Below are 53,073 nucleotides of genomic sequence, written 5' to 3'. Positions count from 1 at the left end.
ATTCCACGTCCAGAACCGGGCCAATCACCTGGCGGATCACGCCTTTGGTGCCAGCAGATGCAGGAGCAGAAGCGACCATAAGTAGGGGAGATACGGGATCCGGCGCAGCGCGCTCGGGCCCATTCAGAGCGGCGCAACCATACCACTGGCTTGGCGCGAACTTGTCGGTTCGGTCACCCGCACAGATTGATGGTGGTCCGTCGGTCGGTCGAGTGAATAGGTTGGCACTCGTCGGCTTCGAGTGCTAACTCGCGTCGGCACGTGCGCGTTCAGCGCCTTGTCCCTGCTTCGCATTCATTCATGGCAGCTGTTTCTCTCAGCGTCTCCACCGTCAAGCCCCTCGGCGATCGGATCTTCGTCAAAGTCTCCGAGTCCGAAGAAAAGACCGCCGGTGGCATCCTTCTGCCCGACACCGCCAAGGAGAAGCCTCAGGTTGGTGAGGTCGTGCAGGTGGGTCCTGGTAAGCGCAACGACGACGGCAGTCGTCAGGCCCCCGAAGTTGGTGTAGGCGACAAGGTTCTCTACAGCAAGTACGCCGGTACCGATATCAAGCTTGGCGGCGACGAGTACGTGCTCCTGTCTGAGAAAGACATCCTGGCCATCGTCAACTGACGAACGGCGTGATGGGCTCGGCTCATCTGGTTTTGATTCACCCCTTATTTCTGAGACCTGCCTTCCATGGCTAAGCGCATCATTTACAACGAGAACGCACGCCGCGCGCTCGAAAAAGGCATCGATATCCTTGCCGAATCCGTTGCTGTCACCCTCGGACCGAAGGGTCGCAACGTCGTTCTGGAGAAGAAGTTCGGCTCCCCTCAGATCATTAACGATGGTGTGACCATCGCGAAAGAGATCGAACTCGAGGACCACATCGAGAACACCGGCGTCGCCCTGATTCGTCAGGCGGCCTCCAAGACCAACGATGCCGCCGGTGACGGCACCACCACGGCCACCGTTCTGGCCCACGCCATGGTGAAGGCTGGTCTGCGCAACGTCGCCGCAGGTGCCAATGCCATCACCTTGAAAAAAGGCATCGACAAGGCCTCTGATTTCCTGGTTGGCAAGATCAAGGAGATGGCCAAGCCCATCGCCGACAGCAATGCCATTGCCCAGGTGGGCACCATCTCCGCCGGTAACGACGAAGAAGTCGGCAAGATGATCGCCGATGCCATGGACAAGGTCGGCAAGGAAGGTGTGATTTCCCTCGAAGAGGGCAAGTCCATGGAGACCGAGCTTGAGGTCACCGAGGGCATGCGCTTCGACAAGGGCTACATCTCCCCTTATTTCGCCACCGACACCGAGCGTATGGAGGCCGTCCTCGACGAGCCTTACATCCTCCTGACCGACAAGAAAATCGGTTTGGTTCAGGATCTCGTTCCTGTCCTCGAGCAGATTGCTCGCACCGGCAAGCCTCTGCTGATCATCGCCGAGGACATCGAGAAGGAAGCCCTCGCCACCTTGGTGGTGAACCGACTGCGTGGTGTTCTGAACGTTGCTGCGGTCAAAGCCCCCGGCTTCGGCGATCGCCGGAAGGCCATGCTCGAAGACATGGCTGTGCTGACCAACGGTCAGCTGATCACGGAAGACGCCGGTCTCAAACTGGAGAACGCCAAGCTGGAGATGCTGGGCACGGCCCGTCGTATCACCATCAACAAGGACACCACCACCATCGTTGCTGAAGGCAACGAGGCGGCTGTCGGCGCCCGCTGCGAGCAAATCAAGAAGCAGATGGACGAGACCGACTCCACCTACGACAAGGAGAAGCTGCAGGAACGCCTGGCCAAACTGGCCGGTGGTGTTGCCGTGGTCAAGGTGGGTGCAGCCACCGAAACCGAGATGAAGGACAAGAAGCTTCGTCTTGAAGATGCCATCAATGCCACCAAGGCAGCGGTGGAAGAAGGCATCGTTCCTGGTGGTGGCACCACCTTGGCCCACCTCGCTCCTGCTCTGGAGCAGTGGGCGTCCTCCTCGCTGAACGGTGAAGAGCTGATCGGCGCCAACATCGTGGCTGCGGCTCTGACCGCTCCGCTGATGCGCATCGCTGAAAACGCTGGTGCCAACGGCGCTGTTGTCGCGGAAAACGTCAAGTCCCGCTCCAACAACGAGGGCTATAACGCTGCCAATGGCGAGTACGTCGACATGCTGGCTGCCGGCATTGTTGACCCCGCCAAGGTGACCCGTTCGGGACTGCAGAATGCGGCGTCGATTGCTGGGATGGTGCTGACCACCGAGTGCATCGTGGCGGATCTGCCCGAGAAAAAGGAAGCAGCTCCTGCCGGCGGCGGCATGGGCGGCGGCGACTTCGATTATTGATCCGTTCAAGGGGGTTCAAGCGAACTCCCCCAGCTGGTTCATTCAGACCTCAGCGCCCTTTCGAGGGCGCTTTTTTATTGCCCCGTGACCTCTAACACTGCATGGTCTGGCAGGAGATCGTGGTCAGAATCGATCTTTGTCTCCACAGGTCTCTATCGGTAAAGTGCGTCGGTTGCGAGGGGTCCGGTGCCGCCAGTCCGAGCGGGGTCATTCAACGCCAACTTTGCTCCTGACACGCTTGAGGCATTTCGGGAGCACTGCCGACGGCAGGGCAAGCAGTACACCAAGGTGCTCGAACGTCTGGCGGAGCTTTATCTGCAAACGAATGGGGCGGTTCTCGATGCCGCCGCCGCCGAGTTGGGGGCTCCCCCGACACCAACGAGTAAGGCCACCAAGGACAGACAGGTGCAGGTTGAAGTGCTGCAGAACAAGGTGCTGCAGGATCTACTTCAACGGGTGGAGCTGCTTGAAAAACAGAAGGTCAAAATGCAATATGAGATCGATCGAGTTCAAAAAGCCTATGCTTTTTTTCAAGCGGGCTTGCAAGAGCCTCCTCAGCTGCGATAGCCATGTCGTCAGACTGAGACAGGTGTTGTTATGCCGTTCTCGATTGTTGAATCAAGAGGGATGAGCAACGCGCTAAAGCGTCAATAATGGCATCGGATTCTGTAATGGGACTGGAAAAGAGTAGACGTTCGTCTGTGAATGATGGCCCCAGGAGTTGCTCGATGTCTTGCTTGATCTGTTTGTAGTGGTGTTCGATTAAAGAGAATTCTTGCTCTGTGAGTAAAAATCGTTCGCTTTCAAGCTTGTCCATGCTTTCTCGAATGATTTTGAGCTCCGATTTGCTGCATCGAGACTGATTTTTTTGCCCGCGTAGTTCTTTGATGATGTGATTGATGGTCCGGGCTTGAAGGTTGTTGAGGGACGGATTATGGACTGCAGAATCTGTTTGTTCGGACGCCCAGGGCAGGGGCCTCTCCAGTTGGTCCAAGCAGAATCCGACCGGTCCCTTGGGATGAGCCAGGGCTTTTGAGAACGGGTAAAATTGAATCTTGGCGCCGAATGATTGTTGAAGAGTTTTGATCGCTTCGCTGCGATGCGGTAAGTCGTTAATCTTACTTCGATTATTTTTAGGGCTTCTTTTCAGTCCGACCAGTCGGCTGTAACGTCCACCCTTGATCCATTCCTGTAGAGCGGAGCAGGCAAAGGAATAGGGAGGTCTGACGAGGGCGAAGACTTTCGTGTCATAGCCATAATCGGTGAGGTCTTCCATCAATCGTCTGTAGCATTCATGGGTTAAGCAGGACAGTCCTTCGCCACTGATTAAAAGGTCTTTGTTCTGCTCTAAGGCTTGCAAATGTCGTTTCTGATTGGTGGCACGAAGATTTTTTCGATCGTCTGAGTTGGATGGATGTCCAGATCGTTTGACTCTGCCGCGTTTGTAGATCATCGATATCGGACCTGTGTGATTCCAGAGATTGCCTTTTTGTGGTGGGTAGACAAATTTTGGATAGTACAGTCCGGACTCTGCTAAGAGGTCACGATGAATGCCGCAAAATTGTTGGAAAGAGGTACTTGCTGTCTTGTGAAAACCAACATGGATATAACAAGTTTTCATTGAAGTGCCTGCCGTTTTGCTTTGTCCGAAAAAATGATGTTGCTTCCGGATATGCTTCAGTCTAAACGAAGCATTGCTTGCACATTCTGGGTTCGCAGCCATACGCTCGTCCTCTGGGTGTGATTGCTGCCCGTTGATTGGGCGACGGACGGGTGGGCTGAACCTGGGTTTCATCGGGCTGACAGGCTCTTGATCAGAGCAGGCGATCGAACGGTGGCTGCACTGATTGATTGTTTGCAATCGTCTAAGCTTGGGAGATGGCACTTGCTTGTTGATGAAGATCTGCTATTTGCATCTAGGTCTGCATAAAACAGCATCCTCGTCTTTTCAGCAGACCTGTGCATCGAATCGAGAAGCTCTCGGTCAGGCTGGTTTGTTGTATCCAATTTTTCGTTGCGAGCAGGCTCAGCCGCAACGTTTAAAAATCAATAATCACTCGGTTCCTCTGCGTTGTTTATATGAGAAAAATCCAGAGAATTACCATATTAATAAGCGATGGAAGATTAAAAATCTAAAGCGGGCGATTCAGCAGTACAAATTGCAGTTCGAGCAGGCGCTGAGTGTTGATCAGTCCATCATTCTGAGCGGGGAAGGATTGTCGCTCTTGGCGGCCGACGGTTTGGTTCGGTTGATCACGTGCATTGAAAGCCATGGCTTTGAGGTTCGGCCCATGGTCTTGGTCCGATCTCCACTGGATTATGCCCATTCCATCGCCCAGCAGTTGATCCGTGGTGGTCAACATGTCTCGCTTGTGGGATTGGGATCACTACGGGCTCCCCGGCTGCATCATCGCTTAACGATTCCAGATGGTTTGAAAGAGATCCGCACCTTGCAGCAGGTGTTTGAGGATCGTCTGATGACGGTTCCCTTTCGCCATGCCTGTCGACATTCCTGCGGCCCCGTCGGCTATCTACTTCAGGAGTTCTGTGGGATTGATGCGTTGGACTCCTTCGATTTCAGGCAAACGCAGGAATCGAAAAGTAATCTCTGGGTTCGTTTGCAGAATCAGGTCAATGCACGATGGCCCTTGTTCGATCAAAAAAAACAATTAAATTCGGATTACTTTCGAATTCAGGAGCAATATTCGCAATCGGGCAAGTTTCGGTTGACCCGTGGTGAGGTTGACCTCCTGGCCGATCAATTGGCCGACTCGAATCAAGCGCTCGCAGATTTACTTGGCCATGAATTCATTGAGGCCAGTCAGGATGTTTCGGAAGAGATTGGTGATCGGGATCTTCTTGATCTGTTGACTGAACAGTTGCGTCTCGATCAGCTCAGTCGAGCTTGATCCAGAAGTTTGCTGAGCCGTTGTCCTTGTGGTCGGTTGAGTTTGGCAATTTCCAGGAGTTCAATTCTGGATTGTTTGCTGAGATCCGCCGAATGGCTCAACTGAATAAGCGCGTCAATGGTGCTATTTGACAAGCGTTTGCTGAGTTGATCTTGTTGAATGGCGACCATTAATGTCTTGCTGATGAGCTCCAGTGATTGTTCTTCTTCTTCGCGGATTCTTTGGTTGCGTTCCCGCGTGACAGACTGATCTTCTTGAATGGGAGTCTGGGGTTCGCTCATGAGTGTTTGATTCGCTGGCAAATGTTGATTGATGAAAGCGATGTGCTCATGATTTTGTTTGTAGAGTTTTTCGCGACTGCCTTTGGAGAGGCGGCATTTTTGCGAAAGAACGTGAGGTAGTTGCTTGGCGAGGGCATCGGAGATTCTGGCGCTGATCCAGGGGAATTGTTTGTGATACAGAGCATTGACGACTGTGAGTGTTTGAAGTTCTTTCTGGCTAAGGCTGCGGTTGATGACTTTCCCATCCATTGCTGCACTTGGGTAAGCCTGCTTCGCGCCAATCACCTCAAAAATTAATTCGGTGATCCGAACTTTATTGAGGCTGTAATTGATGACATTGACGGGGATGTTGCATTGCTGAAGCATCGCGAGGACTTCGGCTGCTTTTTTGTGGTGGGACGAGACAAATTGTCGATTCCTCAGGAATTGCTCGAACGGTTTCTGTTCACCGTGACGTTTGACCCGCTGTTGATATTCTGAAGAAAGCATCTCTTCGACATCACGCACCGCCAGAATGACCGTCAGGTCAAGCTGTTCGGCCCAGGTTATTTGATCCTCTTGGAGAGAGGTGATCTGCCAGAACAGCGATTCTGAGCTCAGGACGATTGTGTTGGTCTCTCCAGCGGCTTTGCTGTGTTCGAGAAGTTGTTGGCTAAGGGATTTGTCGGGATGCTGCTTCCAATTGCCAGAAGTGATATCAAATTGAGCTGCTTTCTGCCGTTCGATTGGCTCAATGGGGTAGAGGATCTGACTCCTCAGTAAATCTTTGGATGCCATCGCCAGGGCCGATTGAATGGCAGATGTTCCTGTTTTCCCATGGCCGATGTGCAGGAAGAACTTGGTTTTTGGCAACGTCTTACCCGCGACGATTTCATTCTATCACCTGGATTTGTGTTGCTTACCGATGTATTCGGCCTGGCTTTGATGGCTCTTGTATGCTGATCGAGCGCATTGGCTGTCGGTTGTCACGCAAGCTTGTCATTCATATCGGTGCGCAGAAATGTGCGTCATCGTCGCTGCAAGCCTCACTGCGTCTTTACCAGCAGTCAGCTCAGGGTTCGATGGAGTTTGTCTTCATGAATCCAGGCCAATTGCGTGCCGTGGACCGGTCGTTGGCTGCAAAAGCCGCGGTGGATTGGACCTATCTCGACCGGGTGCTGGCGGCGACCGGTTCCGATCAGGTGGTGGTCAGCCATGAAATGCTCGGCAACCGACCCGTGTTGGTTCGTGCCATTGCCGAGCGATCTCTCCAAAACCACGGCTTTCAGAAGGTTGTTGTTGTCGGCTATACGCGTTTGCAGTCGAGTTATCACATCTCTGCCTTTGGTCAGTGGTATTTCCGAGATCGCAAGCGGTTGCGGGCTGACAGGCAGATTTTTGTCGAAAATGATCTTCCATGGGAGCTTTTTTCCGCCCTTGAGAGAAGTCTTTTTGCGCTTGTTCTGGCCGGAAAAGATCGTGCTTGGTGGGGGAATTATCGAAAGCTAAGAGCGCAGGTCGCCGCCATTGATGGTGACGTCTCCATCGTGTCGAATCATATCCCGACGCGGCAAAAACCCTATTCATTGTTGTCTAACTTTTTTGATCTCGTTGGTTTTCAAACGTCGCTCGAGGATCTTTCCTCCTGTGACGTGCGGAAAAATGCATCCTTTGATCCTGTTTTGGTTCACGCTTTATCGGTGCACTTCAGTTCGATTGGCCAACGCGAATCGTGCTTCCCCGGTCCCCATGAAGGAAACCGGTGGTTGTTCCGTGTCTGTGACCGACTGGATGCCGATTCTGATTTAACCGATCAGATGGAGGCCGTGTTCTCTCCAGACTTTTCGCAGCGAATGGTCGAGCAGATCAACCGTCGTTGCGCCGAGGACAACCATCGCTATTGCCGGAGGATGAATGTTGATCCGGCTTACTTTCGTTCCGACCCCAACGACGACACAGCTCTTTCGATCGATCAACTCCTCGATTTGGCCCATACAACAGCATCTCAGCGCAACATCGCTGATGTTGATGCGATCAATCGCCGCAGTGAGATGTTGTTGATGCGTGCAGCCCGGTTGGAAATCATCAGCACCTGACGGCTGCGGTGCTGATTTAGCTCAACCAGCCGGCACTGAGAATGACCGCCAGGCTCATGAACACGGCCAGGCAGGTCCAGGTGACGCGGTTCAGTGTTGCTTCTGCACTGCTGGCGCTGCTGAACATCGAACTGCCGCTGGCAGCCAGGCCACCCATGCCATCGCCCTTGGGGCTGTGCAGTAACACCAACAGGATCAAGAGAAGTCCAGAACCGATCCAGACCCAGGACAGAACAGAGGCAACCATCAGACAGGAAGAGGGAGGCGAGCGGAGAGAGGGGAGCGATCGGTGTTGGAGACCGGTGCGATCAGGCTGCTGCCGGTCATCGCCGTCGGTTGCGGCAAATTCAGCACCTGAAGAAGGGTCGGTGCAATGTCAGCGAGGCCGCCATCGCTGCGCAGGTTGATGTCATTGCCATGGCCAGCCAGCTTGCGGCGTTCTCCTTCAATCAGGATCACCGGCACTGGATTGGTGGTGTGCGCTGTCCAGGCTTGGCCATCGGGTCCTTGCATCAGCTCGGCATTGCCATGGTCCGCAGTGATCAACATGGTGCCGCCTTGGCGACCCACAGCATCCAGAAGGCGGCCCAAGCAGTGGTCCACGGTTTGGATCGCCTCGATGGCGGCGTCCATGACCCCGGTATGACCGACCATGTCCGGATTGGCGTAGTTGATCACGATCAGGGAATACAGGCCTGATTCGATCGCCGCGATGCAGCTCCCGGTGAGCTGGTCCGCCGACATCGCCGGAGACAGGTCATAGGTGGCCACACGGGGAGAGGGGACCAGATGCCGGTCTTCTCCGGGAAGTGGTTGTTCGATGCCACCGTTGAGGAAGTAGGTGACGTGCGGATATTTCTCGGTTTCAGCGGTTCTGTACTGCTTCAACCCGTGGTTTGACACCACTTGACCCAGCAGATCGTCCAGCGGTTCTGGGGGGAAGGCAATGGCCACCGGTAGATCCTGCTCCACCTGGGTGAAGGTCACCACATCCAGCTTGGGTGTGCTGCCGCGTTCAAAGCCTTCGAAGGTCTCGAGGCAGAGCGTCTGAACAATCTGGCGTGCCCGGTCTGGTCGGAAGTTGAACATCAGCACGGCATCACCGTCCTGCATGGCGGTGGGCGTCAGTCGAATCGGCTCAAGGAATTCGTCGGTGACTCCGTTGGCGTAACTGGTCTCCAGGACGTCAGCGACGCTGCTGTTCTCAACCTCCCGGTCGGGGTTGGTGTAGAGGTCGTGCGCCTTGGCCGTGCGTTCCCACCGCTGATCACGGTCCATGGCCCAGTAACGGCCACACAGGCTGGCCAGAACGCCAACGCCCGTCTCGGCCAGGGTTGCCTGGACCTGCTTGAGGTAGTCCGGTGCACTTTGCGTGGGCGTGTCGCGGCCATCGGTGATGGCATGAATGGCCAACCGCTCAATGCCCTCTGCGGCCGCCCAGCGGATCAGTCCGCAGAGATGGTCAACGTGGCTATGGACCCCACCGTTCGAGCAGAGCCCCAACAGGTGCAAGGTGCCGTCTCCATCCTTGACGCGCTCAGCCAGCTTCTGCAGTTCAACGTTGTCCTTAAGGCCATTGCTGCGCACCGTGTCGCCGATCCGCACCAACTCCTGCCGAATGATCCGTCCGGCCCCGATGGTGAGGTGGCCGACTTCTGAGTTGCCCATCTGACTCTGGGGCAGGCCCACGTGGGAGCCGCTGGCCTCAATCAGAGTGTGGGGGTAGGCATGCCAGAGGGCATCCATCACTGGAGTCTCTGCTCCGCTGATGGCGTTGTGGTCGGATTTGTCTCTGTGGCCCCAACCATCCAGAATCGTCAGGACGACCGGCGCCACGGCTGCGGGTCTCACTGAACCGTTAGGACTGTTGTTATCCACGTGCACCAGTTTCGGTGGTTCTTAACGAGTACTCCAGATTCAACCTAACTCTCTTGGGGTAAACCATGTCTGATTTGCGTGGATCCACATAGGCTGACCAGACCTCCGAAGCCCCATGTCTGCCGCTGACAACGCATCGAGGATTGAAATTCTCTCGGAACGTGACCTCCGCAAGACACTGATTCGCTTGGCGACCCAGGTTCTGGAGGGTGTCGATGACAGCAAAAGCTTGATGCTGTTGGGGATTCCGACCAGGGGAGTGCAGCTCTCCCAAGTCCTCGCCCTCGAGCTTGAACGCCTCACCGGCCACGCCATTGCGCAGGGAGCGTTGGATCCGACCTTTCATCGTGATGATCTCGAGCGAATTGGCACGCGTTTGCCACAGCTCACGCAACTCCCTAACAGCGTTGAAGGGCGCCAAGTGGTTCTGGTGGACGATGTGATCTTCACGGGGCGCACGGTTCGTGCGGCTCTGGAAGCACTCCAGGGCTGGGGTCGGGCCGAACGTGTGATGCTGCTGGCTTTGGTCGACCGCGGCCATCGTGAATTGCCCATTCAGCCTGACTTTTGCGGACGGGTCGTTCCCACCCGTCGCAGCGAAACGATTGAGTTGCGCTTGAAGGATGTCGATGGTGAGGAAGGGGTTTTCCTCCGGCCGCTCAGGACACCGTGAGTTCATCGGCCCTGAAGTGGGCCTTGTAGCGGCCGAAGGCCACGATCACGGGCAGGGTCGGACTGATCGGCCGTCCTTTCCAGTCGTCCAGAACCGTGACCACATCACCGCTTTGTCCCTTGAGGTCGAAGGCTTCACCACGGTGTTGTGGATGGTTGAACACAACGACGGATGCTTCAACCGTCACCTTGTCTCCGGCTTTCATGGCATCGGTATCTGAAGCTCTTTCATTTTGTCACGAGCCCCTGGATCAGCGGCGTTGACAGAAACTTTCTGGGCCGTCTTCTTCGATGCTGCCTCCAAGGTTGGCGCAAGCCCGTTGAAAGGCCTCCCAGGGCTCAAGGCCAGCCTGTAACAACCGCTGGACTTCCCCATCGAGCAGGGCTCCTCCGATGACATCCGGGTCGGAGCTGCCGTGCTGATGGTGCTCTTGGGTCTCCCGCAGCCGCTCAATGGCCTTGAGCACGGTGCTCTGCTGATCGGCAGCATGGCTCTGCCACCAGGGGTGATCGAGTCGATTGAGGCTGTCGAGCGCCTCCCACCACCGTGCTGCCTGAATCAGGTCTTGGCTGTGTTCGTAGTCCAGGCGATTGCGATTCCAGTTTTCGCGCAGGGTGTCGCTGAGCGTTCCACCGCGCCCAGAGGGTTGGCCGTCCATCGGACTCAACAGAGCAATGGCGGCTTCTAGATCGCCATCACGGAACAGTTCCAGCGCTCGTTCACGGAGTTGGCGTTGCCAGATGGCGAGGGTGTCACGGTCGTCCTGGCGTTGCTCCGGGCTCTCCCGGTCTGATTGGACCAGCTGGCGTTGCAGGGTCAGAGCGCTGGCGGTGTCTCCCCGCTCCCACAGCCGTTGTGCCTGACGGCGTCGGCAGGCGGCCTGTTCCGGTGGGGTGGCCTGGCCGAGCCACTGCAGCGCCGCCAGTTGCTCGCTGTAGCGCAGACAGGCTTCAAGGTCGTTGGCGGCTGCCGCCTGTTTCAGACGTTCCGGCAGCTGCTTTTCCCACCAGAAGGCTCCCGCTGCAATCGCCAGCACGATGCCAAGGGTTCCCACCAACCAGAGGCGCAGCAGCGGATGGCGAAGCGGCGCCAAGGGTTTGGACAGGACTTGCGTCTGTTTTATGGGGTCGAGTCCGCTGTCTCCAGGCTCTGTGGACGGCCTCCTCACCGCACGGTTCCAAGCAGATGACTGGCCAGTTCACGCTCGAGGCGGAGATCCTCGATGGTGCAACCGAGCTGCGCCTGGTCGTCGATGTTGAAACGGAGTCGCAGGCAGTCCTGGCCGGCCTGGCCAGGGGGGTCAAGCGCGATCTGCACCGCCGCGGCGGGCCACGCTTGATGCAGGGCTGGGCCATGGGACCGGCTTTGCAGGGTCGGCACGCCATCGATGTAAACGACCTCATGCCGCTCTCCGCCCGCCGGCTCACCGAGAACCAGCTCAACCCTGGTTTGTCCGTCACGGCTGGCCGCTAGCACCAGTTCGAGGGGATCACGGCTGGGCCAGGGTTGTCCGGCCACGTAGAGCGGTTGCCAGCGATGTTCACGGCTGCGTTGGTCCCAGACCTGCACAGAGACGCCGTTCTGAAGGACATCACGCACCTGCACGTCGGGTGTGAGGCGAAGGCCACCGAGGGCGACGGCATCCACCGGCGGCGGGGTGAGCAGGGGGGCCGGACTGGTGTGGGTCATCAACCATTGGCGCAGCCAGGGCAGCTGAGCACCTCCACCCACAGCCACCACACCGTGCAGATCACCGAGGTCCACGCCATGGCGACGGCCTCCGGTGAGGGTGCTCTCCAGAACCTCTGCCATCGCGGCGCCCAAGCCCTGTTGGTCAAGCAGGGCATCCAGCTCCGCCGGTGAGAGTCTCAACGCCAGTTCGCTCCCGTCGGAGGGATCGATGCAGAGCTCGAGCAGCTGTTGATCACGGGGGAGCTGGGGATCACTCAGCCGGCATTTGAGCCGTTCGGCGGCATTGAGCACTGCGGCTGAGGGGGGAGTGTTGGATGACCTGTCGGCGCAGCAGGCCGCTGCAATCCAGCGGTCGATGTCGCGTCCGCCCAGCCTTAGTCCCGCTTTGCCAAGCACTTTGGCGAGTCGTGGCGTCTGGCGGCTGCGACCGCTGAGGTCGCGCCCGCCGAGACGTAGCAGTTGCGCGATCGGCGCAGCGCGCCCTTCCCCACCCTCGAGGGCGACCAGGGCCAGATCGAGGGTGCTGCCCCCGAGGTCGACCACCAGCAGCTGCGATCCCGCTGGACATCCCGCCCCCATCGCGGCGGCTGTTGGTTCATCCACCAGGGCGATGTCCTGAACCGGGAGGTTCTCGCAGGCGTCAACCAACCACTGCCGGTAACGCCGATAGCTGTCCACCGGGGCACTGAGGACGAGGCGGTCGATCTCGAGCTGGTCGGGGAGACGCTTCCAAATCGCCTGGAGCAGATCACGTCCGGCCTTCTCAGCCGCATCGCCGCCTTGCGCGCTGCCGATCTGACGCTTGAAATCCCGCTTCAGCCGAGGATCGGCACTGTCATGCAGACCTGCCTCCAGCACTTGCCGTCCAATCAGGGGCGCTTCGGCGGTCTGCCACAGCAGAGATGGCACTTCACCGGGGCGGTTCGTGATCGGTGGCAGATCTAGTCGGATCGGCTCTGATCCATCTGCGGCTTGATAGGCGACCACCGTGGTGGTGCTGCCGAGGTCAATGGCCAGCGTTCCCGCTGAATGCTGAAGCTTTTCCACTCCCAAGGCTGGTCAGACCGTGTCTGGATGCACGGTGAAATCAGAATGAGACTAGGGGGATTCCGGGGGATGGATCGCTTGCAGCGGGTTGTGTTCTCCTTCTACCGCGAGGACGCCCAGATGGAAGCTGTGCTGGAGCCCTTACGGCGTTGTCGCATGCGTCGCAGCTGGGGCAGCATCCGCGTCGAATGTGCCGATGCCGCCCACCTCGAGCTGGTCAGCGGATTGTTGGGGCATCTGCGGTTGCCCCTCGCTGCCCTTGGCCTGGGGCGTCAGATTGTGCTGCAGGTGCCGGGGGGGCGTCAGCGCAGTTATCCGATGTATGTCCCGTTTCACAGCGATCAACTGGATCAACTGGCTTAGGGGCTTCTCAGCTCGTCTTGGAGGCGACCGCTTAAATTGGGTGATTAAGAGCTTGGGCGCGATGATTTCTGCCGGCGTGGATTCAAGGGATTTGGCCAAGCGTGGCGAAAGTTTGATTCGTCAGTCCAGCAACCGTTACCTGACCACGGTCCGGATTGCGTTTCGCGCCAAGCAGCGTCGTTTTGACGACTTTGACGGTCTGCTTGAGGAATCGAGCGTGAAGCCCGTTCAACGGGCCATCGTTGAGCTCAGTGATGAGCAGGATCAGCCTGATCTGCTGCCTGGCTGAGGCTGGCCAGTTGATTCAGCAGGAGGGGCCTGGCTGGCGGTTGGTCCGCGATCCCGACCGAAGTCCGTTTTCGGTTTTGGTCGGGGGTGAAGGCTGGGCGTTCGAATTAACCGACAGTGAGTGGGCTGCGCTAGCGGATGTCGTCGGGGCTTTGGTGGATCAACATCGCGCGTTGGTCGACCAGTTGATGGATGAAGAATCGATCGAGCTGGAGCTCGACCGTCCACCTTGGTGGGGCTGTTTGGACGGCACCCGCGAGCAGTGGAGTTTGTCGGTGGTGTTGAGTTCGACGACGGCCCGCAGTGTGGAAGGCGGTTGGGGTTCTCCAGCGGCACAGGCCATGGCCGCGGCGATGCAAACGCTCCGAGAAACATCGCTTTGATTAGCGAGGCTGATCAAAGCGGGTTTATTGATTTCTCCCGGGCTTTGCCCCCTGGTTTGCACAGGTTTTCCACAGCTCGGGTTGCCGAATGGCCCGAAGTGCCGATGGTCTGGGGAAAAGGGGCCGATTGGGTGTCAGCTGCTTGACGATTGACCCGGGTCCTGGAAGCGCAGAGGCATCGGTCAACTCCGTTCCGCTGAAAGGCTGTCAGCGACTTGATCTCACTGCGAGAGAGCCTGGACATGCCCCGTTTTTGCCTCGCTTGACTCGGCCCGCATTCTGTGGAGAACTGGAGTCCGTTTCCGATGAGGGGAGATGACAGAAGGTTCCAACGGCATGCCCGCCAACGTCGACAGCGTCGTCAGTTTTCAGTCCGAACTGCCCTTGCCTCTTCAGCAGGCCATGACCCGTTTCATCGAGGGTCATCCCAACTGGGATCAATACCGACTGGTGCAGGCGGCGTTGGCAGGTTTCCTGGTGCAGAACGGAATTGAATCGCGGGAGATCACCCGCGTCTATGTCGGCAACATGTTCCGCCGTGAATCGCTTCTCCACGGCGTCTGAGATCGGCAGCAGGCCATCAAGACCAGGGCGCTGAAGGGAAGACTCAGGAGAAGCCCCAGGCTGGCGACCAACAGACCGAGCAGGTTGAGGCCGGTGATCAGGCCGAGCATCGCCAGCACCTTGAGTCCGTTGTTGTTGACCAGTTGTCTGCTGTGGGCCATGGCCTCGAGGGCGTGATGGTGATGGTGCACCAGCAATGGCAGGGCCATCACTTGGGTGTAGATCCAGTGCAGCAACACCAGGGACCCGGCAATCACGCTGAAACCGGCCAAGGTGGGACTGATGGTCCCCAGGGCCCAGCTCAGGCTTTGCATCACGGCCACACCTCCCGCCAGAAAGATTCCCTCGAGAACGAGCAGGGTGAACGTCTGACGCAGCACCCAGCGGGCGCGTCGCCGCGGCGTCTTCAGCTCCCGTTGATTCCCAGTCAAACAATGATCAGCCAGCTCCAGGAGGGCCAGGCTGGGGACGATCGGCACGACCAGACTGCTGAGCACGCTGAGGTCACCGAGACGATTCAGCCAGGGTGCAGGCATCCCGCGCAGGTCTTGGCCGATCAGGGCCAGTCCAATGCCACTGATCAGCACCAGGGCGCTGAGCCCGACGTGCCGCCAGGGGGCCTTGCTGAAGGCCATCCAGGCCCGTGGCAGGGCCGTGATCAGGGGAAGATCACTGGAGTGGTCCAAGGCGTTCGAGCAGGTCCTTGGCGGTGGTGTCCGGCACGGGAAGGATCGACAGGCGGTTGCCCCGACGGACGACGGTGAGCTGGTCAACGTCGTACAGCTCGCGCAATTGCTCCAGGCTCAGCATCTCGGCGAAGACACCCTTGTATTGCAGGCGTGCACAGTCCCAACGGGGCTTCTCTGGCGTTGATTTGGGGTCGTAGTACTTGGCGTCGGGGTCGAATTGCGTCGGATCGGTCAGGCCGACGTCGATGACCTCCATCAGTCCGACGATCCCCGGCGGTTTGCAATTGGAGTGGTAGAAAAAAGCTTGGTCACCAACGGCCATGGTGCGCATGAAATTGCGCGCTTGATAGTTGCGGATGCCATCCCAAAGGGTGGTGCCTTCCTGGCGCAGGTGATCGATCCCGTAGACGTCCGGTTCGCTTTTCATCAACCAGAAGGCCACAACATCTCTGGCAACACGACGCCAGTATCGAGCGCCAAGGCCACTTTGGTGATCAGAACTGTCCGATTCGGATCAGCTCAGGCCTTGGATCTTTGCGATCAGGTGGCGGAAGTGGTCGCCGCGCGCTTCGAAGTCGCTGTACTGGTCAAAGCTGGCGCAGGCCGGTGAGAGCAGCAGGCTGTTGGCCTTGAGCTGGCCTCCCAGCTGGACGGCTTCGGGGACGGCAGCATTGAGGTCGGACTGCACGCTGACCGTGCCTTTGAAACCAGCGGCGCTGAGCATGGCCTCCAGTTCACCGGCTCCGGCGCCGAACAGCACAACACCCACGGCTTTCCGATTGAGTTGGTCGATCCAGTCGCTGGCATCCCCCTGCTTGGTCTGACCTCCAGCCAGCACGATCACGGGGCCTGCAACGGCCTTCAGTCCAACCGCCGCCGCGTCGTAATTGGTGGCTTTGCTGTCGTTGTACACCGCGAGCCCGTCGACGTGGCCGATGGGCTCGAGACGATGGGGCACGCCGGGGAAGCTGCGCAGCCCCGCTTCGATGGCAGCTGGACTCAATCCGATCGCTTGGGCTGCGGCACAGACCAGCAGCAGGTTCTGCCGGTTGTGTGCACCGGGCATGGCCAGCGCATCGGCGGCACAGAGCGCACCCTGGGGCGACTGAATCTGTCCCTCTGCATCGATCCAGAGGTCGACAGCGACGCCATCGGGTTGGCTGGACTCGGCGCTGACCCAAAGGCCTTGCCCGAGCTCAGGCCGTTGTCGGATGAGGTCTGGGTCATCGGCGTTGTAGATCGCCAGGTCGGACCGTGCGAGCAGGGACCGTTTGATGCCCCGGTAGGCCTCGAGTGTTCCGTGACGTTCGAGATGGTCAGGGGTCAGGGTGGTCCAGATGCCGATGCGGGGTCGGATCATCGGAGCGGCTTCGATCTGATAACTGCTCAGTTCCATGACCAGCCAGTCGGGCTGCTGTTTGCCCTGTTGCACGCGTCGGGCGATGTCGGTCGCGGACACGCCGACATTTCCCCCCATCGGAGCCGAACATCCGCTCGCATTCAGCACATGGCTGAGGAGATGGGTCACCGTGGTTTTGCCATTGGTGCCTGTGATTCCCACCCAGGGAATGTGATTCAGGGCATCCCAGGCCACGCCCATTTCGCCTTTGACTTCGATGCCTTCGGCGCGCAGCTGCACCAAGGTCGGGTGGGTCCATGGAATCCCTGGGCTGATTACGACGGTGGACAGCTCAGGTCGCCAGCGTTGAAATGTGCTGGGCAACAGTGGAGTTTCGAGAGCCACTTCAAGCCCGAGGCTCTTCAGCCGATCGGCCGCGCGCTGCAGCGTTTCGGAGTTGCCGGAATCGATCGCGGCTGTGGCGATTTGATTGGCGTGTAGCAGTTCAGCGGCCCCGATGCCGGAACGCCCCAGGCCCACGACAACGGTCTGAACCATGGGAGCTGAGTGACGCACGTTGTCTTACAACAGCTTAAAAACTGAGGGGGCGCCAGATTGATGCATGGAGAGAAGGATGTTTGTAACATCCAGGCCTTAAAAAGCGTCTAAAAATAAGCAATAAAAAAGTGATCCGAAGATCACTTTGAAGTTAAAAAATGGGCGATACTGGATTTGAACCAGTGACTCCTACAATGTCAATGTAGTGCTCTACCCCTGAGCTAATCGCCCGATCTGATCACAAGCGGACTGTGTCGTCCTCTGTGGTCGTTGCAGAGATTAGCAGTCAGGGTGCACCGGCAATCCCATCAGCGCCGCATCAGTTCCACGCGCCAGCGTTGGCGCTTGGTCAGTGTGAGCGACAGCACCTCGACACAGCCTTTGTCCTGCAGGTGTAACCGGTCTCCAACGCACAGTTCGCGACTGCCCTGGCGCACAGCAGTCCAGTTCAGCCGCAGTTTCCCAGCTTTGATTTGAGCCACGACTTTGGCCCGGGACAGGCCAAAGCCCGCCGAAGCGATGGCATCGATTCGACAGGACGCCTCCACTGTGGTGAGTTGTTTGGCGACCCGTTGTGCCGGGAGCTGGAGTTGATCGATGGCAACCTGATCGCAGCGAATGGCAACCTCTCGCACGTTCCCGTGGGCACCATCGAGAGCAGCGGCCTGTTCGGGCGTGAGCAACGCCTGGCCGCCCCGATCCCCGCGAACCCAGATGTCACCAATGGCATCCGGTTCGGCGCCGAGGCCGACTAAGGCTTGGCGCAGGTCTGCGGGGGTGATGGGATCAAACAGAAAGTTTCCTTCGATCACCAGGCCGCTGATGGGTGCGGCATCCATCGGTTCGTTTTCCGTGGTGTCGCTGCGGCTGCATTGCAGCCGCTGGCGTTCGGCCCCTGGATGACCGCCATCGCCATGCCACCTCAGTTCGCTGAGGCTGGCGAACCGCTCCAGCAATTCTTCGCGCAGGGGGGCTGCCACGAAGTCACTCCAACGGGGTTGCCAGGTCTTCAACACCCCTTCGGCGAGATCCAGCAACGGCGCCAGCTCTGCGGCGTTCTGACTGCCGTCCAGCAGCGCATCCTTCGGGAGACTCAAGATTCCGCCAGGCGAACCACCTGAAGCGGCCGAGCGGCCTGAACCATCTTCCAGGGCAGTTCGATTCCGCCTGGGGTCTCCACCAACAGCAGCCAGCGACCTTCCTGGTGACGGTTGCGCAGGATGCGAACACCATCTTCGTTTTCTGAGTTCACGCTGGCGGCGGCAGCAAAGCTGCCCATCAGTCCAGAGCCCAGGCCGAGGAGTCCGCCCATCAGGGCTTCCCCCCAGGTGCCGAGGGCGGCGAAGGTGGTCAGCGTCGTGATCTGGGTGAAGGTGGCTCCGGCCATGAAGCCGAAGGGCATGAGCCAGCGGGCCATGCTTTTCTGCCGCCGCTGCCGCACCAGATTGGGATTGAGCAATTCGATCCCATCCATGGCGTCGTCATCGGGTGGCAGCACCTGGATCTGACTCAGGGGGATGGCGGCGTCCTTGAGACGCTCGCAGAGGTCTTGGGCCGCCTCCTGTTGTTTCAGCACCACAACGCAGACGGTCATCCACTGTTCTTCGTACCGGCAGATTCTGAACCCTGTTCGTGGATCAGTGGGGGGGTGTGGAAGCCGCTCTATACAGTTCGGCCAGGCAGTTGTGCGCCCGCATCATGACCAAAGTGTTGGTTTCGGATCCCGTCGACCAGGCGGGTATCGACATCTTGAGCCAGGTGGCGCAGGTGGATCAGCGCACCGGCCTTTCGGAGGATGAGCTGGTCGGGATCATCGGTGACTACGACGGTTTGATGATCCGCTCGGGCACGCAGGTCACCGCCAAGGTGATCGCGGCAGCGAGTCGGCTGAAGATCATCGGTCGCGCCGGTGTCGGTGTCGACAACGTCGACGTTCCAGCGGCGACCCAGCAGGGTGTTTTGGTCGTGAATTCTCCGGAGGGGAACACGATTGCTGCCGCTGAGCATGCGCTGGCCATGATGCTGTCGCTGTCTCGGCACGTCCCCCAGGCCCACGCCGGGATGCGTGTGGGGAAGTGGGACCGGAAGAAATTCGTCGGCAACGAGCTGTACAAGAAAACGCTCGGTGTGGTGGGTCTGGGCAAGATCGGCTCCCATGTCGCCCGTGTCTGCCAAGCCATGGGGATGGATGTGATCGCCTACGACCCCTTCGTCGCCGCCGATCGCGCCCAGCAGATGCAGGTGCGATTGACGGAACTCGATGAGCTCTTCCGGACGGCGGATTACGTCACGCTGCATATCCCGCGCACCAAGGACACCGAAAACCTGGTGAACGCTGAGCTGCTGCGCACGATGAAGCCCACGGCTCGGATCGTGAACTGTGCTCGCGGGGGTGTGGTCGATGAGGCCGCCATCGCTGAAGCGATTGACCAGGGTGTGATCGCCGGAGCCGGCCTCGACGTTTACGCCAGCGAGCCCCTGGCCGAAGACTCACCGCTGCGGGCTGTGGAGCGTGGTCTGGTGCTCACACCGCACCTGGGAGCATCCACGGAGGAAGCCCAGGAGAACGTGGCCATCGATGTGGCGGAACAGATCCGCGATGTGTTGCTGGGTCTCCCGGCCCGCAGCGCCGTGAATATCCCCGGACTGAGTGCCGAGATCATGGAGCGGCTCAAGCCGCATCTCCAGCTTGCGGAAACCGTCGGTTTGCTGGTGAGCCAGCTGGCCGGAGGCCATGTCAAAGAGCTGGAGCTGCGCCTGCAGGGTGAATTCGCGCACCATCCATCGCAGCCTTTGGTGATCGCGTCGCTCAAGGGTCTGCTGAGTGCGGCCCTGGGCGACAGCATCAATTTTGTGAATGCCTCACTGGAGGCCAAGGCCCGTGGCATTCAGGTGCTCGAAGTCAAGGACGAGAGCAGCCGTGATTTCGCCGGTGGGTCACTTCAGATCACCACCCGCGGGGATCAGGGCAGCCGAAGTGTGACCGGTGCCGTCTTTGCCGATGGTGAATTGAGGATCACCAGCATCGACGAGTTCCCGGTGACGGTCTCTCCAAGTCGTCACATGCTGTTCACCCGTCACCGGGATATGCCTGGAATCATCGGCAAACTCGGTTCCATGCTCGGAGAGCACAACGTCAACATCGCCTCGATGCAGGTGGGACGCAAGATCGTGCGTGGTGATGCCGTGATGGTGCTCAGCATCGATGACCCGATCCCTGACGCACTGCTGGCGACGATCACTGGCATCGACGGCATTCAGGAAGCCCATCCGGTCACCCTCTGATGTGGTGGCGTTTGTCGATGGCCTGTCCTCCGGAGCTGGAGGAGTCGCTGGTCTGGAAGCTCAACGACTTGGGCCTGCACCGTCATGCCCTTCAGCACGCTCCGGAGGCGCCTGACCATCGCACCCTGATGCTTTGGCTACCCCAGCCGGAATGGCCGGAGTCGGAACGGCAGCAACTGATCATCAGCCTGGAGCCACTGGCGGAGCCCTTCGGCCTCACCCTGCCTGATGCCCACTGGGACAGCGTGGCTGATGAGGATTGGAGTCTGAGCTGGAAACAGCACTGGCAAGCCGATCCTGTGGGTCAACAGCTGTTGATCCTTCCCGCCTGGTTGGAGGTGCCCGAGGAGCACCGCGACCGTCTGGTGCTGAAGATGGATCCGGGCAGTGCCTTTGGCACCGGGAGCCACCCCACCACGAGGCTCTGCCTGGAGGCCTTGGAGGCCACTCCGCCCAACGGCAACCTGGTGACCGATCTGGGCTGCGGCAGCGGCGTCCTGGCCCTTGCGGCCCTGGGGCTGGGTGCGGAGGCCGTGGTCGCCGCTGACACCGACTCCCTGGCCGTTCGAGCCACGACAGACAACCGCGACTTGAACGGGTATTCCTCGGAGCGTCTCTCCGTGGCGCTCGGGTCCGTTGAGGCCCTTCAGGAGCAGCTGGCAGGCCGGCGGGCTGACCTGTTGCTCTGCAACATCCTTGCGCCGGTGATCGAGGCCCTGGCGCCTGGCTTCGAAGCCCTGCTGCAGCCGAAGGGCCGTGCTCTGCTCAGCGGATTGCTGGTGGACCAGGCACCGAGGCTCAAGGATGTGCTCGGATCACTGGGTTGGACGGTGACCGATGAAGGCTCCCAAGGACGCTGGGGATTGCTGGAAATTCGCCGCGAATGACCCCAAAAATGACATAAGCCACGCTTATCGGTGATCCTCCTCCTATTGGAGCTCTCGTCTCAAGGGCTCGGATTGCCCAGGAAGCCCCTCGGCTGAAGTAGACAAGTCCCGTCCTGCAGGACCGGTACTCCGGGCACCTGCCTGCAAATCATTCATCAATGGCTTCCTACAAGGTCACCCTGGTTGCTGAGAGCGAAGGTCTCAACAAGACCATCGAAGTGCCCGACGACCAGTACATCCTCGACGCTGCTGAAGAGCAAGGCATCGACCTGCCTTACTCCTGCCGCGCTGGCGCTTGCTCCACCTGCGCCGGCAAGATCACCGCTGGCACCGTTGATCAGTCCGACCAGAGCTTCCTGGACGACGACCAGATCGAAGCCGGTTTCGTGCTGACCTGCGTCGCCTACCCCACCTCCGACTGCACCATCAAGACCCACGCCGAGGAAGAGCTCTATTGAGCTCTCCCAACCCTTGGGATCATCACAACTGCCACTCCTTCGGGAGTGGTTTTTTATTGCCAAAATCGCCCCATGAGCCCTGCTGAAACCGGCGATCTCCTCGTCCCAGGGACGATTCATACCAGTCCTGGAGGGCAGTACAGCTTTCGGGTCATTGGCCCGTGTTGCCGCCTGTTTGATCGCGATGAGCTGCCTTGGCCCTGCTGTCGTCTTGCCTGGCGCAGTAAGGAGCCCAGCTGGCGCAGGGTGGGACGTCGCTTTGTACCCGACCTGGCGGCCCGTCGCTGCCCCTCCTACGCGGTTGAGCTGCTCCAGCCCGGTTCACGGCCCACTGCCACCGTGCTGACGCTGTTTTCGCAGCGGTTCAGCCGTGACCTTCAGGAGTGGTGGTACAGCCGTCATCCCCGCAGCATGGATCCCGACAATCACATTCCAATGCCAAATGAAAACCCCACCGACCAGCCGGTCGATGGGGTTTGAGAGGCCCCGCTTCAGCGGGGTCCTGAGGGATTGAAGCGATCAGAAGTAGATCTTGCCGCCACCCCAAGCGGTGCCCTGCACCTTGGGTGACACCAGGATGTAACCCGCCATCAGGCGAAGCTCTTCATCGGTGAGGTCACGCATGGCTGGGTACAGCTCGGCATCGCGCATGCTGGGGTGCAAGTCAGCAATGCTGTACTCGCCGTCATAGGACGTTGGGTCCTTCATGTAATCGACGAGGGCATCGACGTTGTCGCGGGGCGGGGTCGCCAGGGCGAGCGTCTCGGGGTCGAGGCCAACGTTGTGGTTGGTCTTGGTGATGCCACCGGCATGGCAGGTGCCGCAGCTGGTGTTGAAGACCTTCCGACCGGTGTTGATTTCCTGCTCACTGAACGTGACCTGGGTGCCGTCGGGGGCCGCAGGAACGGTGAGGGTTTCGGCATCCCATCGAGCGGCCTCTGCCGGCGATGTGAACACCAGGCCGATCAGAACCGGCACAAGAATTAGAAGCCCCTTCAGGGACCGTCGCATAGAGGAGAAAAGAGAGGCCATGAAGGACGCCGGAGATCGACGGACAAACCGCACCCAGCCCTTGTATCACGGCACGTTGGCTTGCTGTCGGGGGATCAAGAACTGTTGCAGCGCGGCTTCACGTCAACGCTGAGAAAGTCCTTGGCCAGGATCGTGTTCGGGAAGATCGCGCAGGCCTCCTGGAGCAGGTCGTCTGGGCCGATTGGGTTGCCTGGGGCATAGCGCGGACTGAGGTGGGTGAGCACCAGCTGGCCGACGCCGGCTTCCGCGGCTGTCTGTGCCGCCATGGTGCTGGTGGAGTGCTGCTTTTGAAACGCCATCTCCGCTTCCCCATGGGCAAAGGTCGCTTCATGGATCAGCAGATCGGCACCGCGTGCGAGTTCGACGGCGGCTTCACAGAACACGGTGTCCGTGCAATACACCAGGCTCACTCCGGGCCGCTCGGGGCCACAGAGGCTGGTGCCGTCGATGGTCCGTCCGTCCTCAAGGGTGACGGTCTTGCCACGCTTGAGCTCGGCGTAGATCGGCCCCGGTGGGATCTCGAGTTCCCGGGCCCTGGCGATGTCAAACCGTCCTGCGCGCGGTTTCTGTTCGACCCGATAGGCATAGGCCGGAACGCGGTGATCCAGCGGGGTGCAACGCACGCGGATGTCGTCGTCTTCAAACAGCACAGCTCCCGTTTCGGCGGCCGGTCGGCTGCGGTGCACCTGCAGCGGGTAGCCGATGCGGGTGGAACTCGTGCGCAGCACCCCGTTCAAATAACTCTCCAGGGGATCCGGTCCATAGAGATCCACACCGTGGGCGCTGCTGCCGGCCAGGCCCAGGCTTGCCAGCAGACCGGGGAGCCCGAAGACATGGTCCCCGTGCATGTGGGTGATGAACACCCGGCGCAGCTGGGAGAGACGCAGGTCGCTGCGGAGGAACTGATGCTGAGTGCCCTCACCGCAGTCGAACAGCCACATCTCCGCTCGCTGCGGCAGGCGTAGGGCTACGGCGGAAACATTGCGGGCCCGGGTGGGAACGCCTGAACTGGTGCCGAGAAAGGTGACCTGCACGGCCGCTGATCCTCAGTGTTCATGCTGACATCTGGCTGGCCCGGCTTGAACAGGGCACACTGGGGCGCCCGCCACAGCTCTGCGTGCCAGCTGCAGCCCCGTTCGGCTCCCTTGTGCTCCGCCTGGTCGGCGTCGCCTTGGTGCTGCAGCCCCTGGCGGTTCAGGCCGCTGATCGCTCGCCGCAGATGCGGGTCCTGCTCCATGAGGGCCCCCGGTTGCTGTTGCGCGCCGATGGCGATCAAACCATCCATATCCGGGGCTTGCCCGGGGGAGACCGCCAGGTCCGGCGGCTCGAGCTGAGCCGACAGGATGGTGGGCTGCAGGCCGTTGTCGATGGCCGTCCGCTTTGGTTGAGCAGTGCAACGCTCCTGCGGGCTGCCAACGCCGATCCCAGGGGGATCTGGCTGGGCCAGCGGCGCTATCGGGGTGAGCTTCAGCTCAGTGGCCGCGGCGGACGGCTGCGGGTGATCAATGCCCTGCCGATTGAGACCTATCTGGCCAGTGTTGTGGGCAGTGAGATGCCCCAGGCCTGGCCGATGGCGGCGTTGCAGGCTCAGGCGGTAGCTGCCCGGACCTATGCCTTCCGCCAGCGGGGCCGTGGTGGCGGTTGGGACCTCAAGGCCACGGTGTCCAGTCAGGTGTATCGCGGCGTGGAATCGGAAACCCCCCGCACCCGTGAGGCGGTGGACTCCACACGCACCCTCGTCCTGGTCCATGGCGGCAAGCTGATCGACGCGGTGTTCCACAGCAGCTCCGGTGGGGTCACCGAAGCGAGCGGGATGGTCTGGCGCCATCAGCTGCCGTATTTGGTGAGTGTCCCCGACCACGACCAACACAGTCCTGTGCACCGTTGGGAAGAACGCTTCAGCCCGGCGCAACTGCGGAAACGTTTGCCCGAAACCGGTGGGATCAAGGGGGTGGATGTGCTGGCCCGCAGCGGCAGCGGACGGGTGCAACGGGCGCGCATTCGCGGCCCTCAGGGGGTGTTGTTGTTGGAGGGGGCCGAGCTGCGTCGTCGGTTGGGTCTGAAGAGCACCCTGGTGAACTTCGAATTGGTCACTGGGGTGCATGCGCTGATGCCGCCCCCGCCGCTGCCGTTGTTGGTGCCCTCATCGCGACCCGGTCGATCCCGTCTTGATCGACTCACCGCATCGGTGGCTCGCTCGACGCCGGTTCCATCCCCGTCAGAGCCGTCCCGCCAACTGTTGGTGGCCCCTCCGCCACGCTTGATGCGGTCCGGGTTTCGGCGGCCCCAGGGGCTGCAGGGGCCCCCGGGCCCGATGTTGCTTGTGCGCGGACAGGGCTATGGGCATGGTGTGGGGATGAGCCAGTGGGGAGCCCATGGCCTGGCGGAGCAGGGCGCCGATTTCCGCACGATCCTTCGGCACTACTACCGCGGAGCGGAGGTGGTCTCGTTCGGCACGATTCGCAATCCATCGCTGGCGCTGATGCCATCACCGAAGCCACGCTGGAAGGGTTGATTGCACATGGTCCGTGGAGGCTTTTCCCCTTCGACTGGAACACCACCCCTCATCCACGGCCCTGAGCGATGTCCTGGCGACATACCTCGAGGCGCAGTTGCGTCAGCCGGTGCTGCGTCCGCTGGGGCTGGCCACCGGCCGGACGATGGAGCCGGTCTACGCGGCCCTGGTGCAGCGTCTGCAGCGGTGGTCTGCCGCAGAACTGGGGGCGCTGCGGCAGCGCTGGCGCAGCTTCAACCTCGATGAGTACTGCGGCCTCCATCGTTCTGATCCACGGAATTACCGCCAGTTCATGCGACGGCATCTCGGTGAACCCCTTCGGCTGCCGGAGTCGGCCCTGCAGCTTCCCGAGGGGGCTGAGGCTGATCCCAGCGCAGCCGCCGAGGCCTATCGGCTGAAGCTGCGGCGGGCGGGCGGCATCGGCCTGCAGCTGCTCGGTCTGGGCAGCAATGGTCACGTTGGTTTCAACGAGCCGCCCAGTTCAGCCGACCAGGCCTGCCATGCGGTGATGCTGTCGCCGGCAACACGGCGGCAGAATGCTGCGTTCTTTGGCGATGACCCAGCCCGTGTTCCAGCACAGGCGATCACGCTGGGTCTTGAAGAGATCCTGGCTGCGGAGCAGATCCATCTGGTCGTGACCGGCCCTGGCAAGGCGGACATCCTTCAGCGCTTGCTGGCGCTGCCTGCTCCGGATCCCGCCTTGCCCGCCAGCTGGTTGCAGGGACATCCGAACGTCTGGCTCTGGGCTGACCATGCGGCGCTGCCTACGGTGGAACGCCTCGCCCAGGTCGTGTGAGCATCGATCCCGTCGAACGTCGTCTCGAGCAGAGTTTTGAGGCTGAGAAGTGGTCCCGCTTCATCGCTGAATGTCAGGACATTGAGGCGTTGCGTGAGACCGCTCAGGCGCTGGTTCAGCAACTGCAGCAACAGAAGGCGGCCAGCGCCTGGATGGCGACCCGGGCATCGGAATCCGAGAACGCCAAGTTGGAAATGCTGGCCGAGATGATTCGTCGGAAAGCTGACCCAGAGGGTTGATCATCTGGCTTGGACGACCAACCCAAGGGTCCGTGTCGGACCTCAGTTGTGGTCCCGTTGCCAGCGCGTGAGGCTGGCTGGAGAAAACTTGTGGCCGTGTTTGGCCGCCACCTTCACCACGCAGGAGTTGTCCTTGCCGCAACGCTGCACCTCCTCCCGGATGCCGTCATTGCTCTTGACCCGCGACATGAACGTCTCCAGCTGCTTCATCGACATGGTTGGTTGCTCCGTCAGAGGCTGACTCCGACCTAGCGGCAGCCTGCGAAGTGTTCGCCGGACGACAGATTTGGTCCGGAATTGCTGACACATTTATTCAGTTGCCTCGGGACGGCGGCAGTGGTCCTCCAAGACGGCAAGAAAGTCGGATTCCATGGGTGGCTCCTCGAAGCGGGTGGCGCATTGCACGCAAAACCGGATCCAAGTGGTGGCTGGTTCCCCACCGGCTTCCATCACCGCCGCGTAAGCCGCATCAAACGTCTCACCAGCGTTTAAGCGGGCCCCGATCGACTGATACAGCCGATCCATACCGTTGAGCTGTGGATCGGCAAAGACCGCATGGATCTCGTCGCGGCTGGCCATGGCTGCTCCGGTGCAGGGAGGCCCATCGTGATCAGCCAAGCCGCTCTGACAAGGAGGCTCCTGTGTTGAGAGCCGGTTGGCCTCAGGCGGCTTCTTGCTCAGACGTCTCGCGGAGGGCTGTCTCCTGAAGCCCCTTAACGGCCGAGAGCGCCTCGTGGGCCGGCCATCCGTGGGTGTCCATCAACTCCTTGATTAATGAGTCAGGGGTCTCCGAGATCGAGGCATTCATTGCGGCCACCACCTGGTGATCCCGAGCCAGTGCTTTTAATCGGAGTGTTCGGAGGTGGACGGCTGTTGGCTGCTTCATGGGGACACTCTGCAGGTCAGCCGGTCTGTCCGCGCCGCGTTGGCGGCTGATGGCGGGCATCAGCCCCTGTGCTGTCAATCGATTTCCAGCTGGGGATCCAATTCCAGGTTGGCGCTGACGCTGCGGACATCGTCGAGGGCTTCCAGGGCATCGAGCAACTTCAGGCACTGTTGTGCGGTCTCGAGGTCGCTGACCGTCACGCTGGTGAGTGGGGTCCAGACGTGGCCCCATTCGGTCACGGTCCAGCCCTGTTGGCGAAGGCCATCCTGCAGGGCTTCGAGGATGGTGAAGTCGCCGTGAACCGTGGCGCCTGAGCTGTTGAGGTCGTAGCCGGCCGCATCCAGCTCGATCAGGTTCTCCAACAGTTGGTCTTCGTTGTCGGCGCTGGCCTCGATCTGGACTTCGCTGCGATGTTCAAAGAGGTAGCCGACACAGCCCGTCTCGCCGAGATTGCCGTTGTTTTTGCTGAAGGCCAGGCGCAGGTCTGCGGCGGTGCGGTTGCGGTTGTCGGTGAGGGCTTCCACCAACACCGCCATCCCGCCCGGGCCGTAGCCCTCGTAGCGAATGGCCTCCAGCGTGGTTCCATCGCCCCCCTGTCCTGATCCTTTGGCAATGGCGCGGTCGATGTTGGAGGCCGGCACTCCCGCGGCGCGGGCTTTACTGATCGCCGTCCGCAACTGGAAGTTGCCTGCTGGATCAGCGCCGGCCCGAGCCGCCACCATGATCTCTCGGCCCAGCCGGGTGAAGACGGCGCCACGTTTGGCATCGACCACCGCTTTGGTGCGTTTGATCTGGGACCATTTGCTGTGGCCAGCCATGCGAGCGCCGTGGACATTCCGCTGCTCGGAGGGTACTCAGCGGGGCTGGCTTCGCTCAGCCGGCGGCGTTGAACACGACCTTGGGGCGCAGCAGGTCCTCGGCCTCCCGGTGGCCAATACCAGCGATGCTGCCGTCTGGGCTGCAGACCACCACCGGCTGTCCGGGGGCACTGGCGTCATCCCGTGGCATCGCCAGGCGTCGGCCGCAGCGCCAGTCGTCCTGTTCACGGTCGCTCAGCTCGCGGATGGGGAGATGCGACAGGGCGATCAGAGGGGAAAGCGGGGGCGGAGCGTTGTCCCCTGGGGTGGGGTTGTCCGGCAGCGGATGGGCCTGGTCTTCCCGGAAGCCAAGGGCCTGGGTGCGACGCAGTTGGGCCAGGCAGCCAACGCTGCCCAAGGCGTCGCCCAGATCCCTCGCTAATGAACGGATGTAGGTGCCTGATGAGCAGCTCACTTCCAGGCCAAGACGTCCGGAGGCCTGGTCCCAGCCCAGCAGGGTCAGGCTGTGGATGGTCACGCTGCGGGCGGGAAGGTCCATCACCTCACCCCGGCGGGCTCTGCTGTGGGCCCGTTCCCCGTTGACATGCACTGCAGACACCTGGGGCGGCCGTTGTTGGATGCCGCCACGGAATTGGTCGAGGGTTCGCTCCAGGCTTGTGGTGGCCAGCTCGGGCCAGGCTTGGGTCTCCAAAATCTCTCCCTCCAGGTCATCGCTGCTGGTGCGGGTCCCCAGTTGGATGACCCCGCGATAGGTCTTGTCCCCGGGCAGGTAGGGCAACAGCCTTGTGGCGGGGCCGAGAGCGATGGGCAGCACTCCGGTCACGGCGGGGTCGAGCGTGCCGCCATGGCCGACCCGGCGAAGTCCGTACCAGCGCCGCAGACGGCTCACACAGTTGTGGGAGGTGAGGCCGGCGGGTTTGTCAATCACCACAAACCCAAAGGGATCGTCCACGACCGGCCTGAGCGCTTCGAGGGGAACTGTTGCATCCCGTCGGCTGCGTAGGTTGGCCGGCCCGTGCGCCGTCGCCATGCAACCGCTCCGAAGCAGTCTGGAGGTGGATGTTTCTGCCTTTCTGCGCGATGGCTTGGCGGTCAAGGAGCACCTGAGCCGCTTCCTCGCGCTGTCGATGGAGGCTGTGGAGCAACAGCTGCCCCGGAGCACGGAGGATCTGGCGGGTCTGCATCCCGGAGCCTTTCAGGCGGATGAGGCCACAGCGTTCTATGAGGACACCGTTGGCACCGGTCATCTGCTTGAGCTGGCGGCTTGGCATCTGTCCAGTGCCGATTACATCGCAGACACCTTGCGTCTCCAGGGCATGGCGGCCCGAGGCCAGGTGCTGGATTTTGGCGGAGGAATCGGCACCCACGCTCTCTCAGCGGCGGCGCTGCCCGAGGTGGACCATGTGTGGTTTGTGGACCTCAATCCCCACAACCGGGCGTTTGTGCAGCAGCGGGCGGAGGCCCTGGGGCTGAGTGGGAAGGTGTCCACCCATCGCGATCTGGGTGAAACCGGTTCAGTCCGTTTCGACACGGTGGTCTGCCTGGATGTGTTGGAGCACCTGCCGGACCCATCCGCGCAGCTGCTGGAGTTTCACCAACGGATGACACCGGAGGCGATCGCCTTGCTCAACTGGTATTTCTTCAAGGGACACAACGGCGAATATCCCTTCCACTTCGATGAACAGCCGTTGGTGGAGGCGTTCTTCCGCACACTTCAGGGGGAATTCCTGGAGGTCTTCCATCCGTTGCTGATCACAGCCCGTCTGTACAGGAGATCGTGATCCTTCCGCGGTGACGGGGAGTTCAGACAAACCAAAGCCCCAGTCACCTGATGGTGCTGGGGCTGATGGTCATGGGTCAGATCGCCGTGTGCCGACGAGCTTGGGGGCCGACCGGCTCAAACGGCAGCGGTGATGTTGATGCGCTTGCGGTTGCGAAGGCCGCGGCGAATGGTTTCGAACTTCACCACACCAGCGGTGAGGGCGAACAGGGTGTCGTCCTTTCCTTTGCCGACATTGATGCCAGGAAGGACAGACGTTCCGCGTTGGCGGATCAGGATCGAGCCAGCGCTCACGGACTCACCGCCATAGGCCTTCACACCCAGGCGCTTGGAATTGGAATCGCGTCCGTTACGTGTTGAGCCTGTGCCTTTCTTATGTGCCATGGGGGAGGGGAAAAATAGGAACGTGCGTGTCAGAGGCTGAGGGATCAGCCGATGGCCTTACCGCCCACTGTGATGGATTCCACCATCACACGGGTGAGCTCCTGCCGGTGACCATTTTTGCGCCGTGTTTTCTTCTTCGGACGCATTTTGTAAACGATCAGCTTGGGGCCACGGCGATGGGCCATCACCTTGAGCTGAACGGTGGCGTCCTTGACGTAGGGCTTGCCGAGGTTGGTTCCGCTTGCATCCTTCACCAGCAGAACGCTGTCCAGCGTCACAGTGGAGTCGACATCGGCTTGCAGGCGATCGACGTCGTAATAGCGGTTGGGCTGCACCCACAGCTGAGTGCCAGAGGCCTCAACGATGGCGTAGGCATCAGCGGATTCAGGAGGCGCCGCAGCTGCGGTCTTGGATTCGGCCATTGGGAAGAAGACGCGGTCAGGCACGGTCGAAACCGATTTGGCCTGATCCGCAATCGAAAGACAAACAAAGATCTTCGGGCTTTAAGTCCCCCCCCGTCAAGATCTCAGTACTGACAGATACCTGACCACCGATGGCAGGGCCGGCCCTCACCATTGCTCTGCTGCTGCAGACCGCAGACTTGGTTGATGCGTGTCGGCAGTGGTTGCCGAACAGCCGTTACAAGCCAATCGAGGTCGACCTCGGAACCGAACTTGATCTCGCGAGTGTTCTCGAGGCCCATCAGGACGACGTCGACGCCGTTGTGGTGGAACAACAGTTGCTCAACGAGCCACAGCGCAAGCAGCTGCTGAATCAGGGCTTGCTCTTTCCGGCGGTTGTCGTCGGTGAGACGAAGGGAACAGTCGACTATCACCCCGAGGAGCTGCATCTGCCCGACGACCAGCTGGAACAGCTCAGCTACAACATCGATGCCGCGATTTCGCGGTTTTTGCGCCAGGGACGTGCCGACGGTCGCTCCGATGAGGCCGACCGTTCCACCGAAGCGGTTTGGAAGTTGTCCAGTCGTCTGCAGGAGCGGCTGGGGTACCTCGGTGTTTTTTACAAAAGAGATCCGTCCCGCTTCCTGAGCAGCCTGCCGAAGGAGGAACGGCAGGAGCTGCTGCAATCGCTGCAACGCACCTACCGGGATTTGTTGATTAGCTATTTCCGGGATCCGGCCGCTGCCAATCAGGCTCTGGAGAGCTTTGTGAATACAGCATTTTTCAGTGATCTACCGATCACTCGAACCGTCGAAATCCATGTTGATTTGATCGATGGCTTTTGGAAACAGCTTCGCCTGGAAGGGCACAAAAATGATTTTCTTCAGGATTATCGGCTTGCACTTCTTGATGTGATGGCTCATCTGTGTGAGATGTACCGCCGCTCGATTCCACCCGATATTCCGATCACAGACACAGCATCCGTTCGTGCCCAATCCACCCCACAAGCGATCGACAGCACGGAGGTGTCGTCATGAGTCCACGTAAGACCTACATCCTCAAGCTTTACGTTGCCGGGAATACCCCCAACTCAATGCGCGCTTTGAAAACGTTGCGCAACATTCTGGAGACAGAATTTCGTGGCGTTTATGCCTTGAAAGTGATTGATGTCCTCAAAAATCCCCAGCTTGCGGAAGAGGACAAAATTCTGGCGACCCCCACCCTGTCCAAGATCCTTCCCCCGCCGGTGCGCCGCATCATCGGTGACCTTTCGGACCGCGAACGGGTGCTGATTGGACTTGATCTGCTGTACGACGAGTTGTCTGACAACGCCTTGACCGGGGGATTTCTGGATGATCTGAATGACCTCGATGAAGGGGCTCCAGCGATCACGTCTGATTCTTAAGCCGAGTGGTGCGGCAGTCCCCAACAAGCGTCTCTCTACCTAGCCTGATTCCATGAGTGTGTAGCTATGCAGTTCCCTCCCACCAGTGGCACGGCTCAAATGCAAGTGCAGAAGCTCCCCACGGGTATTGAGGGCTTCGACGATGTCTGTCAGGGCGGTTTGCCCATTGGTCGCAGCACGCTGATCAGCGGAACATCTGGGACGGGTAAAACCGTGTTTTCGCTGCATTTTCTGCACAACGGCATCAAGCATTTTGATGAGCCGGGCATCTTCGTCACGTTTGAGGAATCCCCGCTCGACATCCTGCGAAACGCGGCCAGTTTCGGCTGGAACCTGCAGGAGATGGTGGAGCAGGACAAGCTGTTCATCCTGGATGCCTCACCCGATCCCGATGGACAGGATGTGGCCGGCAGTTTTGATTTGTCCGGCTTGATTGAACGGATCAATTACGCCATTCGTAAATACAAGGCCAAGCGGGTTGCGATTGATTCGATCACGGCTGTGTTTCAGCAATATGACGCGGTCTTTGTGGTCCGTCGTGAGATTTTTCGTCTCATTGCCCGGCTCAAGGAGATCGGTGTCACCACGGTGATGACCACCGAACGAATTGATGAATATGGACCGATTGCCCGCTATGGCGTTGAAGAGTTTGTCTCCGACAATGTGGTGATTCTCCGCAATGTGCTTGAGGGAGAACGCCGCCGCCGCACGGTTGAGATTCTCAAATTGCGGGGCACCACCCACATGAAGGGGGAGTTCCCCTTCACGATGGGAACCCACGGGGTCAGTATCTTCCCGCTCGGGGCGATGCGCCTCACACAACGCTCTTCCAATGTGCGGGTCAGCTCGGGTGTGCCCACACTCGATGAGATGTGCGGGGGCGGCTTCTTCAAGGACTCGATCATCCTGGCCACCGGGGCGACAGGTACCGGTAAAACGTTGTTGGTGTCCAAATTCATTGAAGACGCCTGTCGTAATAAAGAGCGTGCGATTTTGTTCGCCTATGAAGAGTCCCGTGCTCAATTGCTGAGGAATGCCACGAGTTGGGGCATTGATTTTGAACAGATGGAGCAGGATGGAGTCCTGAAAATTATCTGCGCTTATCCCGAATCGACTGGCCTTGAGGATCACTTGCAGATCATTAAGACCGAAATCAGTCAGTTCAAACCGTCGCGAATGGCGATTGATTCCTTGTCAGCCCTGGCCCGTGGTGTCAGTCACAACGCCTTCCGTCAGTTTGTGATTGGCGTGACTGGTTATGCCAAGCAGGAGGAGATCGCCGGCTTCTTCACGAACACCTCTGAGGAGTTCATGGGCAGCCACTCGATCACCGACTCCCACATCTCCACGATTACCGACACGATTCTGATGCTCCAGTACGTGGAGATCCGTGGTGAGATGGCCCGTGCCTTGAATGTGTTCAAGATGCGTGGCTCTTGGCATGACAAACGGATCCGTGAGTTTGTGATCACGGGGAACGGACCCCAAATCAAGGACTCGTTCTCGAACTTCGAGCGCATCATTTCGGGTGTGCCGCACCGTGTCACCACCGATGAGCGCAGTGAGCTCTCCCGGATTGCCCGGGGTGTGTCCTCTGAGGACTGATCTCAGGATTCAGATCAACTGCTCGGTCTCGGATCGCCGTTCAGCCCGCATTCTGAGCTCATCGGCATCGGCCTGCTCGAGCGGGAGGTCGAACCAGAACGTGGTTCCGATGTCCAGTTCACTGATCATCGAGACCTGCGCTCCGTGTTTCTCGAGGATGCCGCGGACGATCGAAAGGCCAAGTCCAGTGCCGACTTCGGTGTGAACAACGTTTTCGACGCGATAGAACCGATCAAAGATGCGCTCTTGGTCGGCCTGACTGATGCCGCAGCCCGTGTCGGATATTTCGACCCTCAGCCTGGGCAGAGGGGACACAAGGGTGCAGCTCGGTCCAGCGTCGTCCTCGTCTGAGGGGGGAAGCATCCGGCAGATGTCCGGCCAGGTGTAGGCGCGCAGAGCCAAGCGACCTCCGGAGCGGCTGAACTTCAGGGCGTTGCCGACGAGGTTGTCGAACACCTGCAGCAGCAAGTCCCAGTTGCCGAGAACGTCAGGCAGCTCAGGATCGACATCCAGGTCAAGGGCCACGCCTTTGTCCTCCGCATTGAGTCGGTAGGTGCGGAGGGTCTGCTCCATGGCTGGCCGCAGATTCATTGATTCGAACTGCACCGTTCGGCCCGACTCAAGCCGTGACAGGTCGAGGACGTCATTGACCAGTCGCGTCAGGCGATCGGTTTCATCGTTGGCCACGCCAAGGAATTCCCGCTTCTCCTCCTCTGTCAATTGATCACCGAGATCGTGAAGCGTCTCCACGTAGCTCTTGATGTTGAACAGCGGTGTTCTCAGTTCATGGGAGACATTGCTGATGAACCGGCTTTGCGCGGCATTGAGTTCGACTTCCCGGGTGAGGTCCTGGATCGTCACTGCGATGCCCTTGAGGCTTTCACCGCTCACATCGCGGACGGACTGGAGCACGATCCGCAGGGTTCGGGCTGGATCGCCAACGCTGCAGCGGAGGTCTTCACTGTCGGCACTTCCCCCGAGCAATGCATCGAGGGGACCATGGACCTCGATCGCGAGCAATTCGGGGAGTTCCTCGACGAGTTCGCAGCCTTCAAGGTTCCGTCCTTCCCAGCGGAAGAGGCGACGGGCGGTGGGGTTGGCCAGAACAACTCGGCCATCGGAGTCCAGCAGGATGGCTCCGTCGGCCATGGTCGCGATCAGCGATTGCTGTTTGACCTGGGCGGCTGTGAGTTCCTCGATGTTGGCTTCGTCATAGGCCTCCAGCTGTGAGGCCATGGCATTGAACCCCGTCAGCAGTTCCCCCAGTTCTCCCCCCACGGGCAGATCGATCCTGGTTTCAAAATTTCCGGACGCCACCGATCGCACGCCCCGGAGCAGCTCCTTCACGGGGCGGGTGATTGTGAGCGCGTTGAACACCGCGCCGAGGATCACCAGAATCCAGATCGAGATGAACACGGCAACGGTCACTTCCCTGGTGAGGGCTGCACTGGCCAGTGCGGTTTCGTTGGGATTCACCCCCAGACCCAGCACGCCGTAGTACTGACCGTTTTTGATCAGAGGAACGAAAACATCGGTGACCGTGCCCTGCGGTGTGAGGTGCTGACGGACCAGGGGATTCTGCGGTCGCCGCTTGAGTTCTTCGGGCAGCTCGAGGCGGCGGTTGAGGCGCAGCTCGCCTTCACCTCCCTGGGGTGTCGCACTGATTGGAATCCCGAGGTAGATGACACCATCGGGATCGGCGAAAAAGATGTAGCGGACGCTGCGGCTGGATCGCCAGAATTTTTCGGCCACATTGGCCAGCTCGCGGTCCTGACCTTCTGCAACCAGTTCGGTGACGTTGCCCGCCAATAACAGGCCGAGATCCCTGGCGTAGCGGGTGTCGTTCATCACGGCATCGCGCTGGATGCCGTTGAGGGCAAAAAAGGTGATGCCCGTCATCATCAGGCTCACCACCAGGGTGGCCACCGCCAGCAGCTTGGTCTGGAGGCTGAATTCAGCCCACCAGCTGCTGATCCGTTCCCACAGGTTTGGGTTCTCCGGATCAGGTCCGTTTCCGCTGTGCTGGGGAAGTGCCCATTCGGCTGTGGCCGGAGATGTCATTAACTCGAACGCACTTGATGTCCGATGTCGCGACGGTAGGTGATTCCATCGAATCGCACGCGGTCAAGGCCGCTGTACACAGCAGCGAAGGCGGAATCAAAATCGTTGGCCTGGGCGATCACGGCCAGGACACGGCCGCCGGAGCTGACCAGCTCCCCTCCTTCAGTCCTGCGGGTGCCGGCATGGAACAGCTGCAGGGTGTCGCTTGCGGGGAGGTCAATCTGGATGGCATCGCCTTTGCGCGGGGCCTCTGGATAGCCACAGGCCGCGGCAACCACGCAGGCACTGCAGGCGGTATCGATCGTGAGTTCCGGAGCGAGGTCGAGGCGCCCCACCGCGCAGGCCTGCAGCACTCGGGCGAGTTCAGGGCCCAGCAGAGGCATCAGGGTCTGGCATTCAGGATCACCAAAGCGACAGTTGAATTCGATCACCTGTGGGCCCGTTGCCGTGAGCATCAAGCCCGCATAAATCACGCCGCGGTAGTCGATCCCCCGCTGCTGAAGGGCCTGAAGCGTCGGTTCCAGAACGGTTTGTCGGACTGTCTCCAGTCCCTCGGCCGTGAGCAGGGGGGCCGGTGCGTAGGCGCCCATTCCTCCTGTATTCGGTCCACGGTCGCCGTCCTCCAGGCGTTTGTGGTCCTGCGCGGGAGGCAACAGCACCATGCGTTCGCCATCGCAGAGAGCAAACACCGAGACCTCGGGCCCCTCGAGGCGTTCTTCGAGCACAAGCTGCGCGCCGGCACTGCCAAAGCGCCCAGCGAAGGCCTCTCGGATTGCGGCAGCGGCCTCGTCCACGCTGTCGGCGACGGTGACCCCTTTACCGGCGGCCAGCCCATCGGCTTTGACGACGAGCGGTCGTCCGACCGTGTTCAGAACCTCCAGGGCTTCGGCTTCGCTGCTGACGGACCAATGACCGGCGGTGGGGATCCCGGCCGTTTGCATCAGTTGCTTGGACCAGGCTTTGCTGGCTTCGAGCTGGGCCCCTTCCGCACTGGGGCCGAACACCGCGAGGCCGCCTTGGCGCAGGGCATCCGCGACACCGGCTGCGAGGGGGGCTTCCGGTCCAATCACCACCAGATCAATGGCTTCGGCCTGGCAGTGGGCCATCAGCCCAGCGCTGTCGGTTTCCGCGATGGCCACCGCCTTGATGCCTGTGCCCTGGCTGGTGGAGTCAACGTCGTTGGTGCCGCCATTCCCGGGACTAATCCAGACCGCTTCGACGTCGGGGCAGCGCTGCAGGGCCCAGGCGAGCGCATGTTCCCGGCCGCCACCACCAACGACAAGAACGCGGTGCAGCGCAGGAAGGCTTGAGGGACGGGTGGGCGAGATGGCCATGGTTTCAGGCTGGAGCGGACAAGCCACTTAGGTTTCCTTTGTAGAACGCAGACCGTCATGGGGTTCGAGCCACTGCCGTTGTTGCTGTCGATGGCAGCGGCGGTTACGCCGGGGCCGTCTGCTGATCTGGCTGCTGTGCAACAGGCCTGTCTGACGGCGACGCAACAGGGTGATGTCGCCCAGCAGGAGGTGTTGCGGGATCGTTTGCTGGAGATGCATCCGAATCCCAAAGGTCTGCAGACCGTGCTGGCTCAGGCCCGGGCCTTGATGAGCTGTGGGTCACCACAAAGTGCCTTTCGGGTGTTGAGCCGGTATGGACCCAACAGCGAGGAGCGCCGTCCCTGGCTGTTATTGCGTTGGGAAGCAGCGGCCGCGTCGCTGGACCATCCCCGGGCAGCGTTAGCGCTGCGGCGGCTGGTGGATGGCGATATCCAGGCCCTGGAGCAGGAGCAACTGCCTGGACAACGCAACGGCTTGAATCAGTTGGCTTATCACGAGGCTGCGGCCGGTCAGTCAGGTGAGGCAGCGGCGGTTCTGCTGGTCGGACGGGCCGGCGGTCGGGTCGGTGCTGAGCGCCTGGGGCGTGCGGCGGAGCTGGTGGCCGATGAGAATCCGGAGCAGGCGGATCAATGGCTTGAGCAGGCGCTCGAACAAGCTTCCGCCGCCGAGGCTTGGGGGCAGGCGGTCGCGCTGCTGCAACTGCAGCTGCGGTTACAGCTCGCCGCTGGCGGCGATGGCGCCCGGCCCCGCGAACGTCTGCTTCGGCTGACGGCACGTCTGGATGATCGTTACGGCAGCTGGCAGCTGGATGGCAGCAGCAGTGCGACGGAGGCGTTGCCACGGTCTCCGCGCGACCCCGGTGGTCATGCTGCTGTAGGAGAACCATCATCTGCACCCTCACCATGAGGCCTGACCACGGAGAGCTGCTGTACGAAGGCAAGGCCAAGCGCGTCTTTGCCTCAGATCAGCCTGACCGTGTGCTGGTGGAGTTCAAGAACGATGCCACCGCCTTCAATGCCCAGAAGCGGGCGCAGTTGGAGGACAAGGGACGACTGAACTGCCAGATCTCAGCCCGACTGTTTGAAGCCCTTGAGGCCGCCGGGATCCCGACGCATTACCTCGGTCTGGCTTCGGAGACCTGGATGGTCGTTCAACGGGTTGAGATCGTTCCATTGGAAGTTGTGCTGCGCAACATTGCGACTGGATCGCTCTGCCGGCAGGCTCCGATCGCTGAGGGCACTGCGATCGATCCGGCCCTGCTGGATCTCTATTACAAGGACGATGCATTTGGTGATCCTTTGCTGACCGAAGCCCGGGTGCGCTTGCTGGGTTTGGCGGATGACGATCGTCTCTCCGAGATTGAAGAACTGGCCCGCCGCATCAATGCTGTGCTGACCCCGCTGTTTGCTGGGGTGGACCTCACACTGGTGGATTTCAAGCTCGAACTCGGTGTGAATGCAGCCGGGGAGCTGCTGTTGGCGGACGAGATCAGCCCAGATACCTGTCGCCTGTGGGATCGCCGCAACACGGACCAAAGCGCGCGCATTCTTGACAAGGATCGTTTCCGAAAGGATCTCGGCGGTGTCATGGAGGCCTACGGGGAGGTCCTCAAACGGGTCCAAGGCGTATGCCCTGATCCCCGCAACTGCCTGTAGGGTCAGCGCACGTTTTTGGGGCATCAGCCCAAAATCCACCCGATGACCCGACGTTCTTCACGCCGCTCCACGGTCACTGTTCGGACGGGTGTTCTCGGCCTGATGCTGGGCCTGCCTTTGATGGGTGGCCCTCTTCTGGCGCAGGAAACACCCACCGCCGCGGAGGCTGAAGAGCCGGCAGTGGAGGTCGCAGACCCTGTTGAACAGCCGCGCGTGCTGATTTCCGAGGTGCTGATTGAGGGCTTGCGGGGGCATCCGGAAGAAGAACGGCTGCAGATCGCTGCCTATGAAGCGATGGCGGTTCGTCCGGGCAATCGTGTGACCCGTGATGAATTGCAGCGTGATCTGAATGCGATTCAGGCCACCGGCTGGTTCTCGGATGCACGAATCACCCCGGTCGATGGCCCTTTGGGTGTGCAGCTGGTCGTTCAGGTGGAGCCTTTCCCCAAGCTCAGCCGGGTGGACCTGGATTCGGGCGCGGTTGACCTGCCGGATTCCGTCATTGAGGACACCTTCGCGTCCGATTACGGCCGGACCCTCAATCTGCGTGACCTGCAGCAACGCATGAAGACGTTGCAGAGCTGGTTCGCTGACCAGGGTTATTCCCTGGCTCGGGTGAGCGGTCCAGAACGGGTGAGCCCAGACGGTGTGGTCACCTTGAAACTCACCCAGGGAACGGTGAGTGCCGTCGAGGTCACTTTCCTGAACAAGGAGGGGGAAAACACCGACGAGAACGGCAAGCCGATCGGCGGCAAAACCAAGCCTTGGGTGGTGACCCGGGAAATCTCGATCAAGCCAGGTGACCCCTTCAACCGCAACAAGCTGGAGGCGGATATCAAGCGGCTGTACGGCACGCAGCTGTTCAGCGACGTCAAGGTGACGCTGCGACCTGATCCGGATCAACCCGGTGATGTGGCCATTGTGCTCGGCATCATCGAGCAATCCACCGGCCAGCTCTCCGGTGGTCTGGGCTACAGCCAAGGCCAAGGTGTCTTCGGCCAGGTGCAGGTGCAGGACACCAACCTGTTGGGCCGGGCCTGGAATGCAGGCCTGAATGTCACCTACGGCCAGTACGGCGGCCTCGCCAATCTCAACTTCACCGATCCCTGGATCTACGGCGACTCCCACCGCACCTCGTTCCGAGGCTCAGTGTTCCTGAGTCAACAGGTGCCGCAGGTGTTCCAGAGCGAAAACAACGGCAACATCCGCACGGTTGAGGACTACGAGGACAACGGCAACCGCAATGCCTACGACGTCCGCAACAAGAACAACCCCACCGACCGGAAGTTCAGCTCCGTCGACAAGGCACTGGACGTCGACCCCGATAAAAGCTGGTTTGAGTACGAGGGCGAGTCGATCGCTTTGCGCAAGGTCGGGGGCAACTTCTCGTTCTCCCGTCCTCTCAACGGTGGTGATCCCTTCAAGCAGACCCCTTGGTCGGCCCTGGTGGGAATGTCCTTCGCCAACGTTCGCCCGATTAACTTCTCCGCGGAGACCCGTCCCTACGGCGTGTCCACGAACAACTTCAAGCGGGGCAAGGTCAAGAACGACGATGTGATCTGCATCGCCTACAACTGCGCCGACAGCAACGATCTTGTTGGTGTTCGCTTTGCCACGACCTACAACACGCTGAATGACTCCCGGAATCCGACGAGTGGCAATTTCCTCAGCCTCAGCACGGAACAGTTTGTTGGCATCAATGAGGATTCACCGACCTTCAATCGTTTGCGTGCCAGCTACACGCACTTTTTCCCGGTCGATTGGCTGAAGATCCACAAAGGCTGCCGTCCGAAGCAGGGTGAAACCGCCGATTGTCCCCAGGCGATCGGAGTTCAGGTCAAAGCGGGCAAGCTGCTGGGTGAAGCCCCGCCGTATGAAGCCTTCTGCATGGGCGGTTCCAACTCCATTCGTGGTTGGTACGACTGTGATATGGGTGTGGCCAAAGGTTTCGGCGAAATCACCATCGAATACCGCTTCCCCATCATCAGCATGTTCTCCGGGGAATTGTTCTTCGATGCGGGCACCGATTTCGGAACCCAAAAGGATGTCCCCGGCAAGCCTGGGATCCTGTTGGACAAGGACGGATCCGGTGTGTCCCTGGGAACCGGTGTGATCGTGAAGACACCCGTCGGTCCGTTGCGCCTTGAGGTCGCCACCAAAGACTTCACCACCGACTGGCGCTTCAACCTGGGAGTCGGCTGGAAGTTCTAGTGACGCGTTGGCCCCAGAGCTATTCCGACAGTTGGACCCTGGCCAACTCGGTCGCCCGTGATGGCGTTGGTTTGCACAGTGGCCAGACGGCCACGGTGACCCTGCATCCCACCGATCGGCCTGGCTTTCACATCCGTTTCCCCGAAGGGGGCGAACCGATCCGTCTTGCGCCCGACCAGGTGCGTGACAGCCAGCTCTGCACCACGTTGGACTTCGGTCAGCGTCGGGTTGCCACCGTTGAACATCTGTTGGCGGCACTGGCTGGCTGTGGCCTCACCCATGTGGAAATCGAGCTTGGCGGCGATGAGGTCCCCCTGCTCGATGGCTCAGCCTTGGGTTGGGTCGAAGCGATCGCCGAGGTCGGTTGGACGGCGGCGCCGTCCCCGCGTCCACCGGCGCCCGTGCTCACAACGGCTGTGATCAAGCATCGGGGCAGCAGTGTGATCACCGCCACCCCAGCGGACCGCTTCGAATTGGTTGGTGTGATCGATTTTCCGCAGGCGGCCATCGGTCGGCAGCAGTTTTCGGTCGTGCTGACGCCGCAGACGTTTGTGGAGGAGATCGCGCCGGCACGGACCTTCGGTTTCCGTGACCAGGTGGAACAGCTGCGTTCCGCAGGCCTGATTCAAGGTGGAGGCCTGGATAATGCGCTGGTGTGTGATGGGGATCACTGGGTGAATCCCCCGCTGCGTTTCGCCGATGAACCGGTGCGCCATAAGCTGCTGGACCTGATTGGCGATCTCGCTCTGGTGGGTTTCCCCCAGGCGCAGGTGTTGGTGTATCGCGGCTCCCATGGCCTCCACACCGATCTTGCCGCCGCCCTTCAGTCCGCCTGACTCCCCCGACCGTTTTGACCGAATCGACTGCACCGGAGGTTCTCCTCACCAGCGAGCAGATCGCCGGGCTGCTGCCCCACCGCTATCCGTTCGCCCTGGTGGATCGGGTGATCGCCCATGAGCCCGGTGTTTCGGCCACCGCGATCAAGAACGTCACGATGAATGAGCCGCAGTTCCAGGGGCATTTCCCCGAGCGGCCTTTGATGCCCGGTGTGCTGATCGTTGAGGCGATGGCCCAGGTCGGCGGTTTGATCGTGACCCAGATGCCGGATCTGCCAAAGGGTTTGTTTGTGTTCGCTGGGATTGATGGGGTGCGCTTCCGCCGTCCCGTGGTGCCCGGAGATCAGATCGTGATCCATTGCACGCTGACCAGCCTCAAGCGCAAGCGCTTCGGCAAGGTCAAGGCTGAGGCGAAGGTGGATGGAGAGCTCGTGTGTTCCGGAGACCTGATGTTCTCCCTGGTGGATTGAGGGAATGACGGAAGGACAGACCGTGGATAAGCCCATCGAGATTCATCCCAGCGCCGTTGTGGACCCCAAGGCCGAGCTGGCCTCTGGAGTCGTTATCGGTCCGGGAGCCGTCATCGGTCCGGATGTGGTGATCGGTGCGAACAGCTGGATTGGTCCGCATGCTGTGCTGGATGGCCGGCTCACCCTGGGACGCGATAACAAAGTCTTCCCCGGCGCCTGTCTGGGCCTTGAGCCCCAGGACCTCAAATATCGCGGGGCTGACACGGAGGTGGTGATCGGTGATGGCAACACCTTCCGTGAGTGCGTCACGATCAACCGCGCCACGGAGGACGGTGAACGCACCGTGGTGGGTCACCACAACCTGTTGATGGCCTATTGCCATCTCGGCCATAACTGCGAACTGGGCGACAACATCGTGATGTCCAATGGCATCCAGGTGGCGGGCCATGTGGTGATTGAGGACCGTGCCGTTGTGGGCGGTTGCCTCGGGATCCATCAGTTCGTTCACATCGGCGGGATGGCCATGGTCGGCGGCATGACCCGTGTCGACCGTGATGTGCCGCCCTATTGCCTGGTGGAGGGCCATCCCGGTCGCGTCCGTGGACTCAACAAGGTGGGGCTGCGGCGGAGTGGCCTGGCCGCCCGCCATGACGGTGCTGAATTCAAGCAATTGCAGGAGATTTGGACACTGCTTTACCGCTCTGATCTGGTGATCGCTGAAGGCTTGAAGCTGGCCCGTCAGCAGACCTTGCTGCCCGCTGCCGAGCATCTCTGCGGTTTCCTTGAAGCCTCAATCGGCCCCAAACGCCGTGGCCCTCTCCCCGCCCAGGGGGGGCGCTGATGGTGCGGCTGCTGATCAGCACCGGTGAGGTGTCCGGTGATCTGCAGGGCAGCCTGTTGATCGAGGCCTTGCATCGCGAGGCCCGAGAACGAAATCTCCAGCTTGAGATTTTGGCCCTTGGAGGCCCCCGGATGAAGGCCGCCGGCGCTGAGCTTCTGGCCGACACCGCTCCGATGGGGGCGATCGGCCTCTGGGAAGCGGTGCCTTTGATTCTTCCGACCCTGCGGCTGCAGGCCCAGGTCGACCGGGTGCTCGATCAGCGTCCGCCGGATGCTGTTGTGCTGATCGACTACGTCGGTGCCAATGTCCGCCTCGGACGGCGCCTGCGCGCACGCCAGTCCAGCTTGCCGATCACCTATTACATCGCTCCCCAGGAATGGGCCTGGCGGTTCGGGGAGGGCAGTACCACCCAGCTGCTTGGTTTCACCGATCAGATCCTGGCGATCTTTCCAGCTGAGGCGGCTTTTTATGCCGAGCGCGGAGCCAAGGTGGATTGGGTCGGCCATCCCCTGTTGGATAGCTATGAGACCTTGCCGGATAAGGCGGCATCCAAAGCGGCGTTAGGGCTTCCGGCGGAGGCGCCGGTGCTGCTGCTTCTGCCGGCCTCCCGCCCCCAGGAATTGCGCTATCTGATGCCACCGCTGGCCCAAGCGGCGGCTCGCCTGCAGCAGCACCATCCTGAACTTCAGGTGTTGGTGCCGGCTGGTCTGGAGGCCTTCGAGCAGCCGTTGGCGGAGGCGCTCCAGCAGGCGGGGGTGCAGCGGGCTCGGGTGATTCCGGCCAACGAGGCCGATGCACTCAAACGTCAGGTCTGCGCTGCCGCTGATCTGGCACTGGGGAAATCTGGAACGGTCAATCTCGAGTTGGCGTTGCAGGGTGTGCCGCAGGTGGTGGGGTATCGGGTCAGCGGACTCACGGCCGTGATTGCCCGTTACCTGCTGCGCTTTCAGGTGGACCACATCTCACCGGTGAATCTGTTGTTGAAGGAGCGCTTGGTGCCGGAATTGCTGCAGGATCAGCTCACCGTGGACGCGTTGGTGGCGGAAGCCCTTCCCCTGCTGGAGGCCAGTGAGGCCCGCCAGCGCATGTTGGATGGCTACGACCGCTTGCGTGCAACCCTGGGCGAACCCGGTGTGACCACGCGCGCTGCCCGGGCGATTCTCGATCAGGTGGTGTGATGAAGGCTTGGTTCTCGGCGCTGGCGTTGCTCCTGACGTTGGCCTTGGCGGTTCCCAGTGCTGTGCAAGCGGCCGAACTGAAGACTGCGGTGTTCGCGGGAGGGTGTTTCTGGTGCCTGGAGCACGATCTTGAGCACTTGCCCGGAGTGGTGGAGGCCACTAGTGGGTACAGCGGTGGGCATGTGGATCAGCCCACCTATCAGCAAGTCAGTGGCGAGCGCACCGGTCATCAGGAATCGGTTGAGGTGCGCTTTGACCCCGAGCAGATTGCCTACGGCACGCTGCTGCGCAGCTACTGGCGCAATGTGGATCCGCTCGATGGCGGCGGGCAGTTCTGCGATCGCGGTGATTCCTATCGGCCTGTGATCTTCACCGGTGATGCTGAGCAAGCCCGGGAGGCGGAACGCAGTGCCGCCGCCGCTGCTGCTGAGCTCGGCCGTGATCGTTCCGATCTCAAGGTGGAGTTGCGTGAGCGCGCTCGGTTCTGGCCTGCCGAGGGCTACCACCAGAACTATGCCGAGAACAACGAACTTAAATACAATTTCTACCGATTTAGCTGCGGTCGCGACCGAAGGCTTGATGCTGTGTGGGGCGATCGCTCCCGCAGCGCAGCGCCCTGGTCAATCCCCTGAATCTGATTTAACTCTTAAATTTCAGCCCCGCAATCTGTTTAAAAGATAAAGCGGAAAAAACAGTCTTTTCAGAAAGTTCTCAGTGAACATACGGGTTTACGGCTATTCAGGCAACATCAAACTCTGTTTACGATGATCAAGTCCGGCGAGAGAGGTGTATGTATTTGCTGACCATTCGGGATGGTCTTGGAACCCGTCACATTGGCCCATATCCTTCCCCCAAGCACGCATCCGATGATCTGGATCGCGTCCTGAAGTCTTGTTCGGATCGTGCCCGTTGGCAGATCCATGCCTTGGAAATGCCCTCCAAGCAGGAAGCAGTCCTGCACGCTGTCGCGTCCTGAGGGGAGCGGATTCCGCCTTAGGACCGTTTGTTGCGACCAGGGAAGCCCTTGGTCATTCCGCTTTCGATCATCAAGCCGACCCCGGCGTTGATGCAGATCAGGCTGAGAGTGCCGGTCCAGAACCATTCCCCGGCTTGGCCGCCCATCATTAAGACCACCTTCCGGCTGACGGCTTCGCCAAACAGGCAGAGGCCCAGTGGGAGCAGAAGAACTCCCAATTGGGCCTTGAGATACCAGCGAACAGGTGAGCTGCTCATCGATCAGGCCGCCTGATCACAGACCCAATTCACCAGCGTGCGCACCCCGTAACCGGTTGCACCAGCGGGATTGAGGCCCTTGCCCTTGTCGCTCCAGACCGGCCCTGCGATGTCGATGTGAGCCCAGGCCGTGTCGTCGCTGATGAACTCCTTGAGGAACAGAGCGGCGGTGATGGACCCACCGGCGCGGGGACCGGTGTTCTTCATATCGGCCAGCAGGGATTTGAGGCCATCGCGGTAGGACTGGCGCAACGGCATCCTCCACAGCCCTTCACCGCCCGCTTTGGCGGACTGCTCCAAGGCTGTGGCCAGGCTGTCGTTGTTGCTCCAGAACCCGGCCATTTCATCGCCCAGGGCAATCACGCAGGCGCCGGTGAGGGTGGCCAGGTCAACCACGGCGTCCGGTTTCTGCTCACAGGCGTAGAGCAAGGCATCCGCCAGGGTCAGCCGCCCCTCGGCGTCGGTGTTGTTGATTTCGATGGTGGTGCCATTGGCGGCGGTGACGATGTCCCCGGGGTGAACCGCCGAGCCGTTGACCATGTTTTCGCAGGAGGCGACCACCATGTGCACCTCCACCCCGGCGGGCTTCAGTTCAGCGATGGCACGCATGGCTCCGATCACGGCGGCGCTGCCGCCCATGTCGAACTTCATCATGTCGATCTGCGCGGCGCCGACCTTGAGGTTGTAGCCGCCGGAATCAAAGGTGAGGCCTTTGCCCACGAGGGCCAGACGGCGTGTGACGGTGCCGGACGGCCTGTAGATCAAGTGGATGAATTTGGGGGGGAGATCCGATCCCTGGCTCACCGCCAGGTAGGCACCCATGCCCCGGGCCTCGCAATCGGCGCGCTCCAGCACCTTGAGCTCGAGGTCGTAATCGCGGGCGAGCTCAGCTGCGGTCTCGGCCAGGGCGGCTGGGGTCACCACATTCGGAGGGGCCGCGACGAGCTCACGGGCCAGTTCAACTCCGGCGCAGGTGGCAGCCACCGGCTCCAGTGCGGTGCTGGCGCTGCTGGGGAGTCCGATCAGCTCCAACGCCTCCGGGACCCGCCGGGGTTCGACGTCCTTGCGGAAGCGCTGGTCTTTGTAGAGGGCCAGCTGAACGGCTTCGGCGCTGCCGCGCGCGGCACCGGCTGGGTCCACCCCGTCCCAGGGCAGCAGCAGACCGAGTCGCCCACGGCGTCCCACCGCGGCCTTGGCGGCTCGGGCGGCGGCCAGGCGCAGCCCATCGAGATCGAGCTTTTCGGCTGCCCCCATGCCGAGCACAGCCACCTTGGCCGGTGCCGTCGTCAGTGGCGTCAGTACCACCTGCTCACTGGGTTTGCCCTTGAACTCCTGGGCCTCGAGGGCGGCTGTCAGGCCGGGGAAACGCTGCTCCAGCTGGGTGACCGTTCCAGCGGGATCGCCTTCGAGCAGGCCGACCACGAGCACATCACCGTTCCAGTCCTGCAGATCGGCTGAGGAGAGGGACAACCGCATCGGAGCTGCGCATCACAGGGAACGAGCGTAGCGAGAGCCCCTGCAGGGCCCTTAGGTCTCCACATGGAACGGGGTGGCCCAGCGTTGACGGGTCTCTTTGTTGAACGGCGGCTGCCAGCGCTGGATCAAGTGCTGTTCGAGGCGACGTCGCGCCCGGGTGTCGCTGGGGACATCGGTGCAGAAACGAATGCTGAGCTGAGACTCCAGACCACAGCGCTGCAGGGATTCCCCGTAGGCGGCGAGGTACGCCTTGCAGTCGTGATCGCCCTTCCAGCGTCGATCGGCTGCCCCTGTCTCGCCGACATAGAGCAGCAAGGGCTGGTCCAGATCGCTGGGGCGATCAAGCACCAGGTAGATCGCGGCTCCCTGGTGAGGACTCGTCGGCCAGCGCCAGAAGGTCAGCGGGAGCGGGGTGAGCGCCATCGGATCGAGGGTCACCGTTGGATTCGGGGGCGGGCTCGCGAAGAGATCCCCTTGGTCATCCGCTCGATGTTCGCCGCGGAACAGATCAGCCTGATGGCTGTGGATGCGCTGTTGCCAGGCCTGGAGTTGTGCCGGTTGCAGCGGCAGCTCCGCTGGCGCTGAGGTGGCGAGGGCCTCGCCATGGAAGAGGTTGCCCTGCACGGCTAACCCCGGCGTGGGGGCAGGGATGGGCTGGCGCGCCGTGCTTTGAAGCAGACCCGACCAATCAAGGCCTCGACGGCACTGGCTGGAAGGGAGAGGCGTGCCTGCAGGTCGGCGAGGTCGCGGAACCCTTGCAAGCGGCGTTCGCGGAGAAACCCCTGCAGACGCACCTCCGGCCAGTTCAGGAGCTGTAATTCCGCCGGCGCCGCATTGTTGAGATCCAGCGGGGCGCGATCCGGTTGCGGTGGGTCATCGCCGTACCAGTGAAAGATGAGGTGGGGATCCCAGAGCTGAACCAGGTCCGCTGGGAGCTCGAGCAACCGGATGAGATCGTCCGTGGAGGCGAATTGCACACCGCCCTGTTGGAGGCGCACCAGCAACACCGCCATGTCATGGGTGCAGCCGGGGAGTTGTTGCCAGTCGGCTTCGCGGGCGCGATTGACATCGATCGTCCAGGTCGGCGGTGCGGGGTCGACGACGGCAGGGTCGACGGCTGCATGGGCGACGGTGACGGCCGGCTTGCGCGGCAACTGACCGGTGGCCTCAAGCACACGCCTGGCCAGCGGGTCCAACCAGTGGCTGCGAGGCATCAGGCACAGCGGAAGTGGGCTGACCTTAACGAGACCCATGGAGCACGTCACTTCTTCAATGCCTTCACCAGGGCATCACACCCCCCCTGTTGCTTGATGTAGTCGGCTTTCAGGGCTTGGAAGTCGCGATGGCTGGTGACGGCTTGCCGGGAGGATGCCGCCACTTGTTTGGCCTCCAGGAACCGGTCGGCGAGTGCTGTCGCCTTGGCCTGGTTCATCGTTTTGGTGGTGCTGAGGCAATGGGCATTGGCCTCGGCAATCGTCACCAGAGCGATGGTGCGTTCGTCCTGGGCGAGGGCCGGACCTGCCGCCAGGCCAAGGAGGGTGAGTCCCAGGGCGGTCAGTCCACCGACCAGGCCGAGGCGGATCTGTCGGGCGTGGGTCCGGCTGGACATGGAGCAGGTGCATGGCTGGCCCCACCATCGCGCCTTGGCTTCAGCTCTTCCAGCGGGGGATCGGGGCCGGTGGGGAGACCAGATCGCGCTCGAAGGCGATCAGGACGGCCTGGGTGCGGTCCCTGGCGTCCAGCTTGCGGAAGAGGCTGCTGACCACGTGCTTGATCGTGTCGATCGACAGCGTCAGATGGTCGGCGATCTCAGCATTGCTCAGGCCGCGGCAGAGGCCATGGAGAACGTCTTCTTCGCGCACGCTCAGCTGCTCACTGAGGGGTGTGGGGCCTGAGCGGTGGTTGTGGTGGTGCTGGAGAACGCCTGCGATCAGTGGGTCGAGGTGGCTGCCATCGCTGTCCATCGCTTGCAGCACGCTCAGCAGCCCGCCGTTGCCCATGCGCTCATGGCTGCAGAGCCCATCGCAGCCGGCGGCGATCGCCGCCTTGATGGTGCTGAGCAGGGGCCGGCGAATCAGCATCAGGCACTTCAGCCGGGGATGGCTGGCCTTCGCTTTGGCGACGAGGGATGGCCCGGTGCCGCCTTGGTCGAGTTCTGCGGTGCAGATCAGCAGATCTGCGTCGCCTTGTGACAGGCAGGTGAGTGCTTCCGCTTCGGTGGTGGCGGCACCCACCAGGGGGCCGTTGCCCTCGAACACGACCACCATGCCGGTGATCAACACCCGGTCGCTGGAGGCGACCACCGTGCGGCGACCCACCAACCAGGGCCGGCTGTGGCCGGGCCGCTCACGCATGGTCGGGAGTTGGGCCGTGAAATTCACAGTGCGGTGGGGCAGGCACGTTCTGCATCGATGGCATGGGGTGAAACCGCACTGCCGCGGACCACGGAAACTCTGCAGAATTCTGCTCAAGGTTTGCGGTGTCGTAGCGATGGCCTTCTTTGAATCCGAGATCGTTCAGGACGAGGCCAAGCGCCTGTTCAGCGATTACCAGCAGCTGATGCAGCTGGGGAGCGAGTACGGCAAGTTCGACCGTGAGGGCAAGAAGAAGTTCATCGAGACGATGGAGGAACTGATGGGCCGCTATCGCGTGTTCATGAAGCGCTTCGAGTTGTCGGAAGACTTCCAGGCCAAGCTCACCGTGGAGCAGTTGCGCACCCAGCTCAGTCAGTTCGGCATTACCCCTGAACAGATGTTCGAGCAGATGAACAGCACCCTCGAGCGGATGAAGGCTCAAATCGAGCTGCCCCCAGCCAGCTGAACCGACACCCGTACGATCCTGTGCGCATACCAGAGCTGCCCCATGCCGGAGTCCACCCCGTCCCTGCCGCAGTGGCTGGCACGCGGCATGGCCGATCTGTTCCCGGCAGGTGATCCCGCTGACCCGGATCAGGCCCTGGCGGCACGGCTGGAGCAGGCCAACAAGGAGGGCCGGCCGCTGCGGGTGAAGCTGGGCATCGATCCCACCGGCAGCAACATCCATCTCGGCCACAGCATCCTGTTCCGCAAGCTGCGGGCCTTTCAGGATGCGGGTCACACGGCGGTGCTGATCATCGGTGACTTCACTGCGCGGATCGGCGACCCCACCGGAAAGAGCGCAACGCGGGTGCAGCTCACCAAGAACGAAGTGGCGGCCAACGCGTCCACGTACTTACGCCAGCTGGGACAGGATCAACCCAAGGAGACGGCTCTGCTTGATTTCGAAACCCCCGGGCGTCTGGAGGTTCGTTACAACAGCGAGTGGCTGGAGGGGATGGACCTGCCGGCGGTGATCGGTCTGCTGGGCACCGGCACCGTGGGCCAGATGCTGGCCAAGGACGACTTCTCCAAGCGCTACGGCAGCGGCACCCCGATCGCCCTGCATGAATTCCTTTACCCGCTGTTGCAGGGCTACGACTCGGTGGCGGTGAATGCCGATGTGGAGCTCGGCGGCACCGACCAGAAATTCAACGTGGCGATGGGACGCGACCTGCAACGTCATTTCGGCCAGGGCAAACAATTCGGCTTGCTGCTGCCGATCCTGGTGGGCCTCGATGGGGTCCAGAAGATGAGCAAAAGCCTGGGCAATGTGGTGGGGCTGGAGGAAGATCCGCTGTCGATGTACTCCAAGTTGGAGAAGGTCGGCGATGCGGCAATCAATGACTACGTGACGTTGCTGACGGATCTCGACCAGGGTGCACTGCCGGACAATCCGCGGGAGAAGCAGAAGGCGATGGCCCTGGCGGTGACGGCCAGCCGCCATGGTCTGGAGGCGGCCCAGAAGGCCCAGAGCGATGCCGCCACCCTGGTGGGCGGCAGCGGTGATGCTGGTGCCGATGTGCCCGAGGCGTCGTTGGCGGAGGTGAACTTCCCGGCGAAGGCCTTTTATCTGTTCAGTGCTGTTGGCATCTGCGCCAGCAGCAGTGAGGCTCGCCGCCAGATCAAGGGCGGTGCGGCACGTCTGGAAGGCGAGAAGATCACCGACCCCAACCAGGAGTTCGCCTCAGCGGCGGAACTGGAGGGCAAGGTGCTGCAGTTGGGCAAGAAAACTTTTCGGCGCTTGGTGCCCTGATGTCGACTCTTCATCCCGTAGGGCCGCCGCTCTGAACCTCCTGTAGCTGAGTTGATTCATTTGTTTGAGCAGGCGAGCATGGCCTTATGACCACGCCAGACATTCGCTGGATTCAACGGCTGGAGAATTTCCAGCGCGCCCTGTCCACGTTGCAGCGCGCGATTGGCTTGGCTCAGAGCCGGCCTCTTAGTGAGCTGGAGGAGCAGGGCCTGATCCAGGCGTTCGAATTCACGCACGAGCTGAGTTGGTTGTTGATCCGCGATTTCCTGGTGGACCAGGGAGTGGCAGGTATCAGTGGCTCGCGCGATGCGGTGCGTGAGGCGGTATCTCGGCAGATGCTGCCGCAGGGTGAGGAATCGGTGTGGATGGCGATGATCCGCAGCCGCAATCTCACGAGTCACACTTACAACCCTGCTGTCGCCCGTGAGATTGCAGGGCTGATTGTTGATCGCTACGGCCCGGTGTTTCAACAACTTGCCGATGTGATGCAGCGCAGGGTTGGCGAACGATGATTCCGGGCCTGCCTGATTCAGACAGCGCTGCTGTGTTGGCTTTGTTGAAGCAGCAGCCTGGCCTCGAACAGGTGGTGCTCTACGGCTCCCGTGCGATGGAGCGCTACCACAGCGGCTCTGATGTGGACCTTTGCCTGGTGGCCCCCAACCTCCAACTGGAGGATCTCCTGCTGTTGGGCGCTCGTCTCGACGATCTGCTGTTGCCCTGGCGGTTTGATCTGCAGCTTCAGCACTGCATCGATCATCCCGGCTTGCTCGCTCATATCGAGCGGGTTGGGGTGGCCTTGCTCAATTCACCGGCATCAACTTGACGATCAGAGGAGTGAGATCGAAAAAGCCAGATATCCCCCTTTTGGGGGATCCGCCGAGAGAGAACTGGCGCGATGGTGAGTTCATCCGAGCGACGAACATTGAAAGCGCCATGTCTTGAGGCTGAATGCAAATCCGATCAGCAAATTGCTGCTGATTTCTTGTCTTACCTGCAATCGGAATTTGAGGATCCTGTCGCGTATGAGGTGGAGCCGACGCGACTGACTGGAGGCTTCGATGCTCGGCTGTATCGCTACCAGCTTGTTGATCAGGAGCCACGGGTCCTCCGCATTGAGCGTCCTGAGCGCAAAGAGGAGGGGCTTCTATATCACCAGTTTGTGTATCAGACCCTGAATCAGCAGGGTCTCAAGGTTCCTGTGATTCATCATGTTTGTGGAGACAAATCGATTTTAGGTGGGGTCTTTGCGGTCATGGATCTCTTGCCCGGCCGAACTGTGTTTGAGCTGACTCCAGAGCTTCATGCCAAGGTCTTGGGTGAGTCGATGGCCACCATGCATGAGATGGATGTGAGGCCCATCGTTGAAGCCTTCAGGCAGTCTGATGTCCCTGATGAGCTGTATTTGAGTCCAGTTATTCATCAAAAGGCGTTGGATTCTTTGGAAGAAGTGCACCCTTGGGCTTCTGAATTGATTGGTTGGTTGCGCACTCATTTGCCTCTTGATGGGAGGGATCTAGCTGTGATTCATGGTGACTATCACGGGAATAATGTGATGTTTGATAATGGCTCTGTTTCAGGGATTCTGGACTGGTGGTTTTCTGTTTCTAATCCCGCTGTGGATCTGGCTCATGCAATGAATGTTTATCTGGTTTTCGCGCGCCAGATTGATCCGACGATGTCGCCTCATTTGTGGGATCAGATCATGGATGGGGTTCTCAAGGCTTATCAATCCATCAGGCCTCTAAATCACGAGCACATCAAGGCCTGTCGTGTATTTCACCTCTTTGTAGTCTTCATTGCCGGTGCCACTGGTGTTGGCCTCGAATTCACGCGAAAGCCTGAATCGCAGCGCGACTATCTGAGCTTCATTGAGCAAGCAACAGGCCTCACGCTGTCGCCCTCAGCCTGAATCTCGGTCGAGATCCACCTGCCGGGGGGACAGGATGGACGCCAGACCCCCCGCTTGCCTTGGCTCCGTCGCTCTCCGCTGACCCCTCCGATCGGATCATCGTTGCCCTCGATGGCATGGCGCCCGAGCAGGCGCTGGCCTTTGCCGGCCAGGTGGACGGGCTGCGCTGGGTAAAGGTGGGCCTGGAGCTGTTTGTGCAGGCGGGCCCGGAGGTGG

At 60.8% G+C, this 53,073-nt stretch carries 65 protein-coding genes, 1 tRNA gene and 1 pseudogene (1 of these 67 only partly in view); 36 read left to right on the top strand and 31 right to left on the bottom strand.

Annotation, left to right across the window (positions count from 1 at the left end; genetic code table 11):
* Positions 1-79, bottom strand: partial view of a F0F1 ATP synthase subunit beta gene (atpD, locus tag ACGVKB_RS09530; protein ID WP_392351476.1) — the beginning only. 1,385 nt of this gene lie to the left of the window's left edge; the window shows 79 of its 1,464 coding nt (coding positions 1-79); it begins with the start codon at positions 77-79; its stop codon lies off the left edge, out of view.
* 221 nt (positions 80-300) lie between these two features.
* Between atpD and groES the strand changes: the two genes are divergently transcribed.
* The 3 genes from groES to ACGVKB_RS09515 all read left to right on the top strand — a co-directional run bounded on the left by groES (position 301) and on the right by ACGVKB_RS09515 (position 2,880).
* Positions 301-612, top strand: coding sequence for a co-chaperone GroES (groES, locus tag ACGVKB_RS09525; RefSeq protein ID WP_392351474.1), 312 nt, complete (start codon positions 301-303; stop codon positions 610-612).
* A gap of 66 nt (positions 613-678) precedes the next feature.
* Positions 679-2,313, top strand: coding sequence for a chaperonin GroEL (groL, locus tag ACGVKB_RS09520; RefSeq protein ID WP_392351472.1), 1,635 nt, complete (start codon positions 679-681; stop codon positions 2,311-2,313).
* A gap of 186 nt (positions 2,314-2,499) precedes the next feature.
* Positions 2,500-2,880 carry a hypothetical protein gene (locus tag ACGVKB_RS09515; RefSeq protein ID WP_392351470.1) on the top strand — a complete coding sequence of 127 codons (381 nt, stop codon included), beginning with the start codon at positions 2,500-2,502 and terminating at the stop codon, positions 2,878-2,880.
* 28 nt (positions 2,881-2,908) lie between these two features.
* Here ACGVKB_RS09515 and ACGVKB_RS09510 read toward each other — a convergent pair whose 3' ends face one another.
* Positions 2,909-4,108, bottom strand: a complete 1,200-nt coding sequence (locus ACGVKB_RS09510; protein WP_392351468.1) for a hypothetical protein — start codon at positions 4,106-4,108, stop codon at positions 2,909-2,911.
* A 76-nt stretch (positions 4,109-4,184) separates the two neighbouring features.
* Between ACGVKB_RS09510 and ACGVKB_RS09505 the strand changes: the two genes are divergently transcribed.
* The gene (locus ACGVKB_RS09505; protein ID WP_392351466.1) at positions 4,185-5,222 is read left to right on the top strand and encodes a hypothetical protein; all 1,038 of its coding nucleotides are present in this window, start codon (positions 4,185-4,187) and stop codon (positions 5,220-5,222) included.
* Here ACGVKB_RS09505 and ACGVKB_RS09500 read toward each other — a convergent pair.
* Positions 5,204-6,355, bottom strand: a complete 1,152-nt coding sequence (locus ACGVKB_RS09500; protein WP_392351464.1) for a hypothetical protein — start codon at positions 6,353-6,355, stop codon at positions 5,204-5,206. The two genes, ACGVKB_RS09505 and ACGVKB_RS09500, sit on opposite strands and share 19 nt — an antisense overlap.
* On the opposite strand from ACGVKB_RS09500, the gene ACGVKB_RS09495 reads away from it, so the two are divergent.
* Positions 6,304-7,578: a hypothetical protein gene (locus tag ACGVKB_RS09495; protein WP_392351462.1), complete on the top strand. Its 1,275-nt coding sequence runs from the start codon at positions 6,304-6,306 to the stop codon at positions 7,576-7,578. The genes ACGVKB_RS09500 and ACGVKB_RS09495 overlap by 52 nt on opposite strands.
* A 16-nt stretch (positions 7,579-7,594) precedes the next feature.
* Here ACGVKB_RS09495 and secG read toward each other — a convergent pair whose 3' ends face one another.
* Together secG and gpmI are read right to left on the bottom strand one after the other, a co-directional pair.
* Positions 7,595-7,825: a preprotein translocase subunit SecG gene (gene secG, locus ACGVKB_RS09490; RefSeq protein WP_392351460.1), complete on the bottom strand. Its 231-nt coding sequence runs from the start codon at positions 7,823-7,825 to the stop codon at positions 7,595-7,597.
* Positions 7,825-9,462, bottom strand: coding sequence for a 2,3-bisphosphoglycerate-independent phosphoglycerate mutase (gene gpmI, locus ACGVKB_RS09485; protein ID WP_392351458.1), 1,638 nt, complete (start codon positions 9,460-9,462; stop codon positions 7,825-7,827). The genes secG and gpmI overlap by 1 nt, the downstream gene beginning before the upstream one ends.
* A gap of 109 nt (positions 9,463-9,571) precedes the next feature.
* Here gpmI and pyrR point away from each other — a divergent pair, with 109 nt between their 5' ends.
* On the top strand, positions 9,572-10,129 hold the full coding sequence (gene pyrR, locus ACGVKB_RS09480; RefSeq protein ID WP_392351456.1) for a bifunctional pyr operon transcriptional regulator/uracil phosphoribosyltransferase PyrR: 558 nt from the start codon (positions 9,572-9,574) through the stop codon (positions 10,127-10,129).
* On the opposite strand, the gene ACGVKB_RS09475 is transcribed toward pyrR, so the two are convergent.
* From ACGVKB_RS09475 to ACGVKB_RS09465, 3 genes are all read right to left on the bottom strand, one after another.
* A complete protein-coding gene (locus tag ACGVKB_RS09475; RefSeq protein ID WP_392351454.1) occupies positions 10,116-10,334 on the bottom strand; it encodes a ferredoxin-thioredoxin reductase variable chain in 219 nt (72 codons plus the stop codon). The two genes, pyrR and ACGVKB_RS09475, sit on opposite strands and share 14 nt — an antisense overlap.
* 45 nt (positions 10,335-10,379) lie before the next feature.
* Positions 10,380-11,222, bottom strand: a complete 843-nt coding sequence (locus tag ACGVKB_RS09470) for a hypothetical protein (protein WP_392351452.1) — start codon at positions 11,220-11,222, stop codon at positions 10,380-10,382.
* 71 nt (positions 11,223-11,293) lie between these two features.
* Positions 11,294-12,874: an Hsp70 family protein gene (locus ACGVKB_RS09465; RefSeq protein WP_392351450.1), complete on the bottom strand. Its 1,581-nt coding sequence runs from the start codon at positions 12,872-12,874 to the stop codon at positions 11,294-11,296.
* Positions 12,875-12,937: 63 nt separating this feature from the next.
* Between ACGVKB_RS09465 and ACGVKB_RS09460 the strand changes: the two genes are divergently transcribed.
* From ACGVKB_RS09460 to ACGVKB_RS09445, 4 genes are all read left to right on the top strand, one after another.
* Positions 12,938-13,231, top strand: coding sequence for a hypothetical protein (locus tag ACGVKB_RS09460; protein ID WP_392351448.1), 294 nt, complete (start codon positions 12,938-12,940; stop codon positions 13,229-13,231).
* 61 nt (positions 13,232-13,292) lie between these two features.
* Positions 13,293-13,520, top strand: coding sequence for a DNA-directed RNA polymerase subunit omega (locus tag ACGVKB_RS09455; protein WP_392351446.1), 228 nt, complete (start codon positions 13,293-13,295; stop codon positions 13,518-13,520).
* Between the two features lie 10 nt (positions 13,521-13,530).
* A complete protein-coding gene (locus tag ACGVKB_RS09450) occupies positions 13,531-13,902 on the top strand; it encodes a DUF1818 family protein (protein ID WP_392351492.1) in 372 nt (123 codons plus the stop codon).
* 315 nt (positions 13,903-14,217) lie between these two features.
* Positions 14,218-14,466 carry a DUF2811 domain-containing protein gene (locus ACGVKB_RS09445; RefSeq protein ID WP_392351444.1) on the top strand — a complete coding sequence of 83 codons (249 nt, stop codon included), beginning with the start codon at positions 14,218-14,220 and terminating at the stop codon, positions 14,464-14,466.
* On the opposite strand, the gene ACGVKB_RS09440 is transcribed toward ACGVKB_RS09445, so the two are convergent.
* From ACGVKB_RS09440 to ACGVKB_RS09415, 6 genes are all read right to left on the bottom strand, one after another.
* The gene (locus ACGVKB_RS09440) at positions 14,418-15,152 is read right to left on the bottom strand and encodes a hypothetical protein (protein WP_392351442.1); all 735 of its coding nucleotides are present in this window, start codon (positions 15,150-15,152) and stop codon (positions 14,418-14,420) included. The two genes, ACGVKB_RS09445 and ACGVKB_RS09440, sit on opposite strands and share 49 nt — an antisense overlap.
* Entirely contained in the window at positions 15,136-15,582 is a 447-nt protein-coding gene (locus ACGVKB_RS09435; RefSeq protein ID WP_392351440.1) for an EVE domain-containing protein, read from the bottom strand. Before ACGVKB_RS09435 ends, ACGVKB_RS09440 begins: the two co-directional genes overlap by 17 nt.
* A gap of 87 nt (positions 15,583-15,669) precedes the next feature.
* The gene (gene murD / locus ACGVKB_RS09430; RefSeq protein ID WP_392351438.1) at positions 15,670-17,052 is read right to left on the bottom strand and encodes a UDP-N-acetylmuramoyl-L-alanine--D-glutamate ligase; all 1,383 of its coding nucleotides are present in this window, start codon (positions 17,050-17,052) and stop codon (positions 15,670-15,672) included.
* A gap of 159 nt (positions 17,053-17,211) precedes the next feature.
* Positions 17,212-17,283: transfer RNA gene (locus tag ACGVKB_RS09425), tRNA-Val, on the bottom strand.
* A 77-nt stretch (positions 17,284-17,360) separates the two neighbouring features.
* A complete protein-coding gene (locus tag ACGVKB_RS09420) occupies positions 17,361-18,149 on the bottom strand; it encodes a photosystem II S4 domain protein (protein ID WP_392351436.1) in 789 nt (262 codons plus the stop codon).
* The gene (locus ACGVKB_RS09415; protein ID WP_392351434.1) at positions 18,146-18,646 is read right to left on the bottom strand and encodes a hypothetical protein; all 501 of its coding nucleotides are present in this window, start codon (positions 18,644-18,646) and stop codon (positions 18,146-18,148) included. Before ACGVKB_RS09415 ends, ACGVKB_RS09420 begins: the two co-directional genes overlap by 4 nt.
* 104 nt (positions 18,647-18,750) lie before the next feature.
* Between ACGVKB_RS09415 and serA the strand changes: the two genes are divergently transcribed.
* The 4 genes from serA (at position 18,751) to ACGVKB_RS09395 (ending at position 22,162) form a co-directional block, all read left to right on the top strand.
* Positions 18,751-20,337: a phosphoglycerate dehydrogenase gene (serA, locus tag ACGVKB_RS09410; protein ID WP_392351432.1), complete on the top strand. Its 1,587-nt coding sequence runs from the start codon at positions 18,751-18,753 to the stop codon at positions 20,335-20,337.
* Positions 20,337-21,224, top strand: coding sequence for a 50S ribosomal protein L11 methyltransferase (prmA, locus tag ACGVKB_RS09405; protein ID WP_392351430.1), 888 nt, complete (start codon positions 20,337-20,339; stop codon positions 21,222-21,224). Before serA ends, prmA begins: the two co-directional genes overlap by 1 nt.
* A 158-nt stretch (positions 21,225-21,382) precedes the next feature.
* A complete protein-coding gene (locus tag ACGVKB_RS09400) occupies positions 21,383-21,682 on the top strand; it encodes a ferredoxin (protein ID WP_186479736.1) in 300 nt (99 codons plus the stop codon).
* A 72-nt stretch (positions 21,683-21,754) separates the two neighbouring features.
* Complete coding sequence (locus ACGVKB_RS09395; protein WP_392351427.1) at positions 21,755-22,162, top strand: hypothetical protein; 408 nt, start codon at positions 21,755-21,757, stop codon at positions 22,160-22,162.
* Between the two features lie 39 nt (positions 22,163-22,201).
* Here ACGVKB_RS09395 and psbV read toward each other — a convergent pair whose 3' ends face one another.
* Positions 22,202-22,714 carry a photosystem II cytochrome c-550 gene (gene psbV, locus ACGVKB_RS09390; RefSeq protein ID WP_392351425.1) on the bottom strand — a complete coding sequence of 171 codons (513 nt, stop codon included), beginning with the start codon at positions 22,712-22,714 and terminating at the stop codon, positions 22,202-22,204.
* A 74-nt stretch (positions 22,715-22,788) separates the two neighbouring features.
* Complete coding sequence (gene rnz, locus ACGVKB_RS09385) at positions 22,789-23,748, bottom strand: ribonuclease Z (RefSeq protein ID WP_392351423.1); 960 nt, start codon at positions 23,746-23,748, stop codon at positions 22,789-22,791.
* Between the two features lie 83 nt (positions 23,749-23,831).
* Between rnz and ACGVKB_RS09380 the strand changes: the two genes are divergently transcribed.
* From ACGVKB_RS09380 to ACGVKB_RS09370, 3 genes are read left to right on the top strand one after another with little or no spacing between them, the layout of a single operon-like run.
* Complete coding sequence (locus ACGVKB_RS09380; protein ID WP_392351421.1) at positions 23,832-25,229, top strand: SpoIID/LytB domain-containing protein; 1,398 nt, start codon at positions 23,832-23,834, stop codon at positions 25,227-25,229.
* A gap of 13 nt (positions 25,230-25,242) precedes the next feature.
* Positions 25,243-26,025, top strand: a complete 783-nt coding sequence (locus ACGVKB_RS09375) for a glucosamine-6-phosphate deaminase (protein ID WP_392351419.1) — start codon at positions 25,243-25,245, stop codon at positions 26,023-26,025.
* Complete coding sequence (locus ACGVKB_RS09370) at positions 26,022-26,264, top strand: hypothetical protein (protein WP_392351417.1); 243 nt, start codon at positions 26,022-26,024, stop codon at positions 26,262-26,264. The genes ACGVKB_RS09375 and ACGVKB_RS09370 overlap by 4 nt, the downstream gene beginning before the upstream one ends.
* Before the next feature lie 42 nt (positions 26,265-26,306).
* Here the strand turns inward: ACGVKB_RS09370 and ACGVKB_RS09365 are convergent, their stop codons facing one another.
* From ACGVKB_RS09365 to truB, 5 genes are all read right to left on the bottom strand, one after another.
* Positions 26,307-26,480 carry a Nif11 family protein gene (locus ACGVKB_RS09365; RefSeq protein ID WP_392351415.1) on the bottom strand — a complete coding sequence of 58 codons (174 nt, stop codon included), beginning with the start codon at positions 26,478-26,480 and terminating at the stop codon, positions 26,307-26,309.
* Positions 26,481-26,573: 93 nt separating this feature from the next.
* Positions 26,574-26,843, bottom strand: coding sequence for a hypothetical protein (locus ACGVKB_RS09360; RefSeq protein WP_392351413.1), 270 nt, complete (start codon positions 26,841-26,843; stop codon positions 26,574-26,576).
* Positions 26,844-26,925: 82 nt separating this feature from the next.
* Positions 26,926-27,150 carry a hypothetical protein gene (locus ACGVKB_RS09355; RefSeq protein WP_392351411.1) on the bottom strand — a complete coding sequence of 75 codons (225 nt, stop codon included), beginning with the start codon at positions 27,148-27,150 and terminating at the stop codon, positions 26,926-26,928.
* Positions 27,151-27,224: 74 nt separating this feature from the next.
* Complete coding sequence (locus ACGVKB_RS09350) at positions 27,225-27,968, bottom strand: YebC/PmpR family DNA-binding transcriptional regulator (protein WP_392351409.1); 744 nt, start codon at positions 27,966-27,968, stop codon at positions 27,225-27,227.
* Between the two features lie 55 nt (positions 27,969-28,023).
* Complete coding sequence (gene truB, locus ACGVKB_RS09345; protein WP_392351490.1) at positions 28,024-28,920, bottom strand: tRNA pseudouridine(55) synthase TruB; 897 nt, start codon at positions 28,918-28,920, stop codon at positions 28,024-28,026.
* 76 nt (positions 28,921-28,996) lie between these two features.
* Between truB and ACGVKB_RS09340 the strand changes: the two genes are divergently transcribed.
* Entirely contained in the window at positions 28,997-29,749 is a 753-nt protein-coding gene (locus ACGVKB_RS09340) for a class I SAM-dependent methyltransferase (protein WP_392351407.1), read from the top strand.
* A 116-nt stretch (positions 29,750-29,865) separates the two neighbouring features.
* Here the strand turns inward: ACGVKB_RS09340 and rpmA are convergent, their stop codons facing one another.
* Complete coding sequence (gene rpmA, locus ACGVKB_RS09335; protein WP_392351405.1) at positions 29,866-30,132, bottom strand: 50S ribosomal protein L27; 267 nt, start codon at positions 30,130-30,132, stop codon at positions 29,866-29,868.
* Positions 30,133-30,176: 44 nt separating this feature from the next.
* Positions 30,177-30,554, bottom strand: a complete 378-nt coding sequence (gene rplU / locus ACGVKB_RS09330) for a 50S ribosomal protein L21 (protein ID WP_392351403.1) — start codon at positions 30,552-30,554, stop codon at positions 30,177-30,179.
* A 131-nt stretch (positions 30,555-30,685) separates the two neighbouring features.
* Here rplU and ACGVKB_RS09325 point away from each other — a divergent pair, with 131 nt between their 5' ends.
* From ACGVKB_RS09325 to kaiC, 3 genes are all read left to right on the top strand, one after another.
* Positions 30,686-31,570 carry a circadian clock protein KaiA gene (locus ACGVKB_RS09325; protein ID WP_392351401.1) on the top strand — a complete coding sequence of 295 codons (885 nt, stop codon included), beginning with the start codon at positions 30,686-30,688 and terminating at the stop codon, positions 31,568-31,570.
* On the top strand, positions 31,567-31,938 hold the full coding sequence (kaiB, locus tag ACGVKB_RS09320) for a circadian clock protein KaiB (RefSeq protein ID WP_392351399.1): 372 nt from the start codon (positions 31,567-31,569) through the stop codon (positions 31,936-31,938). The genes ACGVKB_RS09325 and kaiB overlap by 4 nt, the downstream gene beginning before the upstream one ends.
* Positions 31,939-32,004: 66 nt before the next feature.
* Entirely contained in the window at positions 32,005-33,543 is a 1,539-nt protein-coding gene (gene kaiC / locus ACGVKB_RS09315; protein ID WP_392351397.1) for a circadian clock protein KaiC, read from the top strand.
* A 9-nt stretch (positions 33,544-33,552) separates the two neighbouring features.
* Here kaiC and ACGVKB_RS09310 read toward each other — a convergent pair whose 3' ends face one another.
* Positions 33,553-35,604, bottom strand: a complete 2,052-nt coding sequence (locus tag ACGVKB_RS09310; protein WP_392351395.1) for an ATP-binding protein — start codon at positions 35,602-35,604, stop codon at positions 33,553-33,555.
* Positions 35,604-36,938 carry a phosphoribosylamine--glycine ligase gene (gene purD / locus ACGVKB_RS09305; protein WP_392351393.1) on the bottom strand — a complete coding sequence of 445 codons (1,335 nt, stop codon included), beginning with the start codon at positions 36,936-36,938 and terminating at the stop codon, positions 35,604-35,606. The genes ACGVKB_RS09310 and purD overlap by 1 nt, the downstream gene beginning before the upstream one ends.
* A 57-nt stretch (positions 36,939-36,995) precedes the next feature.
* Here purD and ACGVKB_RS09300 point away from each other — a divergent pair, with 57 nt between their 5' ends.
* From ACGVKB_RS09300 to ACGVKB_RS09260, 9 genes are all read left to right on the top strand, one after another.
* Complete coding sequence (locus ACGVKB_RS09300; RefSeq protein ID WP_392351391.1) at positions 36,996-37,844, top strand: hypothetical protein; 849 nt, start codon at positions 36,996-36,998, stop codon at positions 37,842-37,844.
* Positions 37,841-38,593: a phosphoribosylaminoimidazolesuccinocarboxamide synthase gene (gene purC, locus ACGVKB_RS09295; protein ID WP_392351389.1), complete on the top strand. Its 753-nt coding sequence runs from the start codon at positions 37,841-37,843 to the stop codon at positions 38,591-38,593. Before ACGVKB_RS09300 ends, purC begins: the two co-directional genes overlap by 4 nt.
* Positions 38,594-38,635: 42 nt before the next feature.
* Positions 38,636-40,804 carry a BamA/TamA family outer membrane protein gene (locus tag ACGVKB_RS09290; RefSeq protein WP_392351387.1) on the top strand — a complete coding sequence of 723 codons (2,169 nt, stop codon included), beginning with the start codon at positions 38,636-38,638 and terminating at the stop codon, positions 40,802-40,804.
* Positions 40,804-41,640 carry a UDP-3-O-acyl-N-acetylglucosamine deacetylase gene (gene lpxC, locus ACGVKB_RS09285; protein ID WP_392351385.1) on the top strand — a complete coding sequence of 279 codons (837 nt, stop codon included), beginning with the start codon at positions 40,804-40,806 and terminating at the stop codon, positions 41,638-41,640. The genes ACGVKB_RS09290 and lpxC overlap by 1 nt, the downstream gene beginning before the upstream one ends.
* Positions 41,641-41,654: 14 nt before the next feature.
* Positions 41,655-42,110, top strand: coding sequence for a 3-hydroxyacyl-ACP dehydratase FabZ (gene fabZ, locus ACGVKB_RS09280; protein WP_392351383.1), 456 nt, complete (start codon positions 41,655-41,657; stop codon positions 42,108-42,110).
* Between the two features lie 4 nt (positions 42,111-42,114).
* Positions 42,115-42,951, top strand: coding sequence for an acyl-ACP--UDP-N-acetylglucosamine O-acyltransferase (gene lpxA, locus ACGVKB_RS09275; RefSeq protein ID WP_392351381.1), 837 nt, complete (start codon positions 42,115-42,117; stop codon positions 42,949-42,951).
* On the top strand, positions 42,951-44,129 hold the full coding sequence (gene lpxB, locus ACGVKB_RS09270) for a lipid-A-disaccharide synthase (RefSeq protein WP_392351379.1): 1,179 nt from the start codon (positions 42,951-42,953) through the stop codon (positions 44,127-44,129). The genes lpxA and lpxB overlap by 1 nt, the downstream gene beginning before the upstream one ends.
* Positions 44,129-44,761 (top strand): peptide-methionine (S)-S-oxide reductase MsrA, encoded by a 633-nt coding sequence (msrA, locus tag ACGVKB_RS09265; protein ID WP_392351377.1) that lies wholly within the window; start codon positions 44,129-44,131, stop codon positions 44,759-44,761. The genes lpxB and msrA overlap by 1 nt, the downstream gene beginning before the upstream one ends.
* 158 nt (positions 44,762-44,919) lie before the next feature.
* The gene (locus ACGVKB_RS09260) at positions 44,920-45,105 is read left to right on the top strand and encodes a hypothetical protein (protein WP_392351375.1); all 186 of its coding nucleotides are present in this window, start codon (positions 44,920-44,922) and stop codon (positions 45,103-45,105) included.
* Positions 45,106-45,122: 17 nt separating this feature from the next.
* On the opposite strand, the gene ACGVKB_RS09255 is transcribed toward ACGVKB_RS09260, so the two are convergent.
* From ACGVKB_RS09255 to ACGVKB_RS09230, 6 genes are read right to left on the bottom strand one after another with little or no spacing between them, the layout of a single operon-like run.
* Positions 45,123-45,362 (bottom strand): hypothetical protein, encoded by a 240-nt coding sequence (locus ACGVKB_RS09255; protein WP_392351373.1) that lies wholly within the window; start codon positions 45,360-45,362, stop codon positions 45,123-45,125.
* A gap of 3 nt (positions 45,363-45,365) precedes the next feature.
* Positions 45,366-46,838 (bottom strand): leucyl aminopeptidase, encoded by a 1,473-nt coding sequence (locus tag ACGVKB_RS09250; RefSeq protein WP_392351371.1) that lies wholly within the window; start codon positions 46,836-46,838, stop codon positions 45,366-45,368.
* 51 nt (positions 46,839-46,889) lie between these two features.
* A complete protein-coding gene (locus ACGVKB_RS09245; protein ID WP_392351369.1) occupies positions 46,890-47,462 on the bottom strand; it encodes a GIY-YIG nuclease family protein in 573 nt (190 codons plus the stop codon).
* Positions 47,463-47,464: 2 nt separating this feature from the next.
* The gene (locus ACGVKB_RS09240) at positions 47,465-48,052 is read right to left on the bottom strand and encodes a hypothetical protein (protein ID WP_392351488.1); all 588 of its coding nucleotides are present in this window, start codon (positions 48,050-48,052) and stop codon (positions 47,465-47,467) included.
* Between the two features lie 47 nt (positions 48,053-48,099).
* Complete coding sequence (locus tag ACGVKB_RS09235) at positions 48,100-48,447, bottom strand: hypothetical protein (RefSeq protein WP_392351367.1); 348 nt, start codon at positions 48,445-48,447, stop codon at positions 48,100-48,102.
* Between the two features lie 40 nt (positions 48,448-48,487).
* Positions 48,488-49,192 carry a LuxR C-terminal-related transcriptional regulator gene (locus tag ACGVKB_RS09230; RefSeq protein ID WP_392351365.1) on the bottom strand — a complete coding sequence of 235 codons (705 nt, stop codon included), beginning with the start codon at positions 49,190-49,192 and terminating at the stop codon, positions 48,488-48,490.
* Between the two features lie 136 nt (positions 49,193-49,328).
* Between ACGVKB_RS09230 and ACGVKB_RS09225 the strand changes: the two genes are divergently transcribed.
* The 6 genes and pseudogenes from ACGVKB_RS09225 to ACGVKB_RS09200 all read left to right on the top strand — a co-directional run.
* The gene (locus ACGVKB_RS09225) at positions 49,329-49,658 is read left to right on the top strand and encodes a DUF1825 family protein (RefSeq protein WP_392351363.1); all 330 of its coding nucleotides are present in this window, start codon (positions 49,329-49,331) and stop codon (positions 49,656-49,658) included.
* Positions 49,659-49,700: 42 nt separating this feature from the next.
* Positions 49,701-50,948, top strand: a complete 1,248-nt coding sequence (tyrS, locus tag ACGVKB_RS09220) for a tyrosine--tRNA ligase (protein WP_392351361.1) — start codon at positions 49,701-49,703, stop codon at positions 50,946-50,948.
* An 86-nt stretch (positions 50,949-51,034) separates the two neighbouring features.
* Positions 51,035-51,460, top strand: a complete 426-nt coding sequence (locus ACGVKB_RS09215; RefSeq protein WP_392351359.1) for a nucleotidyltransferase substrate binding protein — start codon at positions 51,035-51,037, stop codon at positions 51,458-51,460.
* Positions 51,457-51,771 carry a nucleotidyltransferase domain-containing protein gene (locus ACGVKB_RS09210; RefSeq protein ID WP_392351357.1) on the top strand — a complete coding sequence of 105 codons (315 nt, stop codon included), beginning with the start codon at positions 51,457-51,459 and terminating at the stop codon, positions 51,769-51,771. The genes ACGVKB_RS09215 and ACGVKB_RS09210 overlap by 4 nt, the downstream gene beginning before the upstream one ends.
* A gap of 72 nt (positions 51,772-51,843) precedes the next feature.
* Positions 51,844-52,857: a phosphotransferase family protein gene (locus tag ACGVKB_RS09205; protein WP_392351355.1), complete on the top strand. Its 1,014-nt coding sequence runs from the start codon at positions 51,844-51,846 to the stop codon at positions 52,855-52,857.
* Between the two features lie 59 nt (positions 52,858-52,916).
* A pseudogene (locus ACGVKB_RS09200) lies at positions 52,917-53,073 on the top strand (orotidine-5'-phosphate decarboxylase); the annotation flags it as partial.

It is taken from the genome of Parasynechococcus sp. (assembly GCF_042954325.1).
In the GTDB taxonomy this organism is placed as follows: domain Bacteria; phylum Cyanobacteriota; class Cyanobacteriia; order PCC-6307; family Cyanobiaceae; genus Parasynechococcus.
The sequence above is the reverse complement of the archived record's forward strand: the minus strand, read 5'-3'. Positions and strand labels throughout refer to the sequence as shown.

Excerpts from the sequence above, each read along its gene's own strand:
- groES (WP_392351474.1), top strand. The coding sequence starts at position 301 with ATGGCAGCTGTTTCTCTCAGCGTCTCCACCGTCAAGCCCCTCGGCGAT.
- groL (WP_392351472.1), top strand. The coding sequence starts at position 679 with ATGGCTAAGCGCATCATTTACAACGAGAACGCACGCCGCGCGCTCGAA.
- ACGVKB_RS09510 (WP_392351468.1), bottom strand. The coding sequence starts at position 4,108 with ATGAAACCCAGGTTCAGCCCACCCGTCCGTCGCCCAATCAACGGGCAG.
- ACGVKB_RS09495 (WP_392351462.1), top strand. The coding sequence starts at position 6,304 with ATGTTCCTGTTTTCCCATGGCCGATGTGCAGGAAGAACTTGGTTTTTG.
- secG (WP_392351460.1), bottom strand. The coding sequence starts at position 7,825 with ATGGTTGCCTCTGTTCTGTCCTGGGTCTGGATCGGTTCTGGACTTCTC.
- pyrR (WP_392351456.1), top strand. The coding sequence starts at position 9,572 with ATGTCTGCCGCTGACAACGCATCGAGGATTGAAATTCTCTCGGAACGT.
- ACGVKB_RS09475 (WP_392351454.1), bottom strand. The coding sequence starts at position 10,334 with ATGAAAGCCGGAGACAAGGTGACGGTTGAAGCATCCGTCGTTGTGTTC.
- ACGVKB_RS09460 (WP_392351448.1), top strand. The coding sequence starts at position 12,938 with ATGGATCGCTTGCAGCGGGTTGTGTTCTCCTTCTACCGCGAGGACGCC.
- ACGVKB_RS09455 (WP_392351446.1), top strand. The coding sequence starts at position 13,293 with ATGATTTCTGCCGGCGTGGATTCAAGGGATTTGGCCAAGCGTGGCGAA.
- ACGVKB_RS09445 (WP_392351444.1), top strand. The coding sequence starts at position 14,218 with ATGACAGAAGGTTCCAACGGCATGCCCGCCAACGTCGACAGCGTCGTC.
- ACGVKB_RS09435 (WP_392351440.1), bottom strand. The coding sequence starts at position 15,582 with ATGAAAAGCGAACCGGACGTCTACGGGATCGATCACCTGCGCCAGGAA.
- murD (WP_392351438.1), bottom strand. The coding sequence starts at position 17,052 with ATGGTTCAGACCGTTGTCGTGGGCCTGGGGCGTTCCGGCATCGGGGCC.
- ACGVKB_RS09415 (WP_392351434.1), bottom strand. The coding sequence starts at position 18,646 with ATGACCGTCTGCGTTGTGGTGCTGAAACAACAGGAGGCGGCCCAAGAC.
- serA (WP_392351432.1), top strand. The coding sequence starts at position 18,751 with ATGACCAAAGTGTTGGTTTCGGATCCCGTCGACCAGGCGGGTATCGAC.
- prmA (WP_392351430.1), top strand. The coding sequence starts at position 20,337 with ATGTGGTGGCGTTTGTCGATGGCCTGTCCTCCGGAGCTGGAGGAGTCG.
- ACGVKB_RS09400 (WP_186479736.1), top strand. The coding sequence starts at position 21,383 with ATGGCTTCCTACAAGGTCACCCTGGTTGCTGAGAGCGAAGGTCTCAAC.
- ACGVKB_RS09395 (WP_392351427.1), top strand. The coding sequence starts at position 21,755 with ATGAGCCCTGCTGAAACCGGCGATCTCCTCGTCCCAGGGACGATTCAT.
- psbV (WP_392351425.1), bottom strand. The coding sequence starts at position 22,714 with ATGGCCTCTCTTTTCTCCTCTATGCGACGGTCCCTGAAGGGGCTTCTA.
- ACGVKB_RS09365 (WP_392351415.1), bottom strand. The coding sequence starts at position 26,480 with ATGTCGATGAAGCAGCTGGAGACGTTCATGTCGCGGGTCAAGAGCAAT.
- ACGVKB_RS09360 (WP_392351413.1), bottom strand. The coding sequence starts at position 26,843 with ATGGCCAGCCGCGACGAGATCCATGCGGTCTTTGCCGATCCACAGCTC.
- ACGVKB_RS09355 (WP_392351411.1), bottom strand. The coding sequence starts at position 27,150 with ATGAAGCAGCCAACAGCCGTCCACCTCCGAACACTCCGATTAAAAGCA.
- ACGVKB_RS09350 (WP_392351409.1), bottom strand. The coding sequence starts at position 27,968 with ATGGCTGGCCACAGCAAATGGTCCCAGATCAAACGCACCAAAGCGGTG.
- ACGVKB_RS09340 (WP_392351407.1), top strand. The coding sequence starts at position 28,997 with ATGCAACCGCTCCGAAGCAGTCTGGAGGTGGATGTTTCTGCCTTTCTG.
- rpmA (WP_392351405.1), bottom strand. The coding sequence starts at position 30,132 with ATGGCACATAAGAAAGGCACAGGCTCAACACGTAACGGACGCGATTCC.
- rplU (WP_392351403.1), bottom strand. The coding sequence starts at position 30,554 with ATGGCCGAATCCAAGACCGCAGCTGCGGCGCCTCCTGAATCCGCTGAT.
- ACGVKB_RS09325 (WP_392351401.1), top strand. The coding sequence starts at position 30,686 with ATGGCAGGGCCGGCCCTCACCATTGCTCTGCTGCTGCAGACCGCAGAC.
- kaiB (WP_392351399.1), top strand. The coding sequence starts at position 31,567 with ATGAGTCCACGTAAGACCTACATCCTCAAGCTTTACGTTGCCGGGAAT.
- kaiC (WP_392351397.1), top strand. The coding sequence starts at position 32,005 with ATGCAGTTCCCTCCCACCAGTGGCACGGCTCAAATGCAAGTGCAGAAG.
- ACGVKB_RS09310 (WP_392351395.1), bottom strand. The coding sequence starts at position 35,604 with ATGACATCTCCGGCCACAGCCGAATGGGCACTTCCCCAGCACAGCGGA.
- purD (WP_392351393.1), bottom strand. The coding sequence starts at position 36,938 with ATGGCCATCTCGCCCACCCGTCCCTCAAGCCTTCCTGCGCTGCACCGC.
- ACGVKB_RS09300 (WP_392351391.1), top strand. The coding sequence starts at position 36,996 with ATGGGGTTCGAGCCACTGCCGTTGTTGCTGTCGATGGCAGCGGCGGTT.
- purC (WP_392351389.1), top strand. The coding sequence starts at position 37,841 with ATGAGGCCTGACCACGGAGAGCTGCTGTACGAAGGCAAGGCCAAGCGC.
- ACGVKB_RS09290 (WP_392351387.1), top strand. The coding sequence starts at position 38,636 with ATGACCCGACGTTCTTCACGCCGCTCCACGGTCACTGTTCGGACGGGT.
- lpxA (WP_392351381.1), top strand. The coding sequence starts at position 42,115 with ATGACGGAAGGACAGACCGTGGATAAGCCCATCGAGATTCATCCCAGC.
- lpxB (WP_392351379.1), top strand. The coding sequence starts at position 42,951 with ATGGTGCGGCTGCTGATCAGCACCGGTGAGGTGTCCGGTGATCTGCAG.
- msrA (WP_392351377.1), top strand. The coding sequence starts at position 44,129 with ATGAAGGCTTGGTTCTCGGCGCTGGCGTTGCTCCTGACGTTGGCCTTG.
- ACGVKB_RS09260 (WP_392351375.1), top strand. The coding sequence starts at position 44,920 with ATGTATTTGCTGACCATTCGGGATGGTCTTGGAACCCGTCACATTGGC.
- ACGVKB_RS09255 (WP_392351373.1), bottom strand. The coding sequence starts at position 45,362 with ATGAGCAGCTCACCTGTTCGCTGGTATCTCAAGGCCCAATTGGGAGTT.
- ACGVKB_RS09250 (WP_392351371.1), bottom strand. The coding sequence starts at position 46,838 with ATGCGGTTGTCCCTCTCCTCAGCCGATCTGCAGGACTGGAACGGTGAT.
- ACGVKB_RS09240 (WP_392351488.1), bottom strand. The coding sequence starts at position 48,052 with ATGCCTCGCAGCCACTGGTTGGACCCGCTGGCCAGGCGTGTGCTTGAG.
- ACGVKB_RS09235 (WP_392351367.1), bottom strand. The coding sequence starts at position 48,447 with ATGTCCAGCCGGACCCACGCCCGACAGATCCGCCTCGGCCTGGTCGGT.
- ACGVKB_RS09230 (WP_392351365.1), bottom strand. The coding sequence starts at position 49,192 with ATGCGTGAGCGGCCCGGCCACAGCCGGCCCTGGTTGGTGGGTCGCCGC.
- ACGVKB_RS09225 (WP_392351363.1), top strand. The coding sequence starts at position 49,329 with ATGGCCTTCTTTGAATCCGAGATCGTTCAGGACGAGGCCAAGCGCCTG.
- tyrS (WP_392351361.1), top strand. The coding sequence starts at position 49,701 with ATGCCGGAGTCCACCCCGTCCCTGCCGCAGTGGCTGGCACGCGGCATG.
- ACGVKB_RS09215 (WP_392351359.1), top strand. The coding sequence starts at position 51,035 with ATGACCACGCCAGACATTCGCTGGATTCAACGGCTGGAGAATTTCCAG.
- ACGVKB_RS09210 (WP_392351357.1), top strand. The coding sequence starts at position 51,457 with ATGATTCCGGGCCTGCCTGATTCAGACAGCGCTGCTGTGTTGGCTTTG.
- ACGVKB_RS09205 (WP_392351355.1), top strand. The coding sequence starts at position 51,844 with ATGGTGAGTTCATCCGAGCGACGAACATTGAAAGCGCCATGTCTTGAG.